This window comes from Dethiosulfovibrio faecalis, assembly GCF_021568795.1.
In the GTDB taxonomy this organism is placed as follows: domain Bacteria; phylum Synergistota; class Synergistia; order Synergistales; family Dethiosulfovibrionaceae; genus Dethiosulfovibrio; species Dethiosulfovibrio faecalis.
Map to the genome: position 1 here is coordinate 1 of NZ_JAKGUE010000012.1, position 56,014 is coordinate 56,014.

Below are 56,014 nucleotides of genomic sequence, written 5' to 3' on the forward strand. Positions count from 1 at the left end.
CCCCGCTGCTAACCCCGCGCCCCCTCTTCCATATCAGGATATGTGGTCGTACCCCGAGGGGGTTGGGGTCAGGATTTATCCAGGGCAAGCCAGCTGCGCCCAAGGGCATCGGCGGCCATCATGGCGTTGGCGACATCGGATGCGGTAACCTTGCAGGGTTGGTTGTGTATCGTCTCCCCTTCGGCAGTAGCCATCTCGGCAGCCGCCATTATCTTTTCGGGAGTGGGGTCCTTCAAGCCAAGCTGGGCCAGAGTGATCGGAAGCCCCACGGAGGTGCAGAAATCCAGCACGTCCTCCAGAGTCTCTCTGGGGGAATCCTGAAGGACCAGCTGGGTGAGGGTTCCGAAGGCGACCTTCTCTCCGTGATACATCTGGTGCATCTCCTCTATCGCAGTCATTCCGTTATGGATAGCGTGAGCCGCCGCCAGCCCTCCGCTCTCGAACCCCATACCGGAAAGCAGGGTGTTGGCCTCGACGATTCGTTCCAAGGCTGGCGTCACGACATCGGCATCGCAGGCCAGTTTGGCCTCGTAGCCATACTCAAGCAACTGATCGTAACAGAGCCTGGCCAGAGCCATGGCCGCCTCCGTAGCGGCTCCTCCTGGCATATTGGAAGCTCTGGTCTTGTAACAGGCCTCGGCCTCGAACCACGTGGCCAGAGCGTCTCCCATTCCGGATACCAGAAGACGGGTCGGAGCTTTAGCCACTATCTCCGTATCGACTATGACCATATCGGGACTGGGAGGAAACTCGTAACTCTCGAAGACGCCTTCCTCGGAATATACCACGGAGAGAGCGCTGCATGGAGCATCGGTAGCCGCTATGGTGGGAACCACCACAACAGGGATCCCCAGCTTGAAAGCGGCCATCTTACCCGTATCGTGGGCCTTGCCGCCTCCCACGCTGACGATGAAATCGGCACCTTTATCCTTGGCTACAGAAGCTACCCTGTCGATTTCCTTGAAACAACACTCTCCACCGAAGGACTCCTTGATGAAAGCCACTCCGTTGGCCTCGAAACTCTCCTTCATGGTCTTCTCGACTGCCCCTAGTCCTCTCTTGCCCCCTATGACCAAAGCCTTTTTTCCAAGCTTTGCCACCTGAGCACCGGACTGCGAGCAAGCGCCGGCTCCCTGGACGTACCTGCCGGGAGCGATAAGTATTTTCTGCACTTAAACTACCTCCCCTCGTTATCTTTCGAACGATCTAATTATACAATATACTGTAGCCCGATATCCAGGGCTGTAAGACATCCTATCCTACGAAAGCTACCCCTATGGCCTTAACGATCGCATAGGAAAGCCCTGCTCCTATGAAGGGACCAACTATGGGAATCCAGGAATAGCCCCAGTCCGATCCGCCTTTTCCGGCTATCGGGAGTACGGCATGGGCGATTCGAGGTCCCAGATCGCGGGCGGGATTGATCGCATAGCCGGTAGGTCCTCCGAAAGCCGTCCCTATAGCCAAGACCAGAAAACCCACCAAGAAAGGGCCAAATCCAGATACGAGACCGGCTGAGCCTCCGACGGGAACGGAAAAAATCACCATTATCAGCACGATAAGAGCCATGGTCCCTATTATCTCGGTTATAAGGTTGGCAGGTGTATTGCGTATAGCGGGACCAGTCGCGAATACGCCGAGTTTTATCCCCTTGTCGTCCGTTGCCTCCCAGTGCCCGAGGTAACATAGCCAGGCTACAACCGCGCCGCAAAAACCTCCGGCAATCTGAACGGACATGGTTATCAAAGCGTGAGGCAGAGTATATACTCCTCCCATCAGCTTAGTGAGAGTCACCGCAGGATTGATATCCGCCTGAGGAGCTCCGCAGGCGATGGCGGTAAACACCCCCATGGTGACGGCGATTCCCCATCCGATATTGATCATCAACCACCCTGCGTTTTGTCCCTTGGATTTATTCAGAAGACAGCAGGCACATATTCCGTTACCGAAAGCGCATAAGACCAACGTTCCCAAAAACTCGCCGAATAGATTGTTCACAGTCGAACCTCCCTATATATCGTCTTTTTTACATATCGTAGAAGGGATAAAAGCCTTACCTTATCGCGTCTTTCAATTGCCTGTCAGGGGCGCTTATGACGACCGCATCTACCAAGAGTCCTCTGTCCTCCACAACGGATCTGGCAGACTTCAAGGCGGAACGAACGTCGGAGATCTCTCCTGAAAAGGACAGAAAAGCCTTGGCTCCCATTCCCTGACCGATCCTTATCTCTATCAAGCTGACCTTGGACGCCTTGGCCGCGGCGTCGGCGGCCTCTATCGCCGAAGTGGCGGACATGGTCTCCACCACGCCCAGATCTTTCATCGTATCCAACTCGGTAGAACACATAAGAGCCGGAAATACTGCAGGATGGACGTTCGGTATGGACGTGAAATCGGAAACTGTCTCGCCTCCGATCGACAGTCCCATCTCCAATGAACTTGAGACCGCCCCAACCTGACCGGCGACTATGACGATAAACTTTCCAGGACATAATGTTCTGGCGGCCAGAAGCTTAACGTCGGCCGCTTTGACCATACCGTCAGCTACAGAAAAACCCTTCGCCACGCTTATCAATTCGATGGCCCCAATGGCACGGAAAACCAAACTCATCACCCCTTCCTGGCTTTTATGACCACCGAGCTATCGCTAACCGATTCCACGGATCCGTTTACCGACGAATGAACCGGCGCCCCTAACGCTCCTTCCGGCACGACGCCGATGGTCTGCCCCTCCGAGACCTCCTGTCCTACCTGGACGATCGGGATACAGGGAGCCCCTATATGCTGCCCCATCGCTATATCCACACGGAGAGGAGCGTATTCGCCCATAAAGGGACAATCTACATCCCATCCGGTAAGTCCTATACGCCTTACCAGCCGCTTGCTCGGTAGCAGTCGATACGGTCTGTTTTCGTCAGGTCCATCCAGGGCTTTGTCAAAGGAGAACTTGACCTTTTTCTCCCTGAAAGAAGCCTTCAAAAGTTGATTCACCCTTCTGGGGCTCAACTGCATAGGACAGCCGTGAAGGCCGCTGCACAGGTTGCAATCGGAACAGAGCATAGCCATCTTCAGTATCTCCGGGGTCCTCTGCTCCGGATAAGCCATGGCCCTCATCACCTTGTGAGGTTCCAGCTCGTAACCTATCAGGTGTCTGGAACAAACCATGGTACATTGGGTACATTGGCAACAGGCGTAACGAGCCTGACGGATTATGGTCTCCACCGGCATGGTCTCGTAGCGGACCAATGCCGAGTCGGATGGGATGACCAATATCCCGTTGGATCTCTTGCCTAAAGAGAATTCCGCCGACTCTCTGTAGGTTCCCGTCATAGGTCCCCCGTCCACGTAGACCGGATTAGGGATGGTCTCCCCACCGGCCAGGGCAACAAGCTCCGACGCTATAGTGCCTATCGGAACCGACCAGACCCCGGGATTGGCGACGGCACCTCCGACGGTAACCCAGGTCCTGATAACAGGAGCGTCTTCCATGGCCCGCCCCAGGTTGTACAGGGTCTCCACGTTGTTGACCACCACTCCGACCTGAAGGGGAAGGCCTCCTTCTGGAACTGTCAATCCCGTGGCCTCCTGAATCAGGATTATCTCGTCGCCCGCCGGATAATAATCGTCCATCTCGAAAACATCGGCCCCGGCCAGCCTGAGTTTGTCTATCTGGGAGACATGTTTTCTCTTCACGCAGAAAAGAACCTTTTCTGCGCCGAGGATCGCTCCGACCTTATAGGCGGTTTCGACGAGAAAGGGGGTCTTTTCGTCGAATAGGACCATGTTGTTTCTCAACAGCGGCTCGCATTCCGCTCCGTTTACCAGATACGTATGTACGCCGTCGGCTGAGAGCTTGACGTGAGTGGGGAAACCGGCACCTCCGGCTCCCACGACCCCGGCAGCAAGGACCTTATTCAGCAGATCGGGGGCAATCATTCGAGGCACATCCGATCAGACGATCCTGAACGAACCGTGGAGGTTACACCTGCGCAGTCTACAGAACGAAAGGGGGGTGGTCGGTCCCTGGCCGGTGGTGGTGGCTATGGTGAATGCAGTGGGACACTCGCCTCCGAACCCCAAGGTAGAGAAAGAAGGACCGTTCTTCGTGAACATAGTGGTCTCCATGACCTTGGCCATAACGCTCATGTGATCGACGTTGGTGCTGTGGATCAGGGCGGAATGCCTGAAACCGTGCTCCGTCTTTATGGCAGCCTCGAGAGCCGCATCGAAATCGGGGACCCTCACCATACCGAGGACGGGCATCAGCATCTCGACCTGGATTATGGGGTCGTCCAGCTCGCATTCCACGAGGATGAGTCTGACGTTCCCGGGCGCCTTTATGCCGATCCTCTCCAAGATCCACACCGCGTCTTTGCCGACGAAATCTCTGTTTGGATCGGTTCGTTTTTCGTTGAGGGTCGCCTCTTTGAGAGCCTGTATCTTTGCCGGATCCTTGAGCTCGAAGGCTCCCTCCTCCAGCATCTTTCTCTTAAGCTGATCGGCGACGCAGTTGACCACTATCAGAGCCTTCTCGGATGTGCAGGGGAGGTTGTTGTCGAAGGAACACCCCGCCACTATATCCTTGGCGGCCTGTTCCACGTGAGCGGTTTCGTCCACCACCACCGGGGGGTTTCCAGGACCGGCTCCTATGGCGGGCTTCCCGGAGGAAAGGGCTGCGTTGACGACTCCGGGACCTCCCGTAGCCGAGACCAGACGAACCGCAGGATGGGACATGAGGGCTCCGACGTTCTCCATGCTGATGCGGGATAACACAGTGATTATGCCCTCGGGAGCGCCGTGGGATATCAAGGAATCGTGTACTCGCTGGACCATATCGATGCTGCTCTCGGCAGCTCCGGGATGTGGAGCGAACACGACGCTGTTCCCGGCGGAGAGCATACAGATCGTGTTGTTTATGACCGAGGCGGTCGGATTGGTGGACGGAGTTATCGAAGCTATCACACCGAATGGAGCGTGCTCCTCCAACACCAGTCCTTCGTCCCCGGTGGTGCAGGAGGTACGTATAAACTCGGGACCGGGGGTCTTCTCTATGGCGAGACGGTTCTTCATTATCTTGTCCTTCAGGTTCCCCATGCCCGTATCCTTCAAGGCCAGAGAAGAAAATTCCTCAACCTGAGGGAGAAGGTCCGCTTTGAGAGAGTTTATAATGAACTTCTTCTTGTCCAGTGAATATTCGAACTGCCACTTTCTCTGCGCTTTCACGGAAACCTCGACGGCATCGTCTACCTTCTCGAAGGCCGGAGAAAATCCGCCATCCTTGACTACATCCTCGGAGGATATCCTTTTCACTACGGCAGAGACGAGTTCATGAAGCATCTTCTCATCCATCGGCTTCATCGAACCTCCTTTTCTTTCCAAAGGGACACCGCAGCCTCCGCTACCTCGATATCCTCTTCCACGGATCCCCCGCTGACCCCTACGGCTCCGACGACCTTGCCCTCTTTATCGGTCAAAGGGATACCGCCGCCGAAACAACACAGATCGGGATCGGACTGTAGACCGTAAAGCGGAGCTCCCGGCTGGACCAGATCGTAGACCTCGGATGTGGTTTTACGGAGTCCCAGGGCAGTCTTGGCCTTTTTGCCGCTTAATCCCACGCTGACCGGCAAAACTCCGTCCATCCTATTGAAGACCAAAGGGCCCTTTTCGTCCGAAACGGTGATAGCCATAGGAACCGAAATCTGCGACGCCTTCTCCTCCGCGGCTGACACAAGATCGAGAGCCGTCTTTAGAGAGAGACGACCTTCGCCTTCTTTGCAGGACATCCTTATCAACTCCTTTATTACCTTTCGGGTGATCTCTTCGACCACGGATTCCTCGTCGCATGCCACGGCCAAAGCGAATATGTAATCAGACAGGCGGTTTATCAGCCTGTACGAGTCCTCGTCGATCAGGTGACGACGAAACAGCGGCAGGGCCTCTCTCTCCGCCCTTCTGGTTATGGTGCGGGCCAGATGAAGCGCTGCGCCGGAAGGGGACTTTCCCGGCCGGACGAAAGATCTATCGTGAGGCCAAAGGCTCTCGAGTCCGTCTATTTTTTTCTCAAACAGATCGGCCGATAGCGACGGTATGTCCCTGTCTCCTCGAGCCACGTAGGCCATCAGGAGGAAAAGGGTGTGTTCCAGATCCTCCATATCGGATAAGAACCTCCCTGGAGCCATGCTCCTGGCCATTCCTATGGCTGCCTGAGCTTCGTCGAGGGTTCCGTTGAGATCTATTCGGGGGTCGTCTTTTTGAACCCTGGTCCCGTCCAATAAGGACGTAGTGCCTCCGTCCCCTCCTCCAGTGTAGAGTCTGGCCATCCGCCTAACCGACCTCTCTTGGGTCCACGTCGGCAGAATCGACAATACCGACTATAGCGCCGTCGATAGGGGCATCCGGAACACCGGAGGATTTAGCGGCAGAGCTGCCGGAACAGACTATAACGTCCTCTCCTATACCGGCACCGACCATATCGACCGCCACCATAAAATTTTCTCCTTTAACGGAAGGGCCTAGATCGCCGTCCCCCCTGGGGGAGAGGAGACGAACTATCAGCAGCTTATGTCCGACAAGTCGATCGTCTTTTCTGGTAGCTACCACGTTGCCTACGACCCTGGCCAACTTCATTTCAGCCGTCCCCCTTCCTTCAATCCGTCGAGGGACGCACGACACTCGGCAATCCCTCCGATAAGGGCGACAGTCTGTATGTGTTGCGGACAGTTGCCCAAAATCTCCACCGCCTCTACTGGGGCCCTCTTGACCCCGTCGTCTACCGCGGCAACGAGCTCTGCGACCTGTCCCTGTAAAAGCAGTACAGCACCCCAGCGAGCCGTCTCTATCCTTTTCTTCTCGCTGGACGGAACCCGTCTTAACATCATCCTCCTGGCCGTATCTGACGGTTTGACTATAAGCTCGTAGCTCAACAACGTCGGCTCACCTCCAGGGTTACTCCTATGGCGGACAGCCTCTCCTTGGCCTGATCGGTAAGTTTAACGCCGCTTCCCAAATGCAGGACAGCTCCAGGCCTTACCGACGGAGCTATCTCGGACCAGCTGTACCAGCCGGGATCGGACAAAGCTACTTCCTTGCCCCTCTTATCCGGAAGACCGGAGTCTTTTACCGAGTCGGATCCCCATCCGACGAGAGAACATCCCAAACAGGTCAAATCGGATATGGCCCTCGCCAGCCTCTCTCCCATGGGGCCCTGCCATGCACTCCATCCCCTGAGGGAGGTAACGTCCAGCACCACCGGCAGATTTCTTCCCAGACATCCGGCTATGAGCCTCCCACCGGAAGTCTCGGGAAAGGTCACCAACTCCCTCAAAAGAGAGGGCGGAGCCGATAGGACCATCAGACCGTCGAGGGAATACCCCTCGTTTTCCGGCCTGTCCATTGAATTCAGGTCGTACCAGGGATCGGCAGGCCCAGGGCCTCCGTCGACATAATGGACCCAGTCCGCAAAGCCACGATCGCCCTCCCAGCGGGATCTGGAATGCCACAGAACCCCTATTCTGGGGATCGACAGCTTCTTCAACACCATGTCGACCGTTTTATCTAGATCCATAACGGTTCCTCCAGAGAGAACGAGCGATTCCCAGCGGCGTAACCAAAAGAGTTTCGGGAGCCATGGATACGGGACGGCCTATTATCGGTTTCATCACGTCCTCCACTCCGACGATGTCGGCTCCCCCTCCTACCAGGACTACCGGAAGTCCGTCCGACTCGGGACATCTCTTCAGTCCGTTCCTGACGATGGTAGCCATCTTCTCGAGTACGGGTTTCAAAAGAGGGGCATATCTGTTCCTGTTTTTTCTCTTTTCCTCCTCTGCCCTGTCGAAATCGATACCCAGAGCTCCAGCCAAAACAAGTGTCATATGGGTACCCCCAGTAGGTTCGTCGGAGGAGAAGATCACTTTTTCATCCCTCACGACGGAGATGCCGGTGGTCCCTCCGCCTATGTCTACGATCACACCGTCGGACATGCCCAACGCCTCTGCCGCGGCGGAGGGCTCCTCGTACAGCCCTCCACACTCGAATCCCAAAGCCTCCACCACGTTGGCGCAGACCTTGGCGGTTTTAGAGGATATCCCAGGAGGGTAGGCGGCGGCTCCCACCGTAACGGATTCGTCGATGGGGATCTCTCTCGAAAGCCGGTCGAGACAGGCCTTCATCCCTCTGATCGCCTCGAGGTAATCGACCACGACCCCGTCCCTGACGGAGGCTTTAGAGGGCTCCATAACCGCTCCTATTGGAAAGCCTTCCTCGTCCAAGGCCACCAGTACCATGTTGGTGGTTCCCAGATCGAATCCGAGACAGATCTTTCCGGATGGTCGTTTCCCTTCTGCAACCCCTTCTCGAAAGACCTGTCCACAAAGAGATAGTTCGGGAGTAAGCCAAGAGGTCATGATCCGAGTACCCTGACCATATCGCCGGTGGAAAGACCGCAGGAATTAGCTTCGTCCACGTCCACGTGGAACTCTACCTCCATAGAATCGCCAACCCTCACCCAGACACGGCTGAAGACGATCCCTCTGTCTCCCGGCACCTCCACCGACACTTCCTGCCCGTCCTTCAGGGATAGTTCCGCCGCTCTGGGAGGAGTGAGATGCAGGTGTCTCCAGGCTATGCCCACCCCTACTTCTACCGTCATGGAATCGGCGGGCCCAATTAACGTGACGGGATCACAGGGAAGATCGGATCCGCTTTTTACCAGGGGAGCCTTTATCCTGAGCCGCCTGGCGTCGGACGCAGAGATCTCCACCTGGGTAGCCTTACGGTAGGGACCAAGGACACGCACCGATTCCAAAACCCCTCCTGCTGTGGCCAAGGTAACCGTTTCCTTGCAGGCGAACTGTCCGGGCTGACGTAGATCCTTGATGGGAGTAAGCTCATGACCGGAACCGAAAAGCCTATCGCCGTCATTCCGAGAAAGATGAACGTGGCGATTGCTGACCCCGGCCACGACGAGAGCCGGATCGTGCTCGACACGCGACTCGGGCAAGCTCTGGAGGATCTCGCTGACTATTTTGTCCACCAGCTCTCTCGAAATCGCCATCGCACATCACCGCCTAGTCGTTCGATGCGGAGAGGATATCTACTCCTCCGGCTGGAAGGATCTTCTCCGTGTCCATGTGAGGCCTGGGGATCACGTGAGTGGAGACGACCTCTCCGATTCTGCTCGCCGCGGCGCAACCGGCATCCACCGCGGCTTTTACCGCTCCCACGTCGCCTCGCACCATCACGGTCACCAATCCGGCTCCGCTGAGCCTCTGGCCTATTAGGACGACGTTGGCGGCCTTGACCATCGCGTCCGCTCCCTCTATGGCTGCTACGAGACCTCTAGTTTCGATCAATCCCAATGCTTCCTGTCCCATGACTAATCCTCCCGTTCTTGAATTTATCCTTCGACGGGCCCGGAGGCGTCGTCGGAGGTTTTATCCTGAAATTTCTCGTTCTCCGTTTTTCGAGACTTACCGACTTCCGTCTTGGAATTCCCCTCGGAATCAGCCTTCATCTTTGGCGATTCCTCGACCTTTTTTATCTCTGCCTTCTTTTCTTCCGTTCCATTTTCGATAGAATCGGGGACATCGGTCTTCGCCGTTCCTTTGTTGGAAGAGGTTTTTCTGCGTCTTCTTCCACCGGGTTTACCCTGTTGGGATTCCTTGGATACCCCTTCTTTAGAGGAGCTCGACTTTTTACGGCTACTCGCCTTTCTGCGTTCCTTCGTCCTTACCCGAGAGGCGTTTTCCATGTCCGCCTCCCATCGGTCTTTTTCCCCTATCGAGGGGGTTCCATCGACAGTCGCGACCTTACCGGTAGTTTCACCGGGAGCCACCTCAAAGAGCCAGTCCGCCGCCGATTTGGTATCGTCGTTATAGGCCATCACCGGTCCGAACCCGACAGCGGGGCGAGGGATCATCTGAGCGGACACCACAGTTCCGAAGGGCTCTACCGCGGCCTTCGCCGCCGATATGGCCGCCTTGACCGCTCCGACGTCTCCGGCGATCTTCACCGTGACCATACCGTCTCCTCTGGAATTCTCTCTACCGATCAATTTCACGTTGGCGCTCTTAAGGGCCCCGTCGGCCGCAGCGATGGCCGCAACGAGACCGACGGTTTCGATAAAACCCATAGCCGTTCTAGGTTCGTTCATCGGTGCATCGCCTCCGTCCTCTTAAGGCTCTTCAATACCTGAGCCACAATGGCTTCGATCCCATCCTCGCCGGATGATCGGTCGGATTCCTGGTTCGACCTGCATCTCCACTCCGGCAGAGGCTCTTTTTTCACGAATCTGGCTGCGGCCTGTCCCAGCCATCGAAGGAGCAGCGACCGATCGAACCCCTCGAAACTCTCCTCCAGATAAGCTCTTCGCTCTCTGTAGGTGGCGAAGGTCACCGCTATTCCCTGAGAATCCAGCCCCGCTCCTACCTGAAGAGGAGAGGACAGGCTGCCCTCTTTGGCCAGATCCGAGGCCGATCCCTTTCCGAAGATCCAACGGAGGGGTATTCCTTCCTCTTCCGCTCCGGCCGCCACCAGAGAGACGGCGGAATCCTCCGTCTCGGGAGACACGTAAAGGTGGATCGCGGGCCTGTCGTCATCGCCTATCCTCAAACAGGACATCATGACGTACCTCCGTATGAGAGGACCAGCCCGGTGGCGACGGCGTTTCTCGGACCTTCCGAACCTCGAACGTTACCTCTGCCTGAGACCACTCCATATCTGGCCAGAGCATCGGTTATCATGGTGGGGATCTCGAAATCCTTGGCCGACCCACCCACCAGGACCACGTGATCTATCATCCTTACGTTTCCGGCGGGGGCCACATGCTCCAACGCCCTCAAGGCGTTGATCACGAAGACCTCTTTCTTGGCCTTTCTCCTGGCCATCCGCACCTTTTCCATGGAGACTCTGAGGGGGATGGGCTGTAGGATCTCGTCCGATATAGCCAGAGCGACCCTCCCGAAAAGGTCCGGAGCAAGAGGTCTATCGAAAAAGCGGACCGTACCGTCCTCTTGCCTGACGTGATAGGCGCTTTCCACCTTGCACAGCGGATATCTCTTTATCGACTCGGCCAGCTCGGGATCTTCGATCCCCAACTCGCTGCATATGACGGTGTTGACCATGTTTCCCGCACCTGCCAGATGAATCAGCTCGACCGACCCGTCGTACTTCATAAAAGAGGCGTCGGAACTGCCGGCTCCGAGATCGAGGATGGCGATAGGGCGATCGGTTCCGGGGGTCGTCAAGGCGCCTCTGATGGCCATGTCGGCCTCTACCCCGCCTATCTCGACCTTTATCCCTATGTCCTCCGATACGGCCTCTGCGACCGCCTGCATCGGGAGCTTGGCGGTCTTAACCATGACTGCCAGAGCCACCCCGTTCTCCTGGGAAAACTCTCCGGCCAGACCTCCTACGACCTTTTGAGGGACCATGGTATCGACGGCCAGAAGGTCCTGTATGTGGATCTCCGCTATCGAAAGCCCGGTCAACTTCGCCATTGTGGTACGGACCCTCTCCATCATCCCTCCAACGTTGCTGCCAGGCTGACCGAAGATATCCGTAATAGGGTGACAGACAGAGAGGAGGCTCATTATGGCCTCAGCCCCGGCCTCGACGTCCACGTTTTTTCTGCCGTTAGGCGAATCTATGGATATCTCTCCGGCGGGGATAGACCTTTCCTTCACCTCTCCCATGGGGGTCCTTATGACCACTGCGGATCGATTTCCCACCAAAGCTCTGGTCACAGGAACTATCTGCTTGGTCTCTTCGGGAGACAATCCGAATATGGTGGCCACGTCGTAGGGATTGGCAAGCACCTCTATTACCCTTCCGGGACCGGCTACCTCCACGCAACTGTCCATACCGAGAGGAATCTTGTCTATCGCAGAGACCTCGTCCACTATAGGGAGAGGCCGACTCAGCCTGTTGGATATCAGGACCCCGTCGTCGTTCTGACATATCAGAGCTTTCACATCCAAGCCTTTATCTACGACCTCGTTTACGGTCTCCGATGCGGCCTCGAAATCGACCGAACCCGGGATGACTACGACTACCGATTCACCGCTAGCTCGGTTCCTCAGGTCATCGTAGGCCACAGTCACCCCTACGCCTATTCCGAGACCTCCTGGAGTCGAGGGGTTATGACCTATCATGGTGGACTCGGTGATGACAGTCTCAGTGACCGTCTCCATGGCGACGTCCCCTATGACCGGAGCCGCCTCGTTAAGTCGAATCAGGTCTACCCTGCCGAAATCCCCTCTATCCCAAGCGGCGGCTTCAATGGCCTTTTCCAAGGCCAACCTTATGCCTCTCAGGTTCTGGACCGTTCCCTTGAGTCCCGTAGTCGGATGCAGAGCGGAGGCTAGGAAGGTCTTACCGTCTCCCGACACCTCCGCCAAGGCGACCTCGGTCGTGGAGTTCCCTATATCGATACCAGCGACGATCGCCATGATCTACCTCTATTCGGTAGGCAGATCGCCTTTGAGAAGCTTTCTGCGTTCGTATACGTCGGCGGTCTCCCGAAGAAGCTCGGCACATACCATGGCACCGTAGTTCTTCTCCAGCTCGTCGGCTATTCCCAAAAGATCGGACTTCGTCGATCTATGAGGTCTCATGGCGTTGTATATCTCCAACACCCTGGCATCTGGAACCTTAGTTAGCTCCGCGGCCCTTCTAAGGTTGACGGCTATCTGATGGCATCCGTCGTCCTCGGCTATCTGAGCCTGATATTCCAGGGCATCGGGGGTTATCTTGAAGTCCTCGAAGGCCACATTTCCGCTCTCTATATTGGACAGGGTAAGCTCGTCAAACCCCTTGCCTCTGGGCCCGACCAAAAGCTCCGGCCTTTTAACCGCCAGAGGGTAATCGTCCTTGGACAATGCCTTTCGGTCTTTTACGGAAGTTTCCTGAGGCGAATTAGACGCCCCGTCTTCCTGGCTTCCTCCACTCTGTAGGACCTGACGGACCATCTCGGCTATAAGCTTCTCGTTGATCTCCACTGTCATCCCTCCCTACCTGAATCGGACCTGAAGCTCCATGGGAGACTTGGAGCGATCCAGTGCCTTGACTTCCTTGTTGTGCAGCAGTGCGGCTATTCCCTGGAATTTAGGCCTGGCCATAGGATCGTTTTTAGTAGCCACCGGTACCGGCTGCTCTCCCTTGGCGTACATACCGGCGTTTCTGCCTATGGCTCTGAAGGTCTCCAGATCCAATAGGGGAGACTGAGGGAATAGCTCCAGGTTGTTGAGAGGGGCCAGATCTCTCTGATGTATGACGGTCGTACCTCTGGATATGATCCCTATACCGACTCCCGACCCGGAGAGTTTCGCCGCCTGATGGGCTATGAACGCCACGTCCGCGGTGTGATAGACCCTGACGAGTCTCCAGGAAAGGCCCTGCTCCTCTATCCCGGCAAAGACCTGACGGAGCACGTCTGCCAGGGAGACGTCCACGATGGTAGCGTCGAATTCGGTTCCGAATGCGGGAGGTATGGCCACCACCACCTCTCTGGCATCTGTTCCACGGGTAGCCCTCTCTTTTTCGGTCATCTCCATGGATATTCCGGCCTTTACGGCGGTAACGGACTGCCTTGCCGCGACGGAGGCAGCCCCCACGTTCTCCGAGGCACCGACCTCCTGCAGGACCTCGGCTATGACTTTACGGACCAGTTCTTCGTTTATCATTCCCAAGTCCCTCCTTAAACGTCCTCGGCCCTTATGGCCCAGGGCACGTTCTTAAGCTGGTTCCAACGCTCCTCCGACATGGAATATCCCGTGCCGGGGCCCTGATAGGAGTTCGGGTCGTTTACGGCACTCCAGACGCCGCCTTCCCTATCGACCCAGGCCGAGGTCTGGAGATAGTCTCCTGATACGTGTTGTTTCATCATCCTGACCAGGGCCTCGGCTTCCTCTCGGAATCCTCTCTTGGAAAGGGCCTTTATGATATCGATGCCGTTGATCATCTCGGTCATGACCCTCTCGGCTGCCTTGAGGTCCTCGGGAATGTTTCTGGGAGGCATGTCCGAACTGGAGTGACCGTAGGTGGCCGCCTCGATCTCCTCGTCCGAGATGGCAGGGAATCCCAGCTCGTCGTAAACCGCCTGAAGGGCTCTAGCAGCCTTGTTGCGACAGGCCACGACCTCGTCCTCCGTTACGGGGTTGAGACCTCCGTCGACACGGAAATCCCTCTGAAGGGTGAGATAGTCGTCGACGTCCTCGATATCCCAGTTGGATCCGGCGAACATGTTGTCCTTGTTGGGAACGCCCGAATACCCCGAGAAGATGAAATCCGCACCGGAGAACATCTGAGGAATTGTTCTAGCGGTACGACGCATGTCCGAATGGGAGAAGGTCTGGTCGTTTCCGGAAGCGACCTCGAGACCGTATATCATGGTTATGAGATTCTCTCCCGCCACGGCCCTGAGACCGCTGGGGACGGCTCCGGGAACCCCGATACAGGATATCGATCCGTTCTGAAGTCCCTGAACGCCGGCACCCTTGGTGACCATGATGCACCGGGCCTCCAGATACAGCATGCTCCGTCCCTCTGCCGCGCCCATCTGAACCTCGCTGCCGGTTCCGCTGGTAAAACGCATCTTTATTCCTCGACTGGCGTAGGCGGAGGCCAGGAAGGCCTTGGACCAGGGGGTATCGTCTCCGTCCACGAAGACGCTCTCCGTGCCGTAAACCGAGACGGTCTCGGCATAGCTGGTCAGTCCCTGCATTCCGATCTGGAGCTCGAAGGCCTCTTCCAGAGCGTCCTGGGTGAGAACGCCGGGACGTCCTGTCTGGGATCCGACCAGAAGGGAAATGGCGTTGAGAGCCGCATAGCGTGCTACCGCCACGGTGGTCTCCTCCTCCATGAACCCTCTCAGGGCTCCCTCCGCCGCATCGGCACAGAGCATAATGGGGTTGTCCGTGGCGCTGGTGATATGGGCCTGGTTGCCCGGAGTCTGACGGGCCCTCATCTTCTGCATGGCCATCATTATCTCGACGATGTTCATCTGGCCGATAACGTCGGCCATCTTCGCAGGGGTAAGCCCTGAGAAAAGCCTGCGGACCTCCTTGGTCGGGACCGATATATCCACCAACATCCTGGCCAGCTCCAGAGAGGACTTGGACATGGCCTCCTGAGCGACGGACCGATCTATGCAATAGTCCGCCACGAACTGCTCTATCATGTCGAATTCCTTACGGGGACGTCCGTCCATCTCGACTATCAGACCGTCTCTTACCACCACAGAGGGCTTGGGGTCGTTGGGACTGTCCATGGCTATGAGGCCGACGTCCACCCACTCTCCGATGAATCCGTCCTGGTGAACCGGGCGATTCTCCAGGATCTCGAATCTCTTGCTTCTTTTATCTGCCATCGCTGTCACCTCCGTCGCTAAAGACCGACATCAAATGTAGGGAGTGGTGTCGGTCGCAGGTGCCTCTCCGAAAACCCCGAGAAGTTTCTGTCCCATCTCTCTGGCGGCGATTATCGCCTGACGGACGGCACCGGAGTCCCCGGTGAATGCGATGATGCACTCGTTGGTCCAGCAGGTGCCCTGGCCGGGAGAACTGTAGGCCAGAAGCTCGACCTCGGCGGCCTTGAGAGCGGTGTCGCTCATCACGAAGCCGATTCCGGCAGGAGCTCCTACTATGAGACCAAAGGCCCTTCCGACAGGGGCTCCGAACGCCTTGTTGAGAGCGTCGCTGGCCCTGGCGGTATACTGAAACTCGAGGTGACCGGCCGCACATCCGTAGACGTCGCCGAAGGTGCGATCCAGGTCTTTCAGGGCGACCTCGACGGCCCTACGGGCGTCCGATACGTCCTCCGCCCCGAAAAGGATCAGGCATCCGTGTCCGGCGCCCCCCTCGGTGTCCCTGCATAGCTCGAGGGCGACGATCTCGGTGTTGGTGGCCTTTACGGCCTCGTCGGCCGCCATTATCTGAGGTCCGGCCCCGATGCGGTCGGAGATGATTCCGATAGACCTGTACTTGGGATCGATCCCGAGTTTTTCATGAAGGGAGCTCTCGACGTTTGCGATAACCAGACCGATGGTGTGCCCTCTTGCAAGACCGACGAACTCGGTGACCCCCACGGAGGGAGAGCAGAACGAACCGCAACTCTCCTCGACTGCCTTGCTCTCCTGAGCGGGAGCGGCGGCAGGAGCGGCACCCTCTCCAAGCCTTTTCATAACCTCGTCCATAACCTTCTTCATTACGTCCTGTTCCATCCCTTTGCTCCTCCTATCAGTCAGTTATCGCTAGCCCTCTATCTTGGGCAGGATCCTCTCGGTATCCGAATGAGGCCTGGGGATCACGTGAACGGATACGACCTCTCCGACCCGCTTGGCCGCCGCGGCTCCGGCGTCGACGGCAGCCTTGACGGCCCCTACATCGCCTCTCACCATCACGGTCACGTAGCCCGACCCTATCTTTTCGTATCCGGCGAGACGAACGTTAGCCGCCTTGACCATGGCATCGGCAGCCTCTATAACGCCTACCAATCCTCTGGTCTCGACCATACCCAACGCTTCTGCATTCATTCCGATGACACCTCCTGTTTTAGCTTTCCGTCCTCTAAGAGGTCGGTCGATACCTTTCCATCGTGGACTTCAAAAACTCTATCCCCTCCCCTGTTACGGAGGAGATGACGCAGCTTTCCCTCACGCCGCTTCGACAAAGCGATTTCTTAGCCTTTTCGATCTGCTCCGAAGACGCCAGATCGGACTTGGTAACGACTCCCAAGACAGGAGCGCATATCACGCTCGAGAACGTCGGAGGAGGGGGACAATTTCTGGTGGGATCCACCAAAAGCAGCACGACCGATGCCTTGGAGGATGTGGATATCAGGGAGTTGTAGTGAAGAGGGATATCCAGAAACTCGCCTGGCGTGTCCACGAAATCGCCGCAAAAATCGATGGACTCGGTCTTTACAGTCCTAACAGCCCTATCGGAAAGGACCCCTAAAAGGGTGGACTTGCCGGAATCGACGGAACCGATGACCATGACCCGCCATGGTCGACTCATGTCCTCGTGACCTCGGCGGGAGTGAATCCCAAGGAGTCCCTGAGAACCGACACGGCGCTGGATAGAGCACTCTCGACCGCCGATATCTCACCGGAAATCATCACGCAACCGGTGAACCTGTCCACGAACTCGACCTCGACGACCGCCGCTTTCGACGCGACATCGGCCGCTATGATGGAGCCCTCCCCGGGAGTTATGGTCATCAACCCCAGGGCTCCTCCTCTGTCGACTCCTATGCGATCGCAGAGGTTGGACCTGGGATTTCTGACCACGTGGGCCAAAGTGATCTGCTTTCCCGGCACAAACTCCTGAATGGAACGGGGTAACTTGCCCGATTCGGACACTGGGCATCCTCCTTCCTGAACACTCGCTGAAACTAATCTTCTACACGATGCTATATGAGGGAGAAGTTGAAAGCATTCATAGAGAGAGCGGACTTTTTGACCGATAGAGCCACGAGATGAAGCTGAACGAGGGATGAGGGGGACTTCGTCTCTCTGAAGCGACGACAAGTAATCAAAAAAACGAAAGCGCCGCCTCTGAGGGCGACGCTTTCGCAGATCGTTTGCTTTTCAGTTTTTTTTCCTGTAATCGCTAGGGCTACACCCGGTCGATTGCTTAAAGATTGTGCTGAAATAGGCGATGTTGCCGTACCCCACCGAGATAGCCACGTCTCTGACGGAGACTCCGTCGGACAAGAGGGCCTTGGCTCGATCCATCCTCACCGATTTCACCTTGTCGACGAAACGATCCCCAAGAACCCGTCTGAAGGTCCTGCTCAGATAGCTGGGACTGACGTGTACTGCGTCGGCCACCCTCTCAAGGGTAACGTCGTCGTAGTTGGCCTCTATGTAGTGTAACGCCTGCTGAACCATTATGACCGTAGGATCGCTGGCGGATTCCCTCACTGTCCAGGCCTGATCGAAGGCCTCCGGAAGAGCTTTTGTAAGAGCCATGGGAGTCTGTATCGAGATGAGATTAAGCATCTGCCGCCTGCTCCATCCTGTCACCGCTCCGGCATCACATTTCAGCCGAAGCAAGACGTGACATACCTGTCCCAAAAGACCTGTCACCATGAACTTGACCATGTTGAGATCCGAAGGGGACGAGTTGCTTATCAGCACATCCAAGCTTTCCTTGACGGAAGAGAGAAGATCCGGCCTATTGTTCAGAAAAGCCTCCACCGACTGCTGCTGCACGGTCTCCAGATCGAAATCGTAATCCGGCGTAGGAGGGTCGTCCACGCTGTTCTCCACCATGACGGCCCTCCCCATCCCTTCCAGCAAGCTCTCCTCGAGGGCCTCCTCCAACCTGGTAACGGCGGAGGGGATCGATTCCAGTCGGTCTATAAGTCCTCCGTAAGCCACGTTCGCCATCGCGTCGTTTCTAAGTATGACCTCGAGGAAACGGGAAAGCCAACGGTCGACGTCCGACAACGCTTCCTCGAAGGTCACCAAAAAAAAGGACAGAGACCCGTCCCACGGGACCGTCACTACCTCGTCTCCCAGAGCCTTGTCGAAATCGTCCCACAGGAAGAGAGAATCGGTTCCAAGCCCTCTCTCGCTCGCCACGGAGATCACCCCGAAAAGGTGGCATGGTCTGGAAGGGGGCAATCTAAGGCTGGCCATGACGTCCATCATTCCATCGCTTACCTGACCGGAACGAAGCAGATCCTGTATCATCCTAAGGGCCAACGAGCCTCTGTTGTTCTTTATAAAGGTCTTAAGCTGATCTATCTCCAGAGTTCTGAGCCGTCTCTCCCTGACGTCCCGCAAGACCCTGTCGAACTCTTCCTGGAGACGCTCCCCCGTGACGGGTTTTACCAAAAAGGACTTGACCCCCAGCCCCATGGCGTTCTGAGCGTATTGAAACACGTCGTAAGCCGTGATCAACACGACATCCCCGAGGAAACCGTCTTCCCTGAGCTTTTTGAGGGAGCTTAAACCGTCCCCCCCCGGTATGTGTATGTCGAGAAGGACGACGTCGGGATCCCAGGTCCCGCAGAGTTCCTCGAACTCGGGGGCGGTTCCGACCGATTTTATCTCGAGGGGGTCCTTCATCCTCTCCAGAAGAATCGACAGAGCCTTCCGTTCAAGGGGCTCGTCCTCCACCACCAGGACCTTGAAGATATCTCCCGTCATCCCGTCATCTCCTCCCCTCGTCTCAAAGGCATGGTAACCTCGAATCTACTTCCATCGCCGGGACAGGAGGACCAACGGAGACAGCCCTCTTTTCCATAATGAAGATCCAGCCTTTCCATGACGTTAGATACCCCGACTCCGGGAGAGAAATTGGAACAATCGAATCCTACACCGTCGTCGGAAACGGTGACCACAAGAGAACCTTCTTCTATGGAAGCGTCGACGGAAAGGTGGCATCGGTCAGTCGAGGGTTCCACTCCGTGGACTATGGCGTTCTCGACCAAAGGCTGCAATATCATGAAGGGTACCCTCACGTCCCTGGTTCCGGGATCGACGTGGAGGTCGAAATCGAACCTATCGCTGAACCTTATCTTGTTTATAGAGAGGAAATGTTCTACGCACTCCACCTCCCCGGCAAGGGGAACCAACTCCTCTCTGGCCTGTCTTCTCAAGACATACCTCAGATACTGGGAAAACCTGTATGCCAAGGCCTCCGTCTCAGGCGCATTCTCGAACATGGCGAGGCGAACTATAGCGTTGAGGGTATTGAACATGAAGTGGGGGTTCAATTGATGTCTGAGAGCCTTTATCTGACTGATCTTCAGGTTCCTCTCGAGAGACTGCTTGTCGCATTTCTCCCTCATGAGAACCAGATCCTTTACGAGCAATTTCTTCTCCGCCAGACGGCGCTCGCATAGCTCTACGACATGAGACGAGACCAGCTTTATAAGCTCTCCTCCCTGGTCTATGACCTCCCTGGGGACGACCGGGGCCTCCATGAACAGGTCCACCAATTCGTCCCGATTGGACAAATTCTGCCAACCAACTCCGGCAAGCTCCTCCACCTCCTGACGGGTATAGTGTCTAAGCTTTACCTGACCGCAAAGCACCACCCCGGCCAGACGGCCCTCTATTACCACCGGAAGGGCCATATCTATCAATCCCGCATGACAGCGATATATTCTTACCTTTCCCTGCTCCAGCCCAGCTCTTCCACCGGCGGCATCGCTCTCCCAACACAATCTCCGACCTTCCTCGGTGGACCGCATGAGACGGCAAAACCTTGTAAAATTGCTGGGGGTGGTTATCGGAACTCCCAAGGCCGTAGTGAGAACCGCGCCACAGTTCAATATCTGGGCGAATCTATCCAGAATCTCCTGTAGGACCCCTATGTTGACGGTCTGATGCCACCACTCCAGAGAACCGTACTCTAATTCTTCCACGATAACCTCACCTCCCAAAGGAAAGTGTAAACGAGGAGGAGAAAAAGCGAAAGGAGCCATATACCATGAAAAAAGGTTACCTATCGGTCAACACCGGCGACGGCAAGGGCAAGACTACCGCCGCCGTAGGACAGGCTCTAAGGGCCCTGGGGGCGGGATATTCGGTCTACGTCGGTCAATTTCTGAAGAGCGATCGCTCCGGCGAGATAAGAGTCCTTCGAGAAATCTCGTCCAAGGTCGCCACCGAGACCTACGGCATAGAGAGGAAGGTCGGATCGCCCGTGACGGAGCGAGACAGGGAGGCGGCGAAAGAGGGACTGACACGACTGAAAAAAGCGATCGACGACGGCTACGATCTGGTCGTAGCCGACGAGATACTGGTGGCGATGTCTTCTGGCCTGCTAGAGGAGTCGGAGCTGCTGGACCTCATGGAGTCGAAACCGGAATCGGTGGAACTCGTCATGACGGGAAGAGGGGCGACCCAGGCCATAATCGACAGGGCCGACGTAGTAACCGAGATGGTGGAGATCAAACACCATTATCGCTTGGGAGTACAGGCAAGAGAGGGTATAGAGAAATGATCACTCCGAGGATAGTCATCGCCGGGACTCACAGCGGAACAGGCAAGACCACGATTGTCATGGGAATCGCCGCGGCCCTCAAGGCCAGGGGGGTTTCGGTTCAGACCTTCAAAACCGGTCCGGATTATATCGACCCGGGATTCCACTCGGCAGCATCAGGAAGACCGTGCAGAAACCTGGACTCCATGCTTTTGGAGAAAGACCCTTTGCTGGAGCTTTTCCACCGTGGATCGGAGGGATCGGAGATATCCATCGTCGAGGGCGTGATGGGACTTTTCGACGGAGCAACGGGAGTGGACGACAGGGGAAGCGCAGCAAGCCTGGCCAGATTAAGCGATACTCCCGTTGTCCTGGTGGTGGACGCCAGGTCCATGGCCAGGAGCGCAGCCGCGGTCGTTCGAGGTTTCGCGTCCTTCGATCCCTATGTCTCAGTGAAGGGGGTTATTTTCAACAGGATAGGCAGTCCGAGACATTTCGAAATGGTAAAAGAGGCGGTAGAATCGACTACGGAAGTGAAGGTCCTGGGATATCTTCCCAGAGACGAGGCCCTGGCTCTTCCGGAAAGACATCTGGGACTCGTCCCAGCATGGGAGAGAGAGGATTTTCCCTCATATCTGGATCATCTGGCAGGGCTGGTGGAGGATAACGTGGATTTAGACGCCCTGCTGTCTCTGGCCCGAAAAGCCCGTCCCTTCCCATCCCACCGATCCGAACTGTTCCCCTACCCCTCAGTTCCCAAGAGGATCGATATAGCTGTGGCTATGGACAAGGCCTTCCATTTCTACTATCAGGACAACCTGGACATACTGACTCACATGGGGGCGAATCTAGTGCCTTTCAGCCCGATAGACGACGAAAAGATACCTCCAGAGGCATCGGCTCTCTACATCGGAGGAGGCTTCCCGGAATTATTCGCACCGGATCTGGAGACGAACCTGTCCATGAGAGAGGACGTAAAAAAGAAGGCCGAGGAGGGAATGCCGATACTCGCCGAGTGCGGAGGTCTGATGTATCTGGTGCAGGCCATAGAGACCCCCGAGGGTAAGGTCCACTCCATGGCGGGAGTCTTTCCAGGCCGAATGTCCATGGGCAAGAGGCTCAGGGCCCTGGGATACTGCGAAGGAGAGACCCTGACTGACACATTGCTGGGACCAAAGGGCAAAAGGATCCTCGGTCACGTGTTTCACTGGTCGTCCTACGAGGGGCCCGACGACGCTCCCATAGCCTTGAGGCTTTCCAAGGGAGACAGTACCACCGAGGAGGGCTTGGCAAAAAACAACGTACTGGCGAGCTACCTCCACATCCATTTCGGAAGCGACAGGACGATACCGGAGAGTTTTCTTGAAACCGCTCTAAGATGGCAAGAAAAAAGGGCATAGGACATTTGACAAACCGGGCCGAAGCCCTATCATTTTCAGACAGACACGTAGACGTCTCTTTTCGGAAAGTCCGGTGAAAATCCGGCGCGGACCCGCCACTGTATCCTCCTGCCTCCGCAGGGGGGGAGCCAGATCGCGAGAAGAAGACGAAGGCAGAAAGCTCCGCGAGGTTCGGACCGATAAAAGGCAGACCCTCAAGGGTCTGCCTTTTTAGATTTAGGAGGAAAAAAATGACTCAGAGATTCATGGCTCCCGCCGACATAGAGGCAAAGAGCTTCAGGATACTCCAGGAAAAGATGGGTCCGTTCCACGGAACGGAGGAGGAGCTGGCCATAGTCACCAGGGTGGCCCACGCCACGGCCGACGTGGATTTCGGCATGAGCCTGTACATCCACGAAGGGGCTATAGAATCGGGGTTATCCGCCCTTCGGTCGGGAGCGCCGGTTATAACCGACGTCGAGATGGTCCGGGCCGGAATAAGAAAAGACGGCTTGGAGAGCATGGGAGGCAGGGTACTGACCTTCCTGAACGACCCCGAAGTGGCCGAGATGGCCAGAGACACTGCGAACGCCACCAGGTCTCAGATGGCCATGAGGAAGGCACTTCCCCACATGGAAGGAGCCATCGTCGCCATAGGCAACGCCCCTACCGCCCTCTTCGAGATCATAGACAGGATAAAGGCGAAGGAAGCCAGCCCTGCTCTGGTAATCGGAATGCCCATAGGTTTCGTCGGAGCCGCCGAGTCTCATCAGGAACTGATAGAGCTCGATTATCCGTCCATAACCGCCCCTGGGCCCAAGGGAGGAAGTCCCGTCGCAGCCGCGATAGTGAACGCCCTTATAAAACTGGCCCTCAGACCATGACGGCCCGATTCGAATCTCTGGGGTCCGTCGGAGGGCTCAGACGAGGGTTCACCTCGGGCACGTCGGTCCAAGCCGCGGCCAAGGCGGCCGCCTATATGGCCGTAACCGGAGAGACGACGGACACCGTGGCGGTGGAACTGCCAAACGGGATGGAGTTTGAGGTCCCGGTGGAGGACGCCACAATAGGAGAAGGATGGGCTTCCTGCTGCGTGATCAAGAGATCCGGAGACGACCCTGACGTTACGGACGGACACAGGTTCTGCTGCACCGTGAGGATATCGGACCTTCCAGGCGTGACGATCATAGGGGGCAAGGGCGTAGGCAAGGTCACAAAGGAAGGGCTGCCTATTCCTCCTGGAGAGCCTGCCATAAACCCCACTCCCAGAAAGATGATCCTAAGGGACCTCTCCGCTCTGACACCTGACGGCAAGGGACTGGAGGTGACGGTTTCCATACCGGACGGAGAGGATCTGGCTAAAAAGACATGGAACCCCAGACTGGGAATCGAGGGAGGGATCTCGGTCATAGGCACCACCGGCATAGTGGAACCCAAGTCGACCGCAGCCTGGGAGGCGTCCATCGATGTCTACGTCAGGGTGGCAGCCAAAGAGGTCGAAAAGGGCCCCCTGTTCCTCCCTCTCGGGTATATCGGGGAAAAACTCCTGAAAGAGAGATTCGATATCCCGGCGGAGAAGATCGTCAAGACCGGAGACAAGGTGGGCTACACGCTTGAACGATGTATCGCCGAGGGGATAGAGAAAACCCTCATCGTAGGGCATATCGGCAAGCTTACCAAGCTGGCCGCAGGTATATTCGACACCAACTACAGATCGGGAGACGGAAGACTGGAGACCGTGGCGGCATGGGCCGGAGCCTCTGGGGCGTCTCAATCTGTGATTCGAGAGATATTGGACCTCAAACTGGCCGAGGCGGCGGTTCCCATAATAATACGAGAGGGTCTTGAGGAAACCTTCAGCCACATATCCAGACGATCTCAGGAACGGCTGACGGAGTTCCTCAAGGGAGAAATGGAGATAGCCACTGCCCTAACCGACCTGGAGGGAACGATCCTGTCCACCTGGCCTGAAGACGTCATGGAGGGGAAATCATGGAAAAAATTCACATCGTAGGGGTGGGGCCTGGATCCAGGGATTACCTCCTTCCTATAGCCCTAAAGGTAATAGAGGGCTCCAACACCCTCCTGGGATCCCCAAGACTTCTGGAGATGTTCTCCGATATGGCGGACAAGAAAACGGTGGCCCTGTCGGGATCTCCGTCGGAGGCGCTTGAAATCATCTTGAAGAGAGGTCGAAACGAGAGGATGGCCGTCCTGGTCTCCGGAGATCCCTGTTTCTTCAGTCTGGGCAGCTCCCTGGCGGCATCCCTTCCGGAAGATCAATACGAGATCATACCGGGACTGAGCTCGGTCTCCCTGGCCTTCTCCAGACTGGGAATATCCTGGCAGGATGGGACCTTCGTGAGCGTCCACGGAAGACCTCTGGAATCATTGAACGAACTGCAAAAAGAGACCGGCCCGATAGCTATCCTGACCGGAGGGCTCAACAACCCGATGGAGGTGGCCTCGAAACTTCTAAAAATAGGGGCATCGGATAGAAAGTGCTGGACTATGTCGAACCTGGGGACCGACGACGAGAGGGTCGAATCGACAAAACTATCCGATCTGTCCGAAGAGGATCGAGCTTCCTGGCCCTCTTTGACCCTGGTCCTTCTGGAGCCCCTGTCATGATAGGCCCTTTTACGGACGACTCATTCATCAGAGAGCCATCGATACCTCTGACAAAAGCCCCGATAAGGGCGATCGTAACGTCTCTATTACAACCCCTCCACGGATCCGTCCTGGGAGAGGTGGGAACCGGAAGCGGAGGCATAACGGCGGAGCTGGCAAGACAGGTGGGACCTGGAAAGGTCTTCTCTCTGGACCCGTCGGAAAGGGCTCTCGATCTGGCGTCCAGGAACCTGTCTAAAATGGGTTTAACGGACAGGGTGACTTTGATCTGTGGAAAAGCGCCGGAGGATCTTACCTCCTTCCCCCCCTTGGACGGCCTGACGATAGGAGGACACGGAGGACGGCTTACATCCATAATCCGAGCCGGTCTATCCAAACTCAAGGAGAACGGAAGAATAATCGTCACGGCCAACATGCCCTCTACGGCGGACGAGGCCCTAAAGGCCCTGGAGTCCCTGTCGATAGAGCCCTCCATGTGGCAACTGGCCCCCTCGGAGGGACGGAGGACCAAGGCGGGATGGATGCTGAAAGCCTTGAATCCCACCTTCATAGTGTGGGGAGATCGGAAGGGGAACTGCTTATGATAGAGAATGCCAAGACGGTGAATTTCGTCGGGGCCGGACCTGGCGCTCCGGACCTAATAACGGTAAGGGGAAGCGAGCTTCTAAAGACCGCGGATCTGGTCGTGTACGCCGGCAGCCTGGTGAACCCGGAGATTCTGGAGATCTGCAGGGACGACTGCACAATCATGGACTCGGCCTCCATGTCGTTGGAGGAACAGGTGTCCGCCATGGCCGTCTCCGCCGAGACCGGATCTTCGGTGGTTCGACTCCATACCGGAGACCCCAGCCTTTACGGAGCTGTGGCGGAACAGAAAAGGCTGTTGGAGGAACGAGGGATCGAGGTTCGATTCGTACCTGGCGTAAGCAGCCTGCAGGCGACTGCTGCCGCTTTGGGCATCCAGTACACCGTTCCGGGAGAGACCCAGACCCTGATATGCACCAGACGAGGGGGAAGGACCCCCGTTCCAGAGAGAGAGTCGCTGGACAAACTGGCGGCTCACGGCTCGACCATAGTGCTCTTTCTCACGGCCGGGCAGGTGAAGGAAGCCACCGACGAACTGATAGAGGGGGGGCTCGATCCCGAGACCCCCGCCGCCTGCGTCTACCGAGCCTCCTGGGACGACGAGATCATCCTTCGCTCCGACCTCTCCTGGCTTGCCGAGGCTATGAGAGAAAGGGGAATAGACCACCAGGCTCTCATAGTTATAGGTAAATGCCTAGACCCAGGAGAAACCTCCAGTCTGCTCTACGACAGCGGTTTCTCTCACCGATTCAGGGAGGGTTCCCTTTGAACATAACGGTCTTCGCGATCTCTGCCAGGGGGAAATCGGTAGGGAAAAGATGCGCCGAGGCTTTGAACGGTAAACTGATAACTCCCAGGAGAGACGAACTGAAAGCATCTCTGTCCGAAATCTGGCATGGATCGGACGCCGTGGTGATGATAGGGTCCACCGGAGTGGCAGTCAGGGTTACCGCCCCGTTGCTCAGGGATAAAGAGACGGATCCGGCGGTGATAGTGGTCACGGAAGACGGGGAGCTGGTCCTGCCCCTCACCGGAGCCCACCTTGGAGGCGGGGCGAACCTGTCCCGAACCCTGGCGTCAAATCTGGGGGCCCATCTCGTATCCACGACCTCCACGGACAGGAAGAACGTCGCCGCTCCGGATCTGCTCTGCTCTCGATGGGGATGGAAACTCAAAGGAAGAAAGGCCCTGGTCCAGACGAACGGAGCCCTTCTGGACGGGCGGGAACTGCTTTTCTGGATCGACGAAGGAGAGGAGACTCCTCCGTTCCCGGAGGGATACCTCCCCTGCGAAAAGCCCGACGAGGCGGACGTACTGGTGTCGCCCCGAGCTCTTTCCCTCGGATCCCACCAGGTACAGCTGATACCCCCGTCGCTGGTGGCCGGTATGGGGTGCAGAAAGGGAGTGAACAGAGAGATCCTGAAGGAGGCTCTGCTGCGTCACCTCTCCGAACAGGGATATTCCATCGATTCCTTAGGCGAGATAAGGACCTCGACGGTCAAATCGAGTGAAAAGGGGCTCCTCTCTTTGGCGGAAGAGCTAGGAGTACCTTTGACCAAGCTGGAGGACGAGGAGATAAGATCGATCGAGGGGAATTTCTCCGCCTCCGCCGCCACGACCCATTTCGACCTGCCCGGAGTCGCGGAACCCTGCGCCGCCTCGGCGGGAAGGCTTATAGGCCCGAGATCGGCCGAGCGGGGGACCACCGTGGCACTGGGGCACCGTCCGGCCAAGATCAAGGGAAGACTCTATGTCGTGGGTACCGGCCCGGGGGATCGAAAGTACATGACGTTTCAGGCTAAGGAAGCGATAGACGACTCGGACGCCGTGGTAGGCTACCGGCTCTACGTCGACCAGCTACCGGAGGAATGGCTGAAGGGAAAGAAAGTGGAGAGATACGGAATGGGAGAGGAGGAGACCAGAGTGGCATCGGCCATGGCCCTGGCCAGGAAGGGACTTCGGGTATCCCTCGTATCGGGAGGGGATCCCATTCTTTTCGGCATGGCAGGGTTGGCCAGAAACATGGCGGAGGAACTGCCGGTCGAGGTTATACCGGGGCTGTCCGCCGCCCAGCTCGCCGGAGCCTCCGCAGGAGCCCCCTACTCCAACGGACTTATAATGCTCTCTTTGTCCGACTATCTACAGCCCTGGGAGTCTATAGAAAGAGCCCTGTCGGGAGCGGCATCCACGGGGCTCACCGTTGCCCTGTACAACCCTGTCAGAAGGGATCTGGACGTAAAACTCGAGGGAGTAAAGAAAGCCTACTCGACCAGAACAGGGCAAACCGTATGGCTCATGAGGGATGTAGGACGGCCCGGAGAGTCCGTAAAAGTGATGGACCTATCCGAGCTGACGTCCTCCGATATAGACATGAGAACGCTGCTTCTTCTTCCCGGCGAGGCTACCGTCGCCAGGAAGGGCTATCTGGTGGACACGAGAGGATACCACTCTGAAAGGAAGAAAAGGACATGACAAGAACCCTTATTGGGATAGGAGTCGGACCGGGGGATCCCGATCTCGTGACCTTGGGAGCTATAAAGGCGATAGAAAAGGCGGACCTGGCCCTCCTTCCTCTATCGAAAGAGGGAGGAAACAGCGTAGCCGGCGGAATAGTGAAGGAACACGTGGACCGCGACTGGGTTTCGTTGGTCTTCCCTATGAAGGGGCGAGAGGACGAGAGAGACGAGACCATACTGACCCAACTCGAGGAGATAAGGCCATTGTGGGAAAAAGCCGAGACCGTGGTCCTTCCGGTAATAGGCGATTCGACCCTCTACGCGACCGTGGCTTGGCTGTACGGACAGTGGAAGAAGCTGGACCCCGACATGAAACTTAAGCTTATACCGGGAATATCCGCCCACGGTCTGGCGGCTTCCAGAGCAGGTCGTTTTCTCGCCATGGGAGAGGAAAGGCTGTCGATACTTCCCGGAACGGCTTCCTTCTCCGATCTCCAGGAAAACCTCAGACATACCGACTGCGCCGCCATCTACAAACCTTCGGCGCTGGGAGAGGGACTTCGCCGGCTGGTGGAATCCACCGGACCATGGGACGAGATGGTCCGGATAGTCAAGGCAGGGCTTCCTGAAGAGGAGATATCGATAGGACAGGACGCCCTGTCCCCATGCGAAAACTACCTATCGATCCTTCTGCTGAGACGAAAGGGATCCGAGGCGACCTCTTTATGAGGCTCATCTGTCTCTCCGTCAACTACGAAAACAGCAAATTGGCCGACAGAGCGGGACTCTGGGAGGACGAAAAGACCCTGCGCTTAATGTTGGACGGAGGGCCGATCTCGGAGCTGCTCCCCATCCACACCTGCAACAGAACCGAACTCTACGGGGTTATCCCGGAAGGCAGTGAGATCCCTTCGGACTCAATTCCCTCCTGCGCCGATATATTGACGGGTAAAGACGTGGTGGAACATCTCCTGAGGGTCCTTCTCGGATTGGAGAGCATGGCATGCGGGGAGTCTTTCGTGGTATCCCAGGTCAAGAAGGAATACGATAGATATTCTCCCCTTTGCGGGAGGATACTGAACAGGCTATTTCAGAGATCCTTCAACCTGGCCGGGATACTCCGAACCGAGTATCATCCCGGAAGGGCTCCGTCCATACCCTGGCTTATGGCCCAAGCCATCAAGGACCATCCGGCCTGGCCCTCCCCCAGGATAGCCCTGATAGGAGCCGGCGACATGGGAACCGAGACGGCGAAGGTGCTAAAGGCGATGGGACTTCCCTTCTCCGTATCGAACAGAACAGAAAAAACCGGAAGATCCCTGGCGGAGGAGACCGGAGCCGACTGGCTATCCTGGGAGAGATGGAAGGATCTGACCGAGACCTCGGACGTGTTGATATTCGCTACGTCCTCCCCAGAACCGCTGCTCTCCGAGATAGAGGGGGAAAATCGTCCCTGGATAATCGACATGGGAGCGATTCCTCAGGTAAAGGTTCCGGAACTCAAGAGGATCTCGGTGGACGAACTCAGAGACCGGACCCTGGAGATTCTGGACGACTACCGTCGACATCTCGGCAAACTGGAGGAGGAGACGGAGGAGGCCGCTCAGGCTCTGTGGGCGGATCTGATAACCGTCAGGACCGATACCTACCGTCGGCTTGCCATGATGAGGGTGGGCCATATAGTCGATGAAAGGGCGGCTCGAACCGCTCAAAAAATCGGCGTCTCCGAGGAAGTTCTAAGACAGATGGCCTGGAGCGTCGCTAAGGGCATATTATCCCCGGTCCTGGAGATGAACGGCCCTCATTCGTCCAGGATATGGAGAGCTCTCTCGGAGGAGGAAAGATCGTGAACCGCAGATTTTCACTGATGGTATCGTTGGACTCCGGAGTGGGACCGATCCTGGTGGTAGGAGGCGGCTGCGTCGGTGAGAGAAAGGTAAGAACCATACTGAGCGCCGACTTTCCTGTCACATTGATATCCCCGACCGCGACGTCCGGGCTTCAGAGCCTGGCCTCCAAGGGGCTGATAAAGTGGCACGCCCGGGAGGTAACGGCGGATGATTTTCTATCCCATAGGCTGGCGGTGATCGCCCTTGCCAGGGAGGACACGGAAAAGATCCTTCCCATGGCATCGAAGGCGCGATGTCTGGTCGACTGCTGCGGCGCTGGCGAACTGGGAGACTGGTCTCTGGCGGCTCAGTTCCGTACCGAGACCAATCTCGTAGGAGTAGGCAGCTTCGGCAAGTCGCCGTCGGCATCGGCGGACCTGCGGATGAACATACAGAGTTGGATGGAGTCCGACAGGGAGAGACCTATACTTTTCAGCCGCAAGAGCGCCCTCGCCAGAGCTCAAACCATGGAGGCCGCCAGAGCCCTGGCTAAAACGGGACTGCCGGTGGAGATAAAGACCATGTCGACCTGCGGCGACGAAAAACAGGACTGTCATCTATCCGCCTTCGGAGGAAACGGAGCGTTCGTCAAATGTCTGGAGGAAGCGATCTTGGAGGGCAAGGGAGACGGAGCGGTTCACAGCCTCAAGGACGTTCCCTCCGTTCTGCCCGACGGACTGGAACTGGTGGCGGTACTTCCCAGGGCATCTACCTCGGACGCAATCGTCTCCAACCATAAAGGGGGGCTTGAGGGACTCCCGGCAGGGGCCGTGGTAGGGACCTCCAGTCTAAGGAGAAAAGCGCAGCTTGCGATCACCAGACCGGACCTCGACTACACCCTCATAAGGGGCAACGTCAACACCAGGCTGGCCAAACTCCAGGCGGGAGACGCGGACGCCATCGTCCTGGCCAAGGCGGGGCTCGACAGACTCGGGATATCGCCGGAGGGGACGACTACCCTCCCGTTTCTCCCCGCCCCGTGCCAAGGTATAATCGCCGTCGAGGCGCGAAGCGGTTCGAGACTGGCCGAGGAGTTCCGGGCGATAAACCATCGTCCGACCTGGCTGATGGCCCTTGCGGAGAGGGAGCTACTGAAAACCCTGCAGGTAGGCTGTCACGTTCCTTTCGCCGCTCTCTCCGAATGGGTCGACGGCGAATTGAGATTGAGGGCTCAGACCCTCTCTTACGACGGAAGACACATCGAGTTCGAAGGCTCGCTGGCCGTGCGCTCCGACGACGACGCCCGAGATCTGGGCAGAGACGTGGCCCTATCCATAAAGGCCTCCGCCGAAGCCATTTCCATGTTGGAGGAAAAGCCATGACCGTCTACCTGACCGGAGCAGGATGCGGCGGTCCCAGATGGATCACGGAAGAGGCCAGGGGGAGGATCTGCCTGGCGGAACACCTGGTATACGACAGGCTGATACATCCCGACCTGCTCCAGCTTGCCCCAAAGACGTGTCGCTTCCACTACGTAGGGAAGAGAAAGGACAGTCACTCGACGTCCCAGGACGATATCTGTCGTCTGCTGGTAGAGCTGGGACGAATCTCGGACAGGGTCGTAAGGCTCAAGGGCGGAGACCCCTTCGTCTTCGGGAGAGGCGGAGAGGAGGCATTGGCCCTCCAGAAAGAGGGCATCCCCTGGAGCTACGTCCCGGGGGTCACAGCCGCCGTATCCGGCCTGGGGGCTGCGGGCGTTCCCTTGACCCACAGGGGGATGGCGGAGACCGCGACCTTGGTCACCGGACACAGAGGGAAGGACCTTTCGGAAGAGGACGACCGTCTATGGCAAAGGATGGCCGAGGTCGGAGGGACCAGGGCCATATACATGGGAGCCTCCAGGGCGGACAGTATAGCCGAAAAGCTTATGAAAGAGGGGGAACCAGGCGACAGAAGCTGCTCCGCCGTCCGCTGGGGAGGATGGGGACGCCAGGAGAGGACCGATTTTCGATTGGACGACATGGGGAACATAGGGCTACGAAGTCCAACGGTCATAGCGATAGGAGAATCTTCCGCTCTTGGACTGACCCCCGTTTCAGGCCCGCTCAAGGGACTCCAGATAGGCGTGGTGCGACCCGCACCGGAATCCTGGGAAACGGCCAGGATTCTGGAAGACCTCGGGGCGGACTGTTATAGTCTCCCCCTGGTGAATCTTAGAAAATTAGAAAAGAACTGGGACGAAGAAATTATCGGAAACTCCGACTGGTTGGTCCTCACAAGCCCTCGAGGAGCTTCACTGCTTCCGGAGGTCACGGACCTCAGAAAGATAGGCGGCAGGATAATATCCATAGGACCGGGGACCTCCAAGGCCCTTTACGACATCGGGATTCATCCGGACCTGGAAGCGGAGGTCCCTACCTCCGAGGGCCTGGCCGACACGGTAGAAAAACACGTCTCATACGGCCAGTCGATCCTCTTCTTCCGAAACGAGAGGGCCTCCGATCTGCCGGTCCAGGCGGCTCGCAAGGTGGGAGCGACGGTGATCATATCCTCGGCCTACAGGATGGAGAGAGCCGAGCTTCCGGGAGAGGAGATCTACCCTCTTTGCTGGGACGAATCGGGGTTGGACTGCGTCGTATTCGGAAGCGCCGCCATGGTGGAGGCCTGGGCCGCCAGGTTCGGAAGATCCAGGGAGGGGATAATCCCTGTGGCCTGGGGAACGCACTGCGCCGAAGCAATCCGGGAGACCCTATCCATGGAACCGGAGGTCATGGGCGATCCCTCCATAGAGGGACTGATAGAATGCCTGACCTCCCTGCAAAGACGAAAGGAATGACTTGTGATGACCAACGAAGAGATGTTCAAAACCGCCTGCAAACACCTGGTCGGTGGGGTCAACAGCCCGGTCAGGGCCTGGAAAGCCGTCGGCGGGGAGCCTCTGTTTCTGGTCAGAGGCGAGGGATCGTCGGTCTATGACCTGGAGGGGAACCGCTACACCGACTACGTATGCAGCTGGGGACCTCTCATACTCGGCCACTCCCACCCCTCTGTAGTAGAGGCGGTAAAGAGCGCCGCTGAAAAATCCACCTCTTTCGGAGCCCCCTGCGTACAGGAGGTAATGCTGGCGATGGCGGTGAAATCGGTGTTCCCATCCATGGAGAAAGTTCGTTTCGTAAGCTCCGGGACAGAGGCTACCATGTCGGCCCTTAGACTGGCCCGAGGATTCACCGGCAGGGACAGGATCGTTAAATTCGACGGGTGCTACCACGGCCACAGCGATTCTCTCCTGGTGGCGACAGGCAGCGGGGCCTTGACCTTCGGCGTTCCGACCAGTCCGGGGATAACCGAGGGAACCGCAAAAGACACGTTGGTGCTTCCCTTCAACGACCTGGACAAGGCGAAGGCACTGTTCGAGTCGGAGGGATCCACCATAGCCGCCGTAATAGTGGAACCATGGGCGGGCAACATGGGACTGGTCCCCCCTGCTCCCGGTTTCCTCGACGGCTTAAGGAAGCTCACAGAGACACACGGATCCCTTCTGATATTCGACGAGGTCATAACCGGATTCCGCAACTCCATGGGGGGGGCCCAACAGGTCGAGAAAGTCGTCCCTGACCTCACATGTCTCGGAAAGGTGATAGGAGGAGGACTTCCGGTGGGAGCCTTCGGAGGCAGGTCCGACATAATGGATCGCCTCTCCCCTGTGGGAGACATCTACCAGGCGGGAACCCTGTCCGGCAACCCGCTGGCCATGGCGGCAGGCTTGGCGACGCTGGAGGAATTGTCCAGGGAGGGAACCTACGAGGCGCTTGAAAAAGCGGCGGAATCTCTCGAGATGGGACTTAGGGACGGCGGAAGAAAATGGGGTTTCCCAATGAGCACCACCAGATTGGGAGGGCTGGTGGGCATGTTCTTCTCCGAGAACGTGCCTAAAAACCTGGATGAAGTCAAGTCCGAAAGGGTGGACCTTTACCCGGCGTTCTTCTCGGGAATGCTGAGCAGAGGGCATTCCTTCGCCCCCTCCGCCTACGAGACCATAATGGTATCCTCCTCCCACACGGAAGAGGACGTGACTTCCACGGTAAAAGCGGCGGAAGAGGTCTTCGCCGAGATGAAGAAAAGAGGACTGTAAATTGAAGGAGATCAGATGCGGCTACCCCCACAACAGGCTAAGAAGACTGAGAGGCAACGGGGCGCTTGCCGACTCCGTCCGCGAGACCATCCTGAGACCTGAACACATGATGCTTCCACTCTTCGTCGTCGAGGGGAAGGGGGTAAAGACCTCCATATCGTCTCTCCACGGCGTCGACCATATCAGCGTCGACAGGCTCTGCGAGGTGGTGGAACCAGCTATGGAGGCGGGCATAAAGAGGTTCCTTCTCTTCGGGGTACCGGAAGAAAAGGACCCCAGGGGGACCTCAGCCAGCGACGGGAAGGCTCCGGTCCAGAGGGCCGTCTCAGACATGAAGAAACGATACGGAGACTCCATCCTCGTCGCAACGGACGTATGTCTCTGCCAGTACACCGACCACGGCCACTGCGGCATATTGAGGGAAGATGGATCGGTGGACAACGACGCCACCCTCCGCAGGCTGGCCGAGACCGCCGTCAGTCACGCCAGAAACGGAGCTCATATGGTAGCCCCGTCGGCCATGATGGACGGGCAGGTAGGAGCCATCAGAAACGCCCTGGACGAAACTGGTTTCACAGAAACATCCATAATGGGATACTCGGCCAAGTTCCACTCCGCCTTTTACGGCCCCTTCAGGGAGGCTGCACACAGCGCTCCCGGCAAAGGCGACCGCTCCAGCTATCAGATGGATCCCGCAAACGGCAGAGAGGCCATCAGAGAGGCCCTTCAGGACGAGGAGGAAGGGGCGGATATACTGATGGTAAAGCCCTCTCTGCTCTACATGGACGTGATATCCGAGATAAGAAAAAACTCTCTGCTCCCCATGGCTGCCTATATGGTCAGTGGAGAATACATGATGCTGCGACATGCCGCCGAGGCAGGGGCGCTGGACTGGAGGAAATCCATGCTGGAGGCCCACATGGCGCTTAGGCGGTCCGGAGCGGACATTGTAATAACCTACGGAGCGGTGGAGGTGGCACGATGGCTGAATCGATCCTGAGCTTTCTGAATCTAGGCGGACCGGTGGTCTGGTGCATAGCCGGACTTTCGGTGATAGGCTTAGCCGTGGTATTGGAAAGAACCTTCTTTTTCATAAAGTCCTGGGAGAATCCGGAAAAGGTCGAACAGGCCCTCTGCGAGCGACTTTACGAGGGAGATGCGGAGGGAGCCACATCGCTTCTCCGGGAAAAGGACACCTCTCTGAGACGGCTTTTCCTGGCCGGTGTCAACCATTGGAAGACCGACGGAGACTCGCTCAAGATGCTGCTGGACGGCCAGATAAGGAGAGAGGTCTTCAGATGGAGCAAGGGGCTGTCCATCCTCTCCGCCGTCGCCAGGATTGCTCCCCTACTCGGGCTCCTGGGGACAGTCCTAGGCATGGTGGATATCTTTCAATCCCTCCCCGAGACAGATCAGGCCCCTATGGTGGCCCTGGCCGGTGGAATATGGAAGGCCCTGCTGACCACGGTGGCCGGGCTGGCTGTGGCCGTTCCGGCGGTTCTATTCCACTCGCTCCTTAGCTCCAAGGTTGACGATATCGAGGAAACCCTCTCCAGAGGGGCGGACTTTATCCTCAGGGAAAAGATGATGAGACCGTGAGACGCCGTCCTCAGGCGGACGTGGAGCTAACCCCTCTTATAGACGTCCTCTTCATTCTCATCATATTTTTCGTTTTGACAGCGTCCTTCGTGCAGGGACAGATACCGGTGGACCTCCCGGACGGGAGGGGGAACCCGCCGGAGGAAAAAGGGATAACCGTCACCATCTCTCACGACGGAACCATCTACTGGGACGACAGTCCCGTCGAAAAAGACGAGCTGATCGTAATAGCCAAAGAAGCGATCGCCGCCGGGAGGTCCCTGATACTCACCGCCGACCGTTCGATACCCTACGGAGACGTGGCGACCCTCCTCGACAGGATGAGGGAAAACGGCATAACCACCATAGGGCTCGGTCTCAAGGGAACCGAGCCGTGAAAAGATGGATCGTCACTATCGCGGCTAGTCTGATCCTCCATGCAGGGCTGCTATTTCTTCTACCGTGGACCCCGAAGGAAAGCGACTCCATAGGAACCATATCGGTTAAATTGGTCAGGGCACGGTCGGAAACCGAGTCGTCCATGGGACAAGACGGCGGAAGAGCCATGGCTGAGACTCCTACGGAAATACCCAAGGCGGAAGAAGCTGCCCCGTTAAAACCAAGCACATCCAAGAAAATGGAAGAAAAACCCTCCACAAAAAAAGACTTAAAGACAGAGGCTCCAGAAAAGCCTCAAAAAACCGTCGAGAAAACGAAACCGGTCGTACAAAAAACACCTGCAGCCAAACCACGAAGGGAAACGACCGAAAAACCGAAGGTAGCGGAAAAAAAAGACGGCCCCGAGAAGAAAGTCTCCCTACCTCCTCAAAAAGAGGGCGGGGAAACTACAAAAGCCGCGGGGCAAGCTCCTCCTGGCAAAGGTCAGAAAGAAGGGACGTCTCAGAAAGAAGGACCCCACGAAGGAGATGGAGAAGCTAAAAAACCGGCCGCTTCATCTAGAGGGGAGATACTGTCGGAACATGACGTGACCGTAAAACACAGGGAGATACCGGAATACCCCCTCATATCCAGGAAGAGAAAGGAACAGGGAACCGTCACGGTCTTGCTTTCGGTAAAAAAAGGCAGGGTGATCGAGACCAGGATAGAGAAAAGCTCCGGATCTCCAAGGCTGGACAAGGCCGCTCTTAAAGCCCTGAAGGGATGGCGTTTTTCCTCCGACCTCTCCGCCAAGGTCAGGATTCCCGTCCTGTTCAAGCTCACGAAATGAGTAAAAGCGATCGGCCCGGGCCGATCGCTTTTACTACAGAACACCTCTAAAAACTCGCGTTAGAGATTCCCTAAAGGAGCTTCTCCGCCCCCGAGTAGACTTCCTCCACCTTCAAGGCCGCTGCGGCGTGTCCCGGATGTTTTTCGGGATTCCAGGTCTTCATATCGTCGAAGATCGGACCGTTGTCGTGATACTCGATCTTGCCCTTGACCTGAAAGGACTTGCCCGCTTTGGTTATGAAAAGCAGAGATCCCTTTCCGCCTTTGGAGATATTCTTTCTGGTCTTGTCGAAATAATTATCCGCGACGACCAGTGTCTCGTCGTCGAAGCGGCTCACGCAGGTGGCATAGATGGAGTTAGGTACTCCCTCTCCATCCACGGTAGACAGGACTATTGCTCCGTCCCTGTCGTCCCAGGCCTCGCAAACGTTCTTCGGAAGTTTAGCCATAAAATCCTCTCCCTTTCTTAGAATGGACGAACTTTCACCGTGTTATTATCCACCTGGAGGCGTTTTAATTCAAGACTTTCTGGCCTTTCCGGCCATACGATCGCCCAAGGCCTGACATATCTGGACCATGGCTATCAGTATAACCACCGTGGCGAACATTATATCCATCCGAAACCTCTGATATCCATAGCGTATCGCCAGGTCTCCCAGACCTCCCCCTCCTACCGCACCAGCCATAGCCGAATAACCGATCAGGTTTATAACCGCCAGGGTGAGTCCAGATACGATGGCTGGCAGAGCCTCGGGGATAAGCACCTTGCCTATTATCTGACGGGGAGTGGCTCCCATGGACTGGGCAGCCTCCACCACTCCTCTATCGACCTCTTTCAACGCACCCTCCACTATCCGCCCCACGAAGGGGATAGCCGCCACCGCCAGGGGGACTACGGCGGCGTTTATGCCTATGGATGTACCCACGATCATCCTGGTGACCGGTATAAGAAGCACCATCAATATGATGAACGGAGTGGACCTGGCGGCATTCACCACCGCCGAAAGAAGCCCGTTGACCTTTGGTCGCTCCAGTATCTCCCCTTTGGCCGTTACGTGGAGGAACACACCTAAGGGTATTCCGCAGATAAAGGAAATGGCCGAGGACATTCCCACCATGTAAAGTGTCTCGAGGAAAGAACTAAACAGCACTCGCGACAGCTGAGTCCACATGGCCGATCACCTCCACTTTGAGATCCAGGGCGTTAAGATAGCCCAGAGCGGCGTCTCTCTCCCGTTCCTCCCCCGATAGATGAAGTACCAGGGTTCCGTAGGGAACCGACTGTATATGGTCTATCCTGGCGACCAAGATGTTTACGTCCACGTCGAAACGACGGAGCATTCCGGAGATGACCGGCTCCGCCGCGGATGAGCCGAAGAACTGAAGCTGTACGACCGGTTCTCCCCCCACGGAATCGTCCTCCAGGAAGTCCAATCCGGCGAAACTCTCCGGAAGCTCCACCCCCACGACCTCTCGTAACATCTCCTTGGTGGCACCTTTCTTCGGAGAGGTGAAGACATCGAGAACCGTTCCCCTCTCCACGATCCGTCCTCCCTCTATGACCGCCACGTGGGAGCAGACCTCCTTCACCACGTTCATCTCGTGGGTGATGAGGACTATGGTAAGACCGAGCTTTTCGTTGATCTTCCTGAGCAAGGCGAGCACCGACTTGGTCATCATGGGATCCAGGGCAGATGTAGCCTCGTCGGACAGAAGCACATCGGGGCGGTTGGCCAGGGCCCTGGCGATACCGACCCTCTGTTTCTGCCCTCCCGATAGCTGAGAGGGATACTGATCCCTCTTCTCCGCCAGTCCGACCAGATCCAACAGCTCCTCCACTCTGACCTCTATGTCGCCCTTGCTCCATCCGTCCAACTCCAAAGGCAGAGCCACGTTACCGAATATAGTTCGGTTAGACAGGAGGTTGAAGGACTGAAAGATCATGCCTATCTTCTTTCTCGCCTCCCGAAGATCCCTTTCCCCCAGGGAGGTCAACTCCACGCCTCCCACCGTCACCCTGCCTGACGTAGGGCATTCCAGCAGGTTTATGCAGCGAACCAGGGTACTCTTTCCCGCTCCGCTCTGGCCTATTATCCCGAATATGGAGCCCCTGGGGATTTGAAGATCCACCCCGTCCAGAGCCTTCAGAGACGATCCGTCGGCCTCAAAGATCTTGCCGACCTTTTCCAGAAGTATGGTCATATCTCACGCCTCTACCAGGCCGGCACGAAGGAACCCTTGAATCGATCGAGAATGAACTTTCTGGTCTCATCGCTGTGATAGACCTCTATCAAAATCGCGATCCTCCGATCGTCCCTGTTATCCTCTCTGGCAGCGATGATGTTGGCGAAAGGGGAGGTCTCGGGATCCTCGAGGAGGATGGCATCCTCCAGGGGCGATAGCCCCGCCTCCACTGCGTAATTGACGTTAACAGCTCCCATATCCACGTCGTCCAGGACCCTGGGAAGCTGAGGGGCCTCTATCTCCACGAATTTAATTCCCTTGGAATTTTCCACCACGTCCAGCACGGAAGCCCTGTAGCCCACTCCGTCGGCGAGCTTTATAAAACCCTTTTCCTCCAGCAAAGCCAGAGCTCTTCCTACGTTGGCCGGATCGTTGGGAACCGAGACCTTGGCTCCTTCCCTCAGATCATCCACGTCGTCTATCTTTTTGGAGTAGAATCCCATGGGACAGACCACCGTCTTTGCCACGGATACCAGACTGTACCCTCTGTCTTGGTTTTGGGTATCCATGAAAAGCCCGTGCTGATAGGAGTTGGCATCCAGATCTCCCTGGTCCAGGGCAGCGTTGGGAGTTATATAATCGTTAAAGCTATAGACCTGGAGATCGATACCACGATCCTTTAAACGATCCTTCAGAAACTCCAGTATCTCGGCGTGAGGTCCGGCGGTGGCGCCGACCTTCAGGACCGAGAGATCTTCGGCGTTGGAACCGGTCGCCACGGACAGAGAGAACAGAAAAACGAACAGATAAGCGATATATTTTTTCATCTCAGAACCTCCTGTGGATTTGTCTTGGTCTTTCCGAATCAAAAAACGATGAAACTCTCTACCCCTCCCTTCAAGAATAAAAAAACCGGGATCCCCCGTACGGAGATCCCGGTAAGAAAAAACGGCTACGATAGATTAGCCGCCGTATTCTCCCTCAGGAGCCCCGCAGAGACAGCACATCATATCGCACATCATCATGTTGGAATCGCTGAGTCTCATAGGCGGGTTCTCCTCTCTAAAAAAATAGATGCCTCTTCCGACTTAGAGGAAGAGGCATCCATAAAAAGCGATAAAAGCCTCGACCATCTGCCAGGAATTCCTGCTGGATTTGGCACCGTCTCGCTATCGCGAAGGTTGCCGCGACTTCGTAGGGCCAGTCCCTCCGCCGCTCTGGATGGTTCGATCTATTTTTAGGTTAATGACGTGCATTATATACGCCGCCGGAGCACACGTCAACGGTTAAAAATCATTCCCTTCTTAGAGGACAACTTTCATGAAATGGGCAACCTCGGCATAGAAAGGTGACCCTATCGGTCCCCTCTCCGATGGGGACTACCCCAATCCAAGAATAGGACGGGCTCAGCTGTCCGTCGGGAAGGACCGACATTCCCAGTCTCTCCAGGGGCAATCCCCTGCCCAAATCCAGGTTCACCGATAGATCCATATTCCCGGCGGATCCTGGAGTGTGAAAAGCCCCGACAGGGAGTCCTTTCCCCTCGCCCTCGGATCGGACTATCTCGAAAAAACGCTCCTGCCCCTTTCCCAATAAAGCTATCGTCATGGCCGCGGAAAAAGCTCTCTCCTCTTCCGCTATCCGGGAAAGTTCATCTCCGACCGTTCCTCCCCCTACCATAAGAGACGATACGCCAGGCCCCCATTCTCCCCGTCTTTCCACCGATTCCGGGGACAGATAGGCCCAGGCCAGAACGGGCTTGGCCAATCGGTAAAGTCTGTGAAGTCGGCCATCCATGGAATCCGGCTCCTCCAAATTCCACCGAGACAGAGCGTCCTCCACTTCGCTACGGGAAAGGACGGCATCCAATATCTCTATCGAGGACATCGCGGACTTTCCCTATCGCCGGACAAAACGTCTATCACCGAGTCCAGCCGTACATGCTCGGAGACCACCCCTTCGTCGTCGATACGAAACAGGATATCTCCGTCATCGACCGACACGAAAAGACGATGGCTGGAAGATCCCAAGGCGAAACCACCTCGTCTGAGTCCTCGGAGGACCCAATATGAGAGATGGTCCGGACAACTAAGCTCCACCGTTACGGAGGCATCGGGATAGTCCGGTTCCGGTCTTTCCAGAGGATCCCAGTTCCTAGGCTGGCCGTATGCATCTCCGAAGGCTCCTCGCAAGACCAGATCCTCCGGAGATCCCACGGATATCACTCCGTCGACTATCAAGAGACATCTGTCCGACTGGGAAAGAGCCAGGTCCAGGTCATGAAGCGAAAGCAAAACGGAGATATCCCTCTCCTTAGCCAATCGTCTAAGTCTCCGAAGTACCTCTACCCTTCTGGGCTGGTCCAAAAAAGACGTCGGCTCGTCCAATATCAGGAGTGACGGATCCTGAGCCAAAGCCCTGGCTACGTGGACCCTCTGAAGCTCCCCATCACTGAGTTCCGTCAGCTGTCTACCCGCCAACTCCATGGCCCCCATATCCTCCATCGCCCTGACGCATCTGTCTTCATCACGATCCCTGGAGAAACGCCCCTGTTCCACCAACTCCAACGCAGTCATACCCCAGGGTCTAGGTCTGTCGGAAAGGGCGGCTCCTACTATTCTGGCTCTCTTCAAAGGAGAATAGGACTCCAACGGAGCGCCGTCCAACAGGACGACACCGTCGAGAGATGGCTGAAGTCCCAGGAGAGTCCTCAGGGCCGTGGATTTGCCCGATCCGTTGGGACCCAACAGAGAGACGACCTCTCCTCGAAAGAGGGAAAAATCCATCCCAGATACGACTATCCTGTCCCTATATCCCACGGCCAACCCAATAGATCGAAGTATAGGGTCTTTCATCGGTCTCCACCTCGAAAGACCACCCAGGCCACCACAGGCGCACCTATCAGCGAGGTCACCGAGTTCAGAGGAAGAGACGACGCTCCGCCTGGAAGTCTTGACAGCAGATCGGCGGCGACCGCTAAGGAGGCACCGCACAGGACGGTGACAGGAAGAAGCCGACCATGTCTGGCGCTGCCGGAGATACCCCTGGCCATATGGGGAACGGCCACTCCCAGGAAGGCCACGGGACCGCAAAACGCCGTAACCGTTCCGGCCAACAAAGCCGATATCAGTATCATCCTTCTCCTTATCCTGGGAACGTCTGCCCCTATGGTGGCGGCACACGTCTCTCCCAGCAGGAAGGCATCCCAAAGCCTGCGCCCCATGAAGGCCAAGACAAGCCCCAGGAACACGGAAAAGGCCATCCAGGGAATACGATCCCAGCCTATGCCGGAAAATGTCCCGAAACTCCAGGAGACGAATCCGTGAACCCGCTCCGAAGGCGCCCACTGTATCAGCACGGAGACCACTGCGTTGACCGTGTATCCTATCATCAACCCCAGAATGAGCAAGGTGCCGCCTCTTTTAACCCTCTCGCCTATCAAGGCTACGAGCATCATCGTGATGAAGGCTCCGGCGAAGGAACAGCCGAGAAGACCCAAGCGGGAGATCAGCCCTCCTCCGGGAGCGAGAAGCAAAGCCAAAGCGGCTCCCAGGCTGGCGCCCGAACTAACCCCTAGGACCGATGGACCGGCGAGACCGTTTCCGAAAAGGGTCTGCATGATCAACCCGGAGGAGGATAGGGCTGCTCCGGCCAGGACGGCCGAGACCACCCTGGGCAACCTCAGATCCAAGACTATCGTCTTCCAGCTGCTGGAGACGTCGCCGCCGGAGAAAATCGCCCAGATAGAGGAGACCGGAATTGATGCGGATCCCAGACAGAGGCCAGCCAAAACCACGGCTAAAAGTGCCATGGGAAGCAGTATCCACGGCAACAAGGAACGGAGGGATCTACTTGAGCTTTCGGTAGTAGAACAGCTCATGATCCCTCATCTTTTCCGGATGAATTATGGATATAAGATCCGCCAGTATCATATCCGGTCTTATTATTCCGGACTGATAGTAATCGTTGCCTCCTTCGGAGGTAATCCTGCGATCGTTGTTGTAAATCTCGCCTTTTTCGAAGGGGGGAAAAGCCTCTATAGGAAATCCCGATCTCTCTGCGTCCTCAAGGCTGCGCCAGGAACCGCAGTTCAACCAGATGTCGCTGGATTCCGCCCTCACCAAAACAGCCTCCAGATCCATCGGAGCGGTACCGGTCCCCTCTAAATCGTTCCAGAGAGATTTCGCCCCGGCCGCCCTAAACATCATGGATGGCCAACTACCCCTCCTGGGAACGTACCAGACCCCTCCGAAAGGAGCACCCGAAAGGACCGACGGCCGGACTTCGGAATTGTCGACCATGCTCGCCAGCTCTTCATATCTCCGGACCACTTTCTCGAATATCTCGGTGGCCTGCTCTTCCCTGCCGACCAAAAGCCCTATAAACTTTATCCACTCCGCTCTGGCCAGAGGGGAATCCTCCAGATACTCCGCCATGAACAGTACCGGCACGCCACAATTCCTTAAGAAGTCGACGTCCCGGCGTTCCTCGTCACCGTAAAGATAGGTGATGAACCCATCGGGGGCCAACTCCAGCAGCCTTTCCCTGTCCAGGGATCTTGACATGCCTCCGTCGGAGGCCACCTCTGGAAGGCCCCTCTTTCTGACCGAATCGGTGTAGACATACTTGCCTCCCGCCAGCCCCACAAGCAGATCCAACGCATCCAACGCATCAAGACACGCAACCGCCGGTGTCGTTCCCACGACGATACGATTAAGGGGAATATCTACCCTAGAGATTCCATCCAGCGATGCGGAAGGCTTAGCTCCCTCCGGCACCAACAGGACGACCTCCGGTTCGGTCGCACCGTAATAAGGACGATCCACGGTCACCAGATAGCACCCATCGACATTTTCCACATTCAGGTTGGTGGCGTAATCCACTGAAAAACCCCAAGAACAACGGTTACCACAGATAAGGATAAAAAAGACAAGACTGATGAACAGTCTGTATTTTTTCACTCAATCACCGCCTCAAAAAGTCCATACGAGAGAACAATGCCAGTTACGCCCCTCCAAGGGATACCAAGGGAGCCTTTCGCCTCCGGAGCTACCGGAGGCAAACTGCCGCACCTCCGTCCCCTCGTCGAAGATATCATCGACTCCGACAACCAGAGTTCTATCGTCGTCCATATCCCAACGTAAGCCCAGATTCCAACGAGTCAACTCGCTGAGGCCTACTTTTTCGGCCATATCTAGGAAAGTCTTACCCCGATAGTCCATCTCAACATAGGCAGACAACTTTTCATCTATGTGGTTGGTCAGACGAAGATCCAAAGCGTTTTCCGGTCTGTTGGGAAGCGCCATGCCATAACGATATCCCGCAGTCCTGTTCTCCCCGTCTAAAACAGTCCAAGCCATTGAAAGGTTCCAAGAATTCCAGTCTAGGTCTCCCTCGAACTCGAGTCCATATATCATGGCCTTGCCGACGTTCTTATAGGCTCCACGTCTCTCATTCACCTGTATATATTCTATAAGCTCGTCCATATCCATGCCGAAAACTGTGACCCCCAAAGAGGAATCAGCTCCACCTAAGGCTCCGTTCCACCGAACTCCCATATCCCAATGGTACCCCTCCTCCCATTTAAGGGACTCGTTGGGAACGATGGAAGCGCCATCGCCGTATTTTTCGTAAAAATTAGGGGCCCTCATGGAATAACCTACGGTAGTCTTAAAACGCCAACTGGAAGACCATGCCCATTCAGCTCCCATAGACCACGAGAGTCCATCCTCTCCGTCCACATCGTTCCAACGTAACAAGGGGGTCAAGACGACCTCTCCTACCGGGAAAGTATCCTGTAGAACTATCGCATAACTATCCCTTTCAAAGTGGCTGATTTCATCCAATAGTTTAACGCCGTCTCCACCTACATCCAGTTTCTCGTTGTCGGCCTTCAATGTCATCTGCAATAGATGGTCGCCGGCTATCGTCGTCCCCGACAGATCTATTCCGTTCCTGACCGTATCGTAAGAGGAATGCCTGACGCCGAGACCACCTAATTTATCCGACGGATCGGAGAAAGTCTTGTCCTCCTCCATCCTATAGAGAGACCAGTCCCAATCCCAAACGCCACCGGAATATTCCCTACCTAAAGAGAAGGAACGTCTGTCTATATCCTGCCACGGTCCAGGATCTCCAGGAAGCCACCTATCGTTTCCAGGAGCCGGAAGAGGTAGGTCCTTGTGTATAACCGCAAAAGACGCGGCTAGGGACCAACTTCCGTCATCCCATCGTACCGTCCCGTTCTGATCTCTAAAGCCGTTGTTCCATCTCTTCGTCTCGTAATCGTCGGTCTGAACCAGGGAACCGTTATCGTTAAGGTATGAAAAATCCCCGTCCTCCGACTCGTATCCCAACAGCAAGGACAGGGTCCCATCACCCAGAGCTGTTCCGAAACGAAGCGATCCGGTCTTAAATCCTAGATCGCCTCCACCGAGGACGACGCTTCCCTCCCCTCTTTCGGGTCTCGCCGTGACGATGTTGATAACAGCTCCCATGCCTGACATATCGAAAGCTGCCGGAACATACCCCCTGTAGACCTCTATCCTGTCGACCCGCTCGACCGGGATGGTCGACAGATCGACGGCGGAATCACCTCCCAGGTTGCATAACACCCCGTCGATATAGACCGCTACCTGAGCGGCTGTACTGCCTCGAACCGAGGCCACCGAATAACCCCCTCGCCCTCCTCTACGGTTTATGGAGACCCCCGGCACCTTGGAGAGAAGGTCTGAAATGTCTTTCATCTCTCCCCTGTACATATCGGGCCTTATCACCGTGACCGTCCCTGGAGACCTATCCTCGTCCTCCAGAGAGGAGGCGGTAACCGTTATCGGAGCCACGGTGGCAACGGCCTCCGACGGGGAACTCATAAAAAACGGAATCGCCGTGACGACGACGGCGATAAGATCATAACGACGCAGCAAAATAAACACCTCACATATTTAAAGGACGAGGGGCGGCCTAAGGCCGCCCCTCGTCCGTACACTACCTGCCTCTGGACAGAAGCAGTATGGGGGCAAATAAGAGGATCGCAGCCGGGGCGAAACCGACGGAACATCCGCCGCCACCGCCTCCGGTGGGATGATCGTTTCCGGTCGGAGTGTAGGTCTCGACTGAGCCGGAGGAGGAGATTCCCTTGACGGCTCCGTCGGATCCGCTGCTGGAACACACCCACAGACGCCCGTCTCCACCGAGGGAACTGCCCATGGTCCACCCGTCCAGGGAAGCCACGGGATCGCCCAACGCTACGGAGGCGAGAGCACCCTTAATCGATGAAGGCCTTTCCGCGCAGTAGACTCTGTTGACGTAGGGGGCCGTAGGATCGGAGGAGTTCGGGGCAGAGGTAGCGACGAAAAGCCTGCTGCCGTTGTCAAAAACGGCCTGGACGAACTCGTTCTTATCGAAGAAGCCCTCGAAAGTCAGCTCCTCGGCGACCATGGAGGCCCCGTCGACAAGCCAGACCTGGTCCTTAGAGGGATCGTAACCCCCGTTGGAGACCACGTAGAGGTTCTCTCCCCTGGCGGTCAGTTTGACCGGGTTAAGTCCCACGTCGACCGAGGCCAGAACTCCCAGATCGGCCCCCAACCGGTACAGGGCCCCGTTGGCCGGGGAAGCGGAATAGCTACTGTACCCCTGGGCAAGAAGAAATACCCTGTCTCCGTCGGTTGAAAGTATCGATTCGGCTTTGTCCTCGCTTACGACGGGGACCATATCCTTCGATATCACGACGGGGTAGGAGGAGGAGATAGAGCGACGCTCGATCCACCCCAGTCCCGATCCCGATCCGTAATAGGCCAGGTAGAGGCCGTCGGAGGTAGAGGCGATCCCGTGGAGGTTCCCGTTGACGGTCTCGTTCCACTCCGGGGTGTTCCAGTCGGAGGGATCGAAAACCTGAATCTCGGTCAATGCCCCGTAACTCAGACGGTTAGCTATCAGGACCTTCTCCGATCCTGCTTTATCGAAAACGAAAGCTACGGTATCTCCACCAAGATTCGTCCTCAAATCCGAAGTTACATCGCCGGTAGAGGGATCGATTATCCCGACCGTACCGGAGGTATAGTTCTCCGATGTAGTATAAACCACCCTGCCGTCTTTCAAGGTTACAAGACCATACGGAGTAGCCCCTAATCCTGCGGCACCCCAAGCAACACCGGCCAAGAAAAGAAATAGGAAGACAGATGAAACAGCAAGACGCAACTTTCTCACAACAATCACCCCTTATAAAAACGATAAAGGCGACCCAAGGGCCGCCTTATTGGACAAAAAAACGATTATCTCCGCCCTCGAGGAGATACAATCGACGGTAGTTCCGTTCAGTATCCGGACTTGGATTCAACCTAGAAGACGCCTTCCCGACCGAAGTCAGTGGCGGTATGTCTCCGTCGTCATCCTAACCGTAGCGGGGCTGTGCCGGATTTTCACCGGCTTCCTGAACGGACTTCCCTGCTATATTCCACGTTGCAATATACCCTAGGGGAACGTAAAATGCAAGCCGTATATCGAAAATAAAGGGGGGTGACACTATGGCAGACGGGATCGAGAACTGGCGAAGCGAGGATTATTTCGACGGAGGAGACGATCCATTCCGCTTTCTGAGGGACGATGATACCAGCGGAAGATCAGGGACAACCAGAGACGAAAAAAGAGAGAAGGGAATTCCCTCCTCTCGCAGAGATTAACAGCTGACTATGAAATCCGTAGGCGACGCATATACCTCGAAATCCGAGAGATCCTTCTCCCTTACCAGATTCTCCACTTCCTCCTCGGACTGGACGCTGTATATTTCAATATCCTCGCCGGACGCGTCGACTACCAGGCACATGTACCCCTCAGCCAATCCTTCGCGATACATATCGTAGAAGATCTGCATATCTATAAGGTCGAGGAAAAACACGTCCCTATGGGGTATCTCTCCCTCCTCCAAGGCCATGGCTCTGACGTAGTCGTTGATCCTGGATTTAAGGACCTCTTCGTATCTCGGAAGCACATCCAAGGATATAGGGCCTCCCTCAGGGTCTTCCTCTATGGTTCCGATCTCCTTTCCATCCAGGTAAAGGCTCCCACTGTAAAGGACCTCCTCCCCTGGAAGGTCTTTCATGTCTCTGATCTCCACTCCGTTTATCTGTGCGTATCGAATATTCTCCATCCGATTGACACTTCCTCTCTTAATCCCTATGTTCAGCGCAAAAAACGCGCTCGAGTAATTTTACTCTAAACCTCTGCCATGCGCTATAGAAAGAGGCTAAAAGCGACGAGGACCTCTCCCGCCTCGTCTGCCCTTGACGACATCTAGAAACCTGGGATCCCTGGCACAGCCCATCAAAAACCAAACGACGGCCCCTAACAACAGCAGGGGCAAAAGCATACCCAATACGGACAGAATACAGCCGATCAGGAAAAAGAACGACAGCCCCAAAAGCAGCCAATAAAGGGGAGTCGGCAGAGAGCTTATGAAACTATCCATACGGTATCTACCCCACAAAGGCATCGTGATCATCTCCTCCTCGGCCTTTTTTTGTCTGACCGTAGGATTTAAAACGCTTCCTGGTATCTAAAATATCCGTTCTCGACAACAACACGGGGTCTCCCGCCCCCTTGGCCAAGATAAACAGCCTCGCCACGTACTCGACGTTGAGAGCTACGGTGAAAGCGGCTTTCATCGTCTTTCCCAAAGCGATCTGACCGTGGTTGGCCATCAAGGCCGCGTCGGAATCCCCGATGGAATTCACCACTTTTAGAGCCAGATCGGAGGTTCCGTAGACGGCAAAAGGAGCCAGAGGAACCTTATCCCCTGCAACCGCTATCATGTAGTTTACGGGAGGCAGATCGATACCAAGGCAGGAAACCGCCGTGGCGTAATCGGAATGACAGTGCACGATGGCTCTGACGTCGGGCCGATGCCGATAAAGGGCTGAATGCAGCTGCCACTCGGAGGAGGGTTCTCTGTGATCCTCCTCCGGGAAAGCTCCATTCAGGGATATTATAACGACATCTTTCGGGGCGATCTCCTCATACCCTATCCCAGAGGGACTTATAGCCATTAATCCCGACGAGGGATCCAAGACACTGAGGTTTCCCCCCGTACCGGTCGTGAGTTTTTCCTCTTGGATCATCCTGCCGTATCGAACCACTAACTCTCTTTTTTCCTCTAACAACAAAAGGAGTACCTCCTAATAAAAATCTGGCTGGTTTCCAAAGCGTCAACCAGATACGCATTCCTCTCTTCCGGAAGAGATACCGACGGCCCTGAAAGGTCCATCTAGGATAAAAAACGACGACGCCGTCAAGAGGACCAGACCGATAGGAACGAACGGAGACGAAAGTATCCCGGCGTCCCTTATGTATCCGGCCAGAATAGGCCCGGTCATCATACCCAGCCCGAAGGATATATTGAAAACCCCCATGGCCCTACCCGTCCCGAAATCACGGCCTCTTATAGCGGCCAGAGAGGTTATGGAAGGAGCTCCTGTGGCGGTCCCGACCCCGAAAGCCAAAGCGCCTAAAAGCAACGCAGGGAAAGTACGGAGCAACGGCATGGAAAACAACGTAACGGAGGACAGAACCCCTGCCATCAGAACAAGACGGTTTTTGGGAAAACGATCGGCCAGACCTCCTGTGTATTTCTGAAAGAGGGACGTGGCGATCGAGACCGTCGAGAGAATAATCCCTATCCTAACAAAGGACAGGTCCAATTCGGTGGCGATCAAGGGCAGGAACATCAACATCGAACCGCGACCTAGAGCGGTCGAAAACCTGTAAGCATAGACCCTTCTCAAGACCGGATCCTTCAGAAGAGCCGAATAGACGGAGAGGTCTCCCCCCGTTCCGGACGGACTGATAGGCAAGCCCTTGGGGAGCCAAAGAGCTATGCCCGCAAGAGCCACCAAGGTCATGGCGGTCATGACGAGAAAGGGCGCCTGCATCCCCAACCAATCGGTCAACAGACCGCTGAGAAGCGGACCTGCACCTATCCCAGCGAAGAGAGCCATCTGAAGGGAGCCGAAAAAAGCCCCTTCCTCCCCTTCCTCGCTCACGTCGGAACCGATAGACATGGCGACGGGAACCACGAACGCCGAGCCAAGACCGTTGAAGAACCTTATAGCCACCAGATGCCAGGCGGATTCCACGAAAAGATAGGCTAAGGACGATACGGTATAAATAGAGAGCCCGAAGAGAATCAGGGTCTTTCTCTCCAGTCTGTCTGCCATTGATCCTGAAACGAGAGAACAGAAAAGCCTCGACATGGAAAAGGCTCCAAAAACCAGCCCCAAAAGTGTACCACTGGCTCCCATATTGACGGCGTAAAGAGGCAGAATGGGACTTATAACCCCTACTCCCATCATGCAACAAAACAGTGAAAAGGAAAGCACCAGCAATACGTGATTTTTGGTTTCCCCAGAACCCAAAGAAATACACCCCCTCGGTAAAACGTACCCATTTTATCACGAGGGTTCTACCCCGTCCTCCGGCAAAGTAACTAAAGGCAACCTTTAAACACCCAACAGGGAAATCCATAAGGTCAAGGACAATATAGAAAAGACCGTCGTGGTTATAATAACCTCACCGGCGTAAGCTCCGTCCATCCCCATCCCCTGGGCCAGGACGAAATTATTTACAGCAGCGGGCATGGCCGCAACCAGCACGGCGGTCTTAGTCAACATCGGATCGACCTCCATAAAAGTCAAAGCCCCCCAGGTCATGAGGGGAGACAGAAATAGGCGGATCAGAATATCGTTCCAGACCCTCCTGACGGAGGATAAAATATGTTCGATCTGAAGAGAGGCCCCTAAGGCCATCAGAGCCACTCCGCTGCCTACGTTACCCAGTATGCCGAGAGTCTGGTCCAACCATACGGGCAGATCTCCCATTCCCAAAAAAGCACCGGCCACCCCTAGAACGCAGGCTCCAAGCATGGGGTTTCCGGCCAGTTTACGGACCGTCTCTACAAGGGACCGAATGGAAAACTCGCCGGATAGAGCAAGTTGCCCCATAGCGATAGAGATCATCTGGTAGACCACCAGCGATAGGGCCAGATAAATCCCGTAGCTGACGAGCCCTGGTTCGCCAAGAGCTATGGTAACGGCAGGAAGCCCCATGAAAACGTTGTTGCCCCTTATCGAGACGAGAACCGATACGGCAAGTTTCTCTCTGGGAAGTCCTCTGACCCTGGCCAGAGCCCAAGATATAAAAGGCAAAACTACGAAAACCCCGTAGACGCCGCACATGAAGGGAAAGTTCGAGAAATGGGCAGGATCCACCTTTATGGTCGACCTAAACAGGATGGCTGGCATGGACACCCAATACAACATACCGTTCATCTCAGCCACCCCTGTATCCGTCACGAGGCCGATCCGTTTAACGATCCATCCGATCGCCATTATTAGACCTAGAGGAAGAACTATAAGCAGAGCGTGTAACATGGATACCCCTCCTAAGTGAAGCGAATTCCGCCCGTAAAATAGAGGAACCAAAGTCGACGCAGGGCGTGAACCTGGATTATACTGTAATGGAAACGGAAATCATCGACAATCATATCTAAGGAGTGATCGCCAATGAACGTCCCCTCCAATATATTCAGAGAATACGATATAAGGGGAGAGGCTGAAACGGACCTATCTTCCCCGAACGTACTGGCCATAGCGAGATCGTACGGGACCTACCTAAACCGCAAAGGCATAACCAAGGCATCCGTGGGAGGAGACGTCCGGATCTCCACCGAGAGGATCAGAAAAGACGTTATTCAAGGGCTCACCGACACCGGAATAGACGTTATAGACGTAGGCACCGTGACGAGTCCTCTGCTGTACTGGAGCCTGTTCCATCACGATATCGATGGAGCGATAATGATAACCGGGAGCCATAACCCCAAGGATATGAACGGTCTCAAGATGGCCTTGGGAAAATCCACCATATACGGGGAGGAGATACAGAAAATCCGCGAGATGGTGGAAAAAGACGACTTCGAAATAGCCGACGAACCAGGAGATGTTTCGGTGGAAGACCTGTGGCCCGACTATCTGGAGATGCTGAAAACCAAGATCCAATTGGGATCGAGAAAGCTCAAGGTCGTAGCGGACGCAGCCAACGGAACGGCCTCTCTCAGGATAGTGGAATTCCTGGAAAGCCTGGGCTGCGAGGTGATCCCTCTTTACTGCGAGCCGGACGGAACGTTCCCCAATCACCATCCGGACCCTCAGAAGAGGGCTAATATGCAGGATCTCATCGCCTCGGTAAGAAAAAACAAGGCAGACGTCGGTTTCGGCTTCGACGGAGACGCCGACAGGATAGGGGTCGTGGACGACACGGGCGAGATCGTCTGGGGAGACGTCCTAATGGCGCTCTACTGGAGAGAGATTCTCCCAAAAAACCCAGGAGCGACCGCCATAATAGAGGTCAAATGCTCTCAAGCCCTGGAGGACGAGGTCAGACGACTCGGAGGAGTCCCCCATTATTATAAGGCAGGCCACTCCCTCATAAAGGCGGAGATGAAGAGGATCGGGGCTCTGTTCGCCGGAGAATATTCGGGACACATCTTCTTCGCCGACGAATACTACGGCTTCGACGACTCCTTCTACGCCGCGGGAAGGCTGCTCAGGATGCTTTCGGAAAGCGACCAGTCTCTATCGGAGATGCTCTCCAATATGCCCGTCTACTATCACACCGAGGAGGTAAGGGTCGACTGTCCCGACGACAGAAAGTTCGAGGTTATGGAACGGATAACGTCCCAAGCCCTCGAAGAGCACGAGGCCATAACGGTGGACGGACTGAGGATCGTGTACCCCGACGGAAAAGGCTGGGGACTTATAAGGGCGTCCAACACCCAACCGGTGCTGGCTACCAGATGCGAGGGAAAAACCCCGGAAGATCTGGAATATATCGCTAAAGACGTGAAGAAAAGGATGCTCGACGCGGGACTGCCCGACTTCGAGTGGACCTACTGAGCTACCAGTTGGAAGGGGATCCTATGAGAGATCCCCTTCCAACATCGACTCACGAAAGAGCCGATCTGTACACCCTGGCGAAATTTAGCCCCATCACCGACAAGACCTCTTCGTCCAAGTACCCCCTGCTCAAGAGCTCGGCGGAAAGCTCCACCACCTGACCGTAGCCGGATATACAGTCGTAACTTTCGCTACCTGTGGACTGACGGAACATATCGCAGAAATCGAATCCGAACCCCACATGCTCTATACCTACGAGCTTTTTTACGTAATCCACGTGATCGGCCAAATGAGAAGATCCTACCGGTCCGACCTTCGATTCCTCGGCCACAAAGGTACTACAGCTGTTCATCCCCATAACCCCGCCTCTTTCGGCAAGGGCCATTATCTGATCGTCCTTCAGATTTCTCATGGTCCCCATAAGGGAACGGCAGTTGGAGTGAGAGGCTATGAACGGACCGTCATAAAACTCCAGCACATCCTGAAACCCCTCGTCGTTAAGATGGCTTACGTCCAGAAACATACCGAGACGGGAAATCTCGTCCAAAAGCCTTACCCCAAAATCGGTAAGACCTCCTTTCCGACCCTCCCGTCTCCGGGAGAAAAAGCAACCGTCTCCAGCGTAGTTCCTTCTGCTCCAGACAAGTCCAACTCCACGGACGCCGAGCTCGTAAAATATCCTAAGAAGCCCCATATCGTTCGAGATAGGCTCGACTCCCTCGAAAGAGAGCAATATCGCCAATCTCCCCTTCGCCTTGGCGGCTTCTACCTCTTCCCAATCCACACATAGAGAGAATGAATCCGAACACTCGTCCAGCTCACCGTGGAGGGCTCCTATCTGATCCAGAGCCCTTTTGAGAGCCATATCGGGGACATAACGGTCCTCTACAAAGATCGAGGAAATCACCAGATCGAGACCGGCCCTCCTCATAGCTGGAAGATGATCCTCCTCTATGACGTTTCTTCTTCCCTTCTCTCTCTTGTCCAGAACGTCCTTTAGAAGATCGAAGTGAGCGTCCACCACGAGACCGGAGTCATGCAGTTCTCTGGCCCTATCGATGCAGCTCTCCCGTTTCATTCTATCCCTCCTTGTGGCCTGATCGTGAAATCTCCCGATCGCATCCTCAGATTATAACACCACAAAAAAGGAGGGAGGGTCCGATTACGGACCCTCCCCATAGTTCTTATACAGGGAACCCTTCCCTAACGCTCTCACCGCCAGGCGACAGCGGTCTCAAGATCCTATGCGGTTGTGGGGTGTTCAATTCTTCGATGGACCTCACCCCCGATAGATATATTATGATGGCCGAAGTATCGTCATGAGTTTCCTCTGTCAATCGCATCAACCCTTACCATACTCGATACTCATTCTGCTCGCTTTCAACGCCATAGGAGGCGTCCCTTACTGGGGTTACAGAACCTCGTATTTCTCGATTCTTATCCTTCAGCACATCGTTACCGACGATACTCCGGCCTGAAGGAGGAGTCTGGGATGCTGAAGGAACTAGCTCGCTCCCTCCTTCTGTTTTGATTCTACACCGATTCGACCTCAGACCAAACTCCGAAGGATTGGAACTCTTCAACATCAGAGGCAAATAACCCTGATTTTGGCCGTATTCCTTCAAAAATCGAATATAATCTATTTTGGGAAACTTCTATGCCTGAACACGATAAAGACTCTATTCCCCTCTTGCCACGAACAGGGATATCCTATATGATTCCAAATTAGTGTTCTCTAGTTGAAGAGAAAAGCAAAGCTGAACAGGAGGTACTTTTATGGACCCTGCCATCCAGGTAAAAGGGCTTCACAAGTCTTTTGAGAATCTTCAGGTGCTTCGAGGCATCGATATCGACGTATCGGAAGGAGAGGTAGTATCGGTAATAGGCCCCAGCGGATCGGGCAAGAGCACCTTGGCCCGGTGCATCTGCCGCCTAGAGGAGATAAACGAAGGGGAGATCCGTCTCTACGGACGGAGGATCGATAACGGAGGGATCTCCACCGAGGCCCAATCGGCACTTGTCGGCATGATCTTTCAGCAGTTCAACCTCTTTCCTCATCTATCCGTACTCGATAACATAATCCTGTCTCCTACCAAGGTAAAAAAACTGCCAACAAAAGAGGCAAGGACGAAGGGTTTGGAGTTGTTGGACAGGGTCGGCCTGGCGGATAAGCGAGACTCCCGACCGGGGGAGCTTTCCGGCGGTCAGCAGCAGAGAGTGGCCATAGCGAGAGCTCTGGCGATGGAGCCCAGAATCATGCTGTTCGACGAACCTACCAGTGCTCTCGATCCAGAGCTGGTGGGAGAGGTTCTAGACGTCATAGCTGGGCTGGCAAAAAGCGGAATGACTATGATGATCATTACCCACGAAATGCTCTTCGCCAAGGAAGTATCCGACAGGGTTATATTCATGGCCGACGGCGTCATAGTCGAAGAAGGTTCACCAGATCAGGTCCTGGAAGCCCCCGAGATGGATAGGACTAGGTCCTTCCTTCACAGAATGTTGGCTCATCACGTAGCGGATTCGGATTAAGGAGGTAGGTTTCACATGACCCTGGATTTTTCCATACTATCGCCCTATATCCCGATGCTTCTGGCCGGCGCCTGGTTTACGGTAAAGGCATCTCTCTGCAGCGTCGTTCTAGGATCCGCCTTCGGCCTGGTCGTCGGTGCCCTTAGGGTCGTCCCCTTCGGTCCGGTAAGAGGGTTGGCCGCCGCTTACATATACGTCATAAGGGGAACTCCTCTTCTGGTACAGCTTTTTCTCATATATTTCGGATTGCCGTCTCTCGGTATAAATCTGCCGGCTTTCGTAGCCGGGGTAATAGGCCTGGGAATAAACTCCTCGGGGTATGTAGGCGAGATAGTTCGAGGTGGGATAGAGGCCGTCCCTAAAGGACAATGGGAAGCATCCAAGATGCTTGGCCTTTCCTATTTGAGATCCATGAGACATATAATACTGCCGCAAGCGATAAGGAACATGCTTCCCGCAATAGGCAACGAGTTCGTAACTTTGATAAAGGAATCGTCGCTTCTTTCCACCTTGGCCATAACGGAGCTGACCATGGCGGGGCAACAGGTCAGAAGCGTAACCTATGCGTCTTTCGAGACGTTTATAGCCGTTGGAAT

Annotated in this window: 61 protein-coding genes and 2 riboswitches (1 of these 63 cut by a window edge); of the genes, 21 read left to right on the forward strand and 40 right to left on the reverse strand. The window is 55.9% G+C overall.

Features of this window, described 5'->3' with window-relative positions; translation table 11 throughout:
* Positions 1–68: 68 nt before the first annotated feature.
* The 24 genes from L2W58_RS08930 to L2W58_RS09045 form a co-directional block, all read right to left on the reverse strand.
* Positions 69–1,172 (reverse strand): glycerol dehydrogenase, encoded by a 1,104-nt coding sequence (locus L2W58_RS08930; protein WP_236102996.1) that lies wholly within the window; start codon positions 1,170–1,172, stop codon positions 69–71.
* An 82-nt stretch (positions 1,173–1,254) separates the two neighbouring features.
* Positions 1,255–1,998: an MIP/aquaporin family protein gene (locus L2W58_RS08935; RefSeq protein WP_236102997.1), complete on the reverse strand. Its 744-nt coding sequence runs from the start codon at positions 1,996–1,998 to the stop codon at positions 1,255–1,257.
* A 55-nt stretch (positions 1,999–2,053) separates the two neighbouring features.
* Positions 2,054–2,611: a BMC domain-containing protein gene (locus L2W58_RS08940; protein ID WP_236102998.1), complete on the reverse strand. Its 558-nt coding sequence runs from the start codon at positions 2,609–2,611 to the stop codon at positions 2,054–2,056.
* Entirely contained in the window at positions 2,611–3,936 is a 1,326-nt protein-coding gene (locus L2W58_RS08945; protein ID WP_236102999.1) for a 4Fe-4S dicluster domain-containing protein, read from the reverse strand. The genes L2W58_RS08940 and L2W58_RS08945 overlap by 1 nt, the downstream gene beginning before the upstream one ends.
* A 15-nt stretch (positions 3,937–3,951) precedes the next feature.
* Positions 3,952–5,358: an aldehyde dehydrogenase family protein gene (locus tag L2W58_RS08950; protein WP_236103000.1), complete on the reverse strand. Its 1,407-nt coding sequence runs from the start codon at positions 5,356–5,358 to the stop codon at positions 3,952–3,954.
* Entirely contained in the window at positions 5,355–6,323 is a 969-nt protein-coding gene (locus L2W58_RS08955) for a cob(I)yrinic acid a,c-diamide adenosyltransferase (RefSeq protein ID WP_236103001.1), read from the reverse strand. Before L2W58_RS08955 ends, L2W58_RS08950 begins: the two co-directional genes overlap by 4 nt.
* A gap of 4 nt (positions 6,324–6,327) precedes the next feature.
* A complete protein-coding gene (locus tag L2W58_RS08960; RefSeq protein ID WP_236103002.1) occupies positions 6,328–6,630 on the reverse strand; it encodes a EutN/CcmL family microcompartment protein in 303 nt (100 codons plus the stop codon).
* On the reverse strand, positions 6,627–6,926 hold the full coding sequence (locus tag L2W58_RS08965) for a hypothetical protein (RefSeq protein ID WP_236103003.1): 300 nt from the start codon (positions 6,924–6,926) through the stop codon (positions 6,627–6,629). The genes L2W58_RS08960 and L2W58_RS08965 overlap by 4 nt, the downstream gene beginning before the upstream one ends.
* The gene (locus L2W58_RS08970) at positions 6,923–7,567 is read right to left on the reverse strand and encodes a hypothetical protein (protein ID WP_236103004.1); all 645 of its coding nucleotides are present in this window, start codon (positions 7,565–7,567) and stop codon (positions 6,923–6,925) included. The genes L2W58_RS08965 and L2W58_RS08970 overlap by 4 nt, the downstream gene beginning before the upstream one ends.
* The gene (eutJ, locus tag L2W58_RS08975) at positions 7,554–8,408 is read right to left on the reverse strand and encodes an ethanolamine utilization protein EutJ (RefSeq protein WP_236103005.1); all 855 of its coding nucleotides are present in this window, start codon (positions 8,406–8,408) and stop codon (positions 7,554–7,556) included. Before eutJ ends, L2W58_RS08970 begins: the two co-directional genes overlap by 14 nt.
* Entirely contained in the window at positions 8,405–9,058 is a 654-nt protein-coding gene (locus tag L2W58_RS08980; RefSeq protein ID WP_236103006.1) for a PduL/EutD family phosphate acyltransferase, read from the reverse strand. The genes eutJ and L2W58_RS08980 overlap by 4 nt, the downstream gene beginning before the upstream one ends.
* A gap of 13 nt (positions 9,059–9,071) precedes the next feature.
* Positions 9,072–9,377, reverse strand: a complete 306-nt coding sequence (locus L2W58_RS08985; RefSeq protein WP_236103007.1) for a BMC domain-containing protein — start codon at positions 9,375–9,377, stop codon at positions 9,072–9,074.
* Positions 9,378–9,400: 23 nt separating this feature from the next.
* Positions 9,401–10,156 (reverse strand): BMC domain-containing protein, encoded by a 756-nt coding sequence (locus L2W58_RS13140; RefSeq protein WP_274705053.1) that lies wholly within the window; start codon positions 10,154–10,156, stop codon positions 9,401–9,403.
* Positions 10,153–10,623 (reverse strand): glycerol dehydratase reactivase beta/small subunit family protein, encoded by a 471-nt coding sequence (locus L2W58_RS08995; RefSeq protein ID WP_236103008.1) that lies wholly within the window; start codon positions 10,621–10,623, stop codon positions 10,153–10,155. Before L2W58_RS08995 ends, L2W58_RS13140 begins: the two co-directional genes overlap by 4 nt.
* Positions 10,623–12,452: a diol dehydratase reactivase subunit alpha gene (locus tag L2W58_RS09000; protein WP_236103009.1), complete on the reverse strand. Its 1,830-nt coding sequence runs from the start codon at positions 12,450–12,452 to the stop codon at positions 10,623–10,625. The genes L2W58_RS08995 and L2W58_RS09000 overlap by 1 nt, the downstream gene beginning before the upstream one ends.
* Positions 12,453–12,461: 9 nt before the next feature.
* Positions 12,462–13,007: a diol dehydratase small subunit gene (locus L2W58_RS09005; RefSeq protein WP_236103010.1), complete on the reverse strand. Its 546-nt coding sequence runs from the start codon at positions 13,005–13,007 to the stop codon at positions 12,462–12,464.
* Between the two features lie 6 nt (positions 13,008–13,013).
* On the reverse strand, positions 13,014–13,685 hold the full coding sequence (locus tag L2W58_RS09010) for a propanediol/glycerol family dehydratase medium subunit (RefSeq protein ID WP_236103011.1): 672 nt from the start codon (positions 13,683–13,685) through the stop codon (positions 13,014–13,016).
* 14 nt (positions 13,686–13,699) lie between these two features.
* Entirely contained in the window at positions 13,700–15,370 is a 1,671-nt protein-coding gene (locus tag L2W58_RS09015) for a propanediol/glycerol family dehydratase large subunit (protein WP_236103012.1), read from the reverse strand.
* Between the two features lie 30 nt (positions 15,371–15,400).
* A complete protein-coding gene (pduB, locus tag L2W58_RS09020) occupies positions 15,401–16,222 on the reverse strand; it encodes a propanediol utilization microcompartment protein PduB (protein WP_236103013.1) in 822 nt (273 codons plus the stop codon).
* 30 nt (positions 16,223–16,252) lie between these two features.
* Positions 16,253–16,534 carry a BMC domain-containing protein gene (locus L2W58_RS09025; RefSeq protein WP_236103014.1) on the reverse strand — a complete coding sequence of 94 codons (282 nt, stop codon included), beginning with the start codon at positions 16,532–16,534 and terminating at the stop codon, positions 16,253–16,255.
* A 34-nt stretch (positions 16,535–16,568) separates the two neighbouring features.
* Positions 16,569–17,018: a EutP/PduV family microcompartment system protein gene (locus L2W58_RS09030; RefSeq protein WP_236103015.1), complete on the reverse strand. Its 450-nt coding sequence runs from the start codon at positions 17,016–17,018 to the stop codon at positions 16,569–16,571.
* The gene (locus tag L2W58_RS09035; protein WP_236103016.1) at positions 17,015–17,362 is read right to left on the reverse strand and encodes a BMC domain-containing protein; all 348 of its coding nucleotides are present in this window, start codon (positions 17,360–17,362) and stop codon (positions 17,015–17,017) included. Before L2W58_RS09035 ends, L2W58_RS09030 begins: the two co-directional genes overlap by 4 nt.
* Before the next feature lie 228 nt (positions 17,363–17,590).
* On the reverse strand, positions 17,591–19,159 hold the full coding sequence (locus tag L2W58_RS09040; protein ID WP_236103017.1) for a helix-turn-helix domain-containing protein: 1,569 nt from the start codon (positions 19,157–19,159) through the stop codon (positions 17,591–17,593).
* Entirely contained in the window at positions 19,156–20,382 is a 1,227-nt protein-coding gene (locus L2W58_RS09045; RefSeq protein WP_236103018.1) for a PocR ligand-binding domain-containing protein, read from the reverse strand. Before L2W58_RS09045 ends, L2W58_RS09040 begins: the two co-directional genes overlap by 4 nt.
* Positions 20,383–20,447: 65 nt before the next feature.
* On the opposite strand from L2W58_RS09045, the gene L2W58_RS09050 reads away from it, so the two are divergent.
* The 17 genes from L2W58_RS09050 (at position 20,448) to L2W58_RS09130 (ending at position 36,760) form a co-directional block, all read left to right on the forward strand.
* On the forward strand, positions 20,448–20,963 hold the full coding sequence (locus L2W58_RS09050; RefSeq protein ID WP_236103019.1) for a cob(I)yrinic acid a,c-diamide adenosyltransferase: 516 nt from the start codon (positions 20,448–20,450) through the stop codon (positions 20,961–20,963).
* On the forward strand, positions 20,960–22,342 hold the full coding sequence (locus L2W58_RS09055) for a cobyrinic acid a,c-diamide synthase CobB (protein WP_236103020.1): 1,383 nt from the start codon (positions 20,960–20,962) through the stop codon (positions 22,340–22,342). The genes L2W58_RS09050 and L2W58_RS09055 overlap by 4 nt, the downstream gene beginning before the upstream one ends.
* Before the next feature lie 230 nt (positions 22,343–22,572).
* Positions 22,573–23,205, forward strand: coding sequence for a precorrin-8X methylmutase (locus tag L2W58_RS09060; RefSeq protein WP_236103021.1), 633 nt, complete (start codon positions 22,573–22,575; stop codon positions 23,203–23,205).
* On the forward strand, positions 23,202–24,335 hold the full coding sequence (gene cbiD / locus L2W58_RS09065) for a cobalt-precorrin-5B (C(1))-methyltransferase CbiD (RefSeq protein ID WP_236103022.1): 1,134 nt from the start codon (positions 23,202–23,204) through the stop codon (positions 24,333–24,335). Before L2W58_RS09060 ends, cbiD begins: the two co-directional genes overlap by 4 nt.
* Positions 24,314–24,952: a precorrin-6y C5,15-methyltransferase (decarboxylating) subunit CbiE gene (gene cbiE, locus L2W58_RS09070; RefSeq protein WP_236103023.1), complete on the forward strand. Its 639-nt coding sequence runs from the start codon at positions 24,314–24,316 to the stop codon at positions 24,950–24,952. Before cbiD ends, cbiE begins: the two co-directional genes overlap by 22 nt.
* Entirely contained in the window at positions 24,949–25,536 is a 588-nt protein-coding gene (locus tag L2W58_RS09075; protein WP_236103024.1) for a bifunctional cobalt-precorrin-7 (C(5))-methyltransferase/cobalt-precorrin-6B (C(15))-methyltransferase, read from the forward strand. The genes cbiE and L2W58_RS09075 overlap by 4 nt, the downstream gene beginning before the upstream one ends.
* A complete protein-coding gene (gene cobM / locus L2W58_RS09080) occupies positions 25,533–26,306 on the forward strand; it encodes a precorrin-4 C(11)-methyltransferase (RefSeq protein ID WP_236103025.1) in 774 nt (257 codons plus the stop codon). The genes L2W58_RS09075 and cobM overlap by 4 nt, the downstream gene beginning before the upstream one ends.
* Positions 26,303–28,009 (forward strand): cobalamin biosynthesis protein, encoded by a 1,707-nt coding sequence (locus L2W58_RS09085; RefSeq protein ID WP_236103026.1) that lies wholly within the window; start codon positions 26,303–26,305, stop codon positions 28,007–28,009. The genes cobM and L2W58_RS09085 overlap by 4 nt, the downstream gene beginning before the upstream one ends.
* Positions 28,006–28,722: a precorrin-2 C(20)-methyltransferase gene (locus L2W58_RS09090; protein WP_236103027.1), complete on the forward strand. Its 717-nt coding sequence runs from the start codon at positions 28,006–28,008 to the stop codon at positions 28,720–28,722. The genes L2W58_RS09085 and L2W58_RS09090 overlap by 4 nt, the downstream gene beginning before the upstream one ends.
* Entirely contained in the window at positions 28,719–29,843 is a 1,125-nt protein-coding gene (locus L2W58_RS09095; protein ID WP_236103028.1) for an NAD(P)-binding domain-containing protein, read from the forward strand. The genes L2W58_RS09090 and L2W58_RS09095 overlap by 4 nt, the downstream gene beginning before the upstream one ends.
* Entirely contained in the window at positions 29,840–31,204 is a 1,365-nt protein-coding gene (gene hemC, locus L2W58_RS09100; protein WP_236103029.1) for a hydroxymethylbilane synthase, read from the forward strand. The genes L2W58_RS09095 and hemC overlap by 4 nt, the downstream gene beginning before the upstream one ends.
* Complete coding sequence (gene cobA, locus L2W58_RS09105) at positions 31,201–32,658, forward strand: uroporphyrinogen-III C-methyltransferase (protein WP_236103030.1); 1,458 nt, start codon at positions 31,201–31,203, stop codon at positions 32,656–32,658. The genes hemC and cobA overlap by 4 nt, the downstream gene beginning before the upstream one ends.
* A 6-nt stretch (positions 32,659–32,664) precedes the next feature.
* Entirely contained in the window at positions 32,665–33,954 is a 1,290-nt protein-coding gene (hemL, locus tag L2W58_RS09110; RefSeq protein ID WP_236103031.1) for a glutamate-1-semialdehyde 2,1-aminomutase, read from the forward strand.
* 1 nt (position 33,955) lies between these two features.
* A complete protein-coding gene (gene hemB, locus L2W58_RS09115; protein ID WP_236103032.1) occupies positions 33,956–34,954 on the forward strand; it encodes a porphobilinogen synthase in 999 nt (332 codons plus the stop codon).
* On the forward strand, positions 34,936–35,553 hold the full coding sequence (locus L2W58_RS09120; RefSeq protein ID WP_236103033.1) for a MotA/TolQ/ExbB proton channel family protein: 618 nt from the start codon (positions 34,936–34,938) through the stop codon (positions 35,551–35,553). The genes hemB and L2W58_RS09120 overlap by 19 nt, the downstream gene beginning before the upstream one ends.
* Positions 35,550–35,930 (forward strand): ExbD/TolR family protein, encoded by a 381-nt coding sequence (locus L2W58_RS09125; RefSeq protein ID WP_236103034.1) that lies wholly within the window; start codon positions 35,550–35,552, stop codon positions 35,928–35,930. The genes L2W58_RS09120 and L2W58_RS09125 overlap by 4 nt, the downstream gene beginning before the upstream one ends.
* The gene (locus L2W58_RS09130) at positions 35,927–36,760 is read left to right on the forward strand and encodes a TonB family protein (RefSeq protein WP_236103035.1); all 834 of its coding nucleotides are present in this window, start codon (positions 35,927–35,929) and stop codon (positions 36,758–36,760) included. The genes L2W58_RS09125 and L2W58_RS09130 overlap by 4 nt, the downstream gene beginning before the upstream one ends.
* 70 nt (positions 36,761–36,830) lie before the next feature.
* Here the strand turns inward: L2W58_RS09130 and L2W58_RS09135 are convergent, their stop codons facing one another.
* The 10 genes from L2W58_RS09135 to L2W58_RS09180 all read right to left on the reverse strand — a co-directional run bounded on the left by L2W58_RS09135 (position 36,831) and on the right by L2W58_RS09180 (position 47,151).
* Positions 36,831–37,208 (reverse strand): pyridoxamine 5'-phosphate oxidase family protein, encoded by a 378-nt coding sequence (locus tag L2W58_RS09135; RefSeq protein ID WP_005661321.1) that lies wholly within the window; start codon positions 37,206–37,208, stop codon positions 36,831–36,833.
* A 69-nt stretch (positions 37,209–37,277) separates the two neighbouring features.
* Positions 37,278–37,931, reverse strand: coding sequence for a methionine ABC transporter permease (locus L2W58_RS09140; RefSeq protein ID WP_236103036.1), 654 nt, complete (start codon positions 37,929–37,931; stop codon positions 37,278–37,280).
* A complete protein-coding gene (locus tag L2W58_RS09145) occupies positions 37,900–38,961 on the reverse strand; it encodes a methionine ABC transporter ATP-binding protein (protein WP_236103037.1) in 1,062 nt (353 codons plus the stop codon). The genes L2W58_RS09140 and L2W58_RS09145 overlap by 32 nt, the downstream gene beginning before the upstream one ends.
* Positions 38,962–38,972: 11 nt before the next feature.
* Positions 38,973–39,770: a MetQ/NlpA family ABC transporter substrate-binding protein gene (locus L2W58_RS09150; protein WP_236103038.1), complete on the reverse strand. Its 798-nt coding sequence runs from the start codon at positions 39,768–39,770 to the stop codon at positions 38,973–38,975.
* Between the two features lie 299 nt (positions 39,771–40,069).
* A riboswitch (SAM riboswitch) is annotated at positions 40,070–40,171 on the reverse strand.
* 65 nt (positions 40,172–40,236) lie between these two features.
* Positions 40,237–40,830: a hypothetical protein gene (locus L2W58_RS09155; protein ID WP_236103039.1), complete on the reverse strand. Its 594-nt coding sequence runs from the start codon at positions 40,828–40,830 to the stop codon at positions 40,237–40,239.
* The gene (locus tag L2W58_RS09160) at positions 40,818–41,798 is read right to left on the reverse strand and encodes an ABC transporter ATP-binding protein (RefSeq protein ID WP_236103040.1); all 981 of its coding nucleotides are present in this window, start codon (positions 41,796–41,798) and stop codon (positions 40,818–40,820) included. Before L2W58_RS09160 ends, L2W58_RS09155 begins: the two co-directional genes overlap by 13 nt.
* Positions 41,795–42,823, reverse strand: a complete 1,029-nt coding sequence (locus tag L2W58_RS09165; RefSeq protein WP_236103041.1) for a FecCD family ABC transporter permease — start codon at positions 42,821–42,823, stop codon at positions 41,795–41,797. The genes L2W58_RS09160 and L2W58_RS09165 overlap by 4 nt, the downstream gene beginning before the upstream one ends.
* A complete protein-coding gene (locus L2W58_RS09170) occupies positions 42,792–43,904 on the reverse strand; it encodes an ABC transporter substrate-binding protein (RefSeq protein ID WP_236103042.1) in 1,113 nt (370 codons plus the stop codon). The genes L2W58_RS09165 and L2W58_RS09170 overlap by 32 nt, the downstream gene beginning before the upstream one ends.
* A gap of 12 nt (positions 43,905–43,916) precedes the next feature.
* Positions 43,917–45,869: a TonB-dependent receptor plug domain-containing protein gene (locus tag L2W58_RS09175; protein ID WP_236103043.1), complete on the reverse strand. Its 1,953-nt coding sequence runs from the start codon at positions 45,867–45,869 to the stop codon at positions 43,917–43,919.
* 61 nt (positions 45,870–45,930) lie between these two features.
* A complete protein-coding gene (locus tag L2W58_RS09180) occupies positions 45,931–47,151 on the reverse strand; it encodes a YncE family protein (protein WP_236103044.1) in 1,221 nt (406 codons plus the stop codon).
* Between the two features lie 88 nt (positions 47,152–47,239).
* Positions 47,240–47,443, reverse strand: a riboswitch (cobalamin riboswitch).
* A 25-nt stretch (positions 47,444–47,468) separates the two neighbouring features.
* Between L2W58_RS09180 and L2W58_RS09185 the strand changes: the two genes are divergently transcribed.
* Positions 47,469–47,624, forward strand: coding sequence for a hypothetical protein (locus L2W58_RS09185; protein ID WP_236103045.1), 156 nt, complete (start codon positions 47,469–47,471; stop codon positions 47,622–47,624).
* On the opposite strand, the gene L2W58_RS09190 is transcribed toward L2W58_RS09185, so the two are convergent.
* The 5 genes from L2W58_RS09190 to L2W58_RS09210 form a co-directional block, all read right to left on the reverse strand.
* Positions 47,621–48,091 carry a hypothetical protein gene (locus L2W58_RS09190; RefSeq protein WP_236103046.1) on the reverse strand — a complete coding sequence of 157 codons (471 nt, stop codon included), beginning with the start codon at positions 48,089–48,091 and terminating at the stop codon, positions 47,621–47,623. The two genes, L2W58_RS09185 and L2W58_RS09190, sit on opposite strands and share 4 nt — an antisense overlap.
* A gap of 96 nt (positions 48,092–48,187) precedes the next feature.
* Entirely contained in the window at positions 48,188–48,409 is a 222-nt protein-coding gene (locus L2W58_RS09195; RefSeq protein ID WP_236103047.1) for a hypothetical protein, read from the reverse strand.
* 7 nt (positions 48,410–48,416) lie between these two features.
* Positions 48,417–49,103: a class II aldolase/adducin family protein gene (locus L2W58_RS09200; protein WP_236103048.1), complete on the reverse strand. Its 687-nt coding sequence runs from the start codon at positions 49,101–49,103 to the stop codon at positions 48,417–48,419.
* Positions 49,104–49,145: 42 nt separating this feature from the next.
* A complete protein-coding gene (locus L2W58_RS09205) occupies positions 49,146–50,351 on the reverse strand; it encodes an MFS transporter (protein ID WP_236103049.1) in 1,206 nt (401 codons plus the stop codon).
* Positions 50,352–50,435: 84 nt separating this feature from the next.
* A complete protein-coding gene (locus L2W58_RS09210; RefSeq protein WP_236103050.1) occupies positions 50,436–51,365 on the reverse strand; it encodes an AEC family transporter in 930 nt (309 codons plus the stop codon).
* Between the two features lie 132 nt (positions 51,366–51,497).
* On the opposite strand from L2W58_RS09210, the gene L2W58_RS09215 reads away from it, so the two are divergent.
* Entirely contained in the window at positions 51,498–52,886 is a 1,389-nt protein-coding gene (locus L2W58_RS09215) for a phosphomannomutase/phosphoglucomutase (RefSeq protein ID WP_236103051.1), read from the forward strand.
* A 49-nt stretch (positions 52,887–52,935) separates the two neighbouring features.
* Here the strand turns inward: L2W58_RS09215 and L2W58_RS09220 are convergent, their stop codons facing one another.
* On the reverse strand, positions 52,936–53,964 hold the full coding sequence (locus tag L2W58_RS09220; protein WP_236103052.1) for a dipeptidase: 1,029 nt from the start codon (positions 53,962–53,964) through the stop codon (positions 52,936–52,938).
* A 698-nt stretch (positions 53,965–54,662) separates the two neighbouring features.
* On the opposite strand from L2W58_RS09220, the gene L2W58_RS09225 reads away from it, so the two are divergent.
* On the forward strand, positions 54,663–55,418 hold the full coding sequence (locus L2W58_RS09225) for an amino acid ABC transporter ATP-binding protein (RefSeq protein WP_236103053.1): 756 nt from the start codon (positions 54,663–54,665) through the stop codon (positions 55,416–55,418).
* A 15-nt stretch (positions 55,419–55,433) separates the two neighbouring features.
* Positions 55,434–56,014, forward strand: partial view of an amino acid ABC transporter permease gene (locus tag L2W58_RS09230; RefSeq protein ID WP_236103054.1) — the 5' portion only. The gene runs 73 nt beyond the window's last position; only the first 581 of its 654 coding nucleotides appear in the window; it begins with the start codon at positions 55,434–55,436; the stop codon falls past the right edge of the window.

What these genes read in the sequence shown, in the direction of transcription:
- L2W58_RS09015 (WP_236103012.1), bottom strand. Translation starts at nt 15,370, where the DNA reads ATGGCAGATAAAAGAAGCAAGAGATTCGAGATCCTGGAGAATCGCCCG.
- L2W58_RS09055 (WP_236103020.1), top strand. Translation starts at nt 20,960, where the DNA reads ATGATCACTCCGAGGATAGTCATCGCCGGGACTCACAGCGGAACAGGC.
- L2W58_RS09190 (WP_236103046.1), bottom strand. Translation starts at nt 48,091, where the DNA reads ATGGAGAATATTCGATACGCACAGATAAACGGAGTGGAGATCAGAGAC.
- L2W58_RS09000 (WP_236103009.1), bottom strand. Translation starts at nt 12,452, where the DNA reads ATGGCGATCGTCGCTGGTATCGATATAGGGAACTCCACGACCGAGGTC.
- L2W58_RS09225 (WP_236103053.1), top strand. Translation starts at nt 54,663, where the DNA reads ATGGACCCTGCCATCCAGGTAAAAGGGCTTCACAAGTCTTTTGAGAAT.
- L2W58_RS08995 (WP_236103008.1), bottom strand. Translation starts at nt 10,623, where the DNA reads ATGTCCTGTTTGAGGATAGGCGATGACGACAGGCCCGCGATCCACCTT.
- L2W58_RS08960 (WP_236103002.1), bottom strand. Translation starts at nt 6,630, where the DNA reads ATGAAGTTGGCCAGGGTCGTAGGCAACGTGGTAGCTACCAGAAAAGAC.
- L2W58_RS09215 (WP_236103051.1), top strand. Translation starts at nt 51,498, where the DNA reads ATGAACGTCCCCTCCAATATATTCAGAGAATACGATATAAGGGGAGAG.
- pduB (WP_236103013.1), bottom strand. Translation starts at nt 16,222, where the DNA reads ATGGAACAGGACGTAATGAAGAAGGTTATGGACGAGGTTATGAAAAGG.
- L2W58_RS09030 (WP_236103015.1), bottom strand. Translation starts at nt 17,018, where the DNA reads ATGAGTCGACCATGGCGGGTCATGGTCATCGGTTCCGTCGATTCCGGC.
- L2W58_RS08950 (WP_236103000.1), bottom strand. Translation starts at nt 5,358, where the DNA reads ATGAAGCCGATGGATGAGAAGATGCTTCATGAACTCGTCTCTGCCGTA.
- L2W58_RS09160 (WP_236103040.1), bottom strand. Translation starts at nt 41,798, where the DNA reads ATGAAAGACCCTATACTTCGATCTATTGGGTTGGCCGTGGGATATAGG.
- L2W58_RS09075 (WP_236103024.1), top strand. Translation starts at nt 24,949, where the DNA reads ATGATAGGCCCTTTTACGGACGACTCATTCATCAGAGAGCCATCGATA.
- L2W58_RS09005 (WP_236103010.1), bottom strand. Translation starts at nt 13,007, where the DNA reads ATGACAGTGGAGATCAACGAGAAGCTTATAGCCGAGATGGTCCGTCAG.
- cbiD (WP_236103022.1), top strand. Translation starts at nt 23,202, where the DNA reads ATGACGGCCCGATTCGAATCTCTGGGGTCCGTCGGAGGGCTCAGACGA.
- cbiE (WP_236103023.1), top strand. Translation starts at nt 24,314, where the DNA reads ATGGAAAAAATTCACATCGTAGGGGTGGGGCCTGGATCCAGGGATTAC.
- L2W58_RS09120 (WP_236103033.1), top strand. Translation starts at nt 34,936, where the DNA reads ATGGCTGAATCGATCCTGAGCTTTCTGAATCTAGGCGGACCGGTGGTC.
- L2W58_RS09195 (WP_236103047.1), bottom strand. Translation starts at nt 48,409, where the DNA reads ATGGATAGTTTCATAAGCTCTCTGCCGACTCCCCTTTATTGGCTGCTT.
- L2W58_RS08970 (WP_236103004.1), bottom strand. Translation starts at nt 7,567, where the DNA reads ATGGATCTAGATAAAACGGTCGACATGGTGTTGAAGAAGCTGTCGATC.
- L2W58_RS09010 (WP_236103011.1), bottom strand. Translation starts at nt 13,685, where the DNA reads ATGATAAACGAAGAACTGGTCCGTAAAGTCATAGCCGAGGTCCTGCAG.
- cobA (WP_236103030.1), top strand. Translation starts at nt 31,201, where the DNA reads ATGACCGTCTACCTGACCGGAGCAGGATGCGGCGGTCCCAGATGGATC.
- L2W58_RS09060 (WP_236103021.1), top strand. Translation starts at nt 22,573, where the DNA reads ATGACTCAGAGATTCATGGCTCCCGCCGACATAGAGGCAAAGAGCTTC.
- L2W58_RS09150 (WP_236103038.1), bottom strand. Translation starts at nt 39,770, where the DNA reads ATGAAAAAATATATCGCTTATCTGTTCGTTTTTCTGTTCTCTCTGTCC.
- L2W58_RS09140 (WP_236103036.1), bottom strand. Translation starts at nt 37,931, where the DNA reads ATGTGGACTCAGCTGTCGCGAGTGCTGTTTAGTTCTTTCCTCGAGACA.
- L2W58_RS08985 (WP_236103007.1), bottom strand. Translation starts at nt 9,377, where the DNA reads ATGGGACAGGAAGCATTGGGATTGATCGAAACTAGAGGTCTCGTAGCA.
- L2W58_RS08980 (WP_236103006.1), bottom strand. Translation starts at nt 9,058, where the DNA reads ATGGCGATTTCGAGAGAGCTGGTGGACAAAATAGTCAGCGAGATCCTC.
- L2W58_RS09185 (WP_236103045.1), top strand. Translation starts at nt 47,469, where the DNA reads ATGGCAGACGGGATCGAGAACTGGCGAAGCGAGGATTATTTCGACGGA.
- L2W58_RS09095 (WP_236103028.1), top strand. Translation starts at nt 28,719, where the DNA reads ATGAGGCTCATCTGTCTCTCCGTCAACTACGAAAACAGCAAATTGGCC.
- L2W58_RS09145 (WP_236103037.1), bottom strand. Translation starts at nt 38,961, where the DNA reads ATGACCATACTTCTGGAAAAGGTCGGCAAGATCTTTGAGGCCGACGGA.
- L2W58_RS08940 (WP_236102998.1), bottom strand. Translation starts at nt 2,611, where the DNA reads ATGAGTTTGGTTTTCCGTGCCATTGGGGCCATCGAATTGATAAGCGTG.
- L2W58_RS09165 (WP_236103041.1), bottom strand. Translation starts at nt 42,823, where the DNA reads ATGAGCTGTTCTACTACCGAAAGCTCAAGTAGATCCCTCCGTTCCTTG.
- L2W58_RS09040 (WP_236103017.1), bottom strand. Translation starts at nt 19,159, where the DNA reads ATGACGGGAGATATCTTCAAGGTCCTGGTGGTGGAGGACGAGCCCCTT.
- L2W58_RS08945 (WP_236102999.1), bottom strand. Translation starts at nt 3,936, where the DNA reads ATGATTGCCCCCGATCTGCTGAATAAGGTCCTTGCTGCCGGGGTCGTG.
- eutJ (WP_236103005.1), bottom strand. Translation starts at nt 8,408, where the DNA reads ATGACCTCTTGGCTTACTCCCGAACTATCTCTTTGTGGACAGGTCTTT.
- L2W58_RS09050 (WP_236103019.1), top strand. Translation starts at nt 20,448, where the DNA reads ATGAAAAAAGGTTACCTATCGGTCAACACCGGCGACGGCAAGGGCAAG.
- cobM (WP_236103025.1), top strand. Translation starts at nt 25,533, where the DNA reads ATGATAGAGAATGCCAAGACGGTGAATTTCGTCGGGGCCGGACCTGGC.
- L2W58_RS13140 (WP_274705053.1), bottom strand. Translation starts at nt 10,156, where the DNA reads ATGAACGAACCTAGAACGGCTATGGGTTTTATCGAAACCGTCGGTCTC.
- hemL (WP_236103031.1), top strand. Translation starts at nt 32,665, where the DNA reads ATGACCAACGAAGAGATGTTCAAAACCGCCTGCAAACACCTGGTCGGT.
- L2W58_RS09210 (WP_236103050.1), bottom strand. Translation starts at nt 51,365, where the DNA reads ATGTTACACGCTCTGCTTATAGTTCTTCCTCTAGGTCTAATAATGGCG.
- L2W58_RS09155 (WP_236103039.1), bottom strand. Translation starts at nt 40,830, where the DNA reads ATGTCCTCGATAGAGATATTGGATGCCGTCCTTTCCCGTAGCGAAGTG.
- L2W58_RS08955 (WP_236103001.1), bottom strand. Translation starts at nt 6,323, where the DNA reads ATGGCCAGACTCTACACTGGAGGAGGGGACGGAGGCACTACGTCCTTA.
- L2W58_RS09025 (WP_236103014.1), bottom strand. Translation starts at nt 16,534, where the DNA reads ATGAATGCAGAAGCGTTGGGTATGGTCGAGACCAGAGGATTGGTAGGC.
- L2W58_RS09220 (WP_236103052.1), bottom strand. Translation starts at nt 53,964, where the DNA reads ATGAAACGGGAGAGCTGCATCGATAGGGCCAGAGAACTGCATGACTCC.
- L2W58_RS09090 (WP_236103027.1), top strand. Translation starts at nt 28,006, where the DNA reads ATGACAAGAACCCTTATTGGGATAGGAGTCGGACCGGGGGATCCCGAT.
- L2W58_RS09135 (WP_005661321.1), bottom strand. Translation starts at nt 37,208, where the DNA reads ATGGCTAAACTTCCGAAGAACGTTTGCGAGGCCTGGGACGACAGGGAC.